The organism is Arthrobacter sp. B0316-1-20 (genome assembly GCF_059091865.1).
This window is the reverse complement of record NZ_JBNHHC010000006.1, coordinates 57,374-112,736: the sequence shown is the minus strand read 5'-3', so window position 1 is coordinate 112,736 and position 55,363 is coordinate 57,374. Positions and strand designations below refer to the sequence as shown.

At 69.4% G+C, this 55,363-nt stretch carries 54 protein-coding genes and 2 riboswitches (2 of these 56 cut by a window edge); of the genes, 24 read left to right on the top strand and 30 right to left on the bottom strand.

The genetic code is table 11. The annotated features are described in order from the left end of the window. The 7 genes from AC5RW2_RS11885 to AC5RW2_RS11855 all read right to left on the bottom strand — a co-directional run. Window positions 1-846, bottom strand: the 5' portion of a protein-coding gene (locus tag AC5RW2_RS11885; RefSeq protein WP_494073960.1) for an L-serine ammonia-lyase. The gene continues 582 nt to the left of window position 1, outside the view; only the first 846 of its 1,428 coding nucleotides appear in the window; its start codon is at window positions 844-846; its stop codon lies off the left edge, out of view. An 87-nt stretch (window positions 847-933) separates the two neighbouring features. Further along, entirely contained in the window at window positions 934-2,085 is a 1,152-nt protein-coding gene (gcvT, locus tag AC5RW2_RS11880; RefSeq protein ID WP_494012942.1) for a glycine cleavage system aminomethyltransferase GcvT, read from the bottom strand. Between the two features lie 15 nt (window positions 2,086-2,100). Beyond that, complete coding sequence (gene gcvP, locus AC5RW2_RS11875; RefSeq protein WP_494012943.1) at window positions 2,101-4,980, bottom strand: aminomethyl-transferring glycine dehydrogenase; 2,880 nt, start codon at window positions 4,978-4,980, stop codon at window positions 2,101-2,103. Between the two features lie 171 nt (window positions 4,981-5,151). Continuing rightward, a riboswitch (glycine riboswitch) is annotated at window positions 5,152-5,251 on the bottom strand. 125 nt (window positions 5,252-5,376) lie between these two features. Then, window positions 5,377-5,889, bottom strand: coding sequence for a mycothiol transferase (locus AC5RW2_RS11870; RefSeq protein WP_494012944.1), 513 nt, complete (start codon window positions 5,887-5,889; stop codon window positions 5,377-5,379). A gap of 131 nt (window positions 5,890-6,020) precedes the next feature. Next, complete coding sequence (locus tag AC5RW2_RS11865; protein WP_494073959.1) at window positions 6,021-7,070, bottom strand: S66 family peptidase; 1,050 nt, start codon at window positions 7,068-7,070, stop codon at window positions 6,021-6,023. 36 nt (window positions 7,071-7,106) lie between these two features. Further along, entirely contained in the window at window positions 7,107-8,612 is a 1,506-nt protein-coding gene (locus tag AC5RW2_RS11860; RefSeq protein WP_494012945.1) for an MFS transporter, read from the bottom strand. A gap of 97 nt (window positions 8,613-8,709) precedes the next feature. Continuing rightward, the gene (locus tag AC5RW2_RS11855; protein ID WP_494012946.1) at window positions 8,710-9,357 is read right to left on the bottom strand and encodes a GntR family transcriptional regulator; all 648 of its coding nucleotides are present in this window, start codon (window positions 9,355-9,357) and stop codon (window positions 8,710-8,712) included. Between the two features lie 147 nt (window positions 9,358-9,504). Here AC5RW2_RS11855 and AC5RW2_RS11850 point away from each other — a divergent pair, with 147 nt between their 5' ends. Beyond that, window positions 9,505-9,741 carry a hypothetical protein gene (locus tag AC5RW2_RS11850; protein ID WP_494000776.1) on the top strand — a complete coding sequence of 79 codons (237 nt, stop codon included), beginning with the start codon at window positions 9,505-9,507 and terminating at the stop codon, window positions 9,739-9,741. 98 nt (window positions 9,742-9,839) lie between these two features. Beyond that, window positions 9,840-11,729 carry a glycogen debranching N-terminal domain-containing protein gene (locus AC5RW2_RS11845; RefSeq protein WP_494073958.1) on the top strand — a complete coding sequence of 630 codons (1,890 nt, stop codon included), beginning with the start codon at window positions 9,840-9,842 and terminating at the stop codon, window positions 11,727-11,729. A gap of 41 nt (window positions 11,730-11,770) precedes the next feature. Here AC5RW2_RS11845 and AC5RW2_RS11840 read toward each other — a convergent pair whose 3' ends face one another. Both AC5RW2_RS11840 and AC5RW2_RS11835 read right to left on the bottom strand, forming a co-directional pair. Beyond that, window positions 11,771-12,928 carry a baeRF2 domain-containing protein gene (locus AC5RW2_RS11840; protein WP_494012948.1) on the bottom strand — a complete coding sequence of 386 codons (1,158 nt, stop codon included), beginning with the start codon at window positions 12,926-12,928 and terminating at the stop codon, window positions 11,771-11,773. Window positions 12,929-13,094: 166 nt separating this feature from the next. Further along, a complete protein-coding gene (locus tag AC5RW2_RS11835) occupies window positions 13,095-14,279 on the bottom strand; it encodes a TerC family protein (protein WP_494000779.1) in 1,185 nt (394 codons plus the stop codon). Window positions 14,280-14,606: 327 nt separating this feature from the next. On the opposite strand from AC5RW2_RS11835, the gene AC5RW2_RS11830 reads away from it, so the two are divergent. Next, window positions 14,607-14,930 carry a hypothetical protein gene (locus AC5RW2_RS11830; RefSeq protein ID WP_494000780.1) on the top strand — a complete coding sequence of 108 codons (324 nt, stop codon included), beginning with the start codon at window positions 14,607-14,609 and terminating at the stop codon, window positions 14,928-14,930. Window positions 14,931-14,942: 12 nt separating this feature from the next. Here AC5RW2_RS11830 and AC5RW2_RS11825 read toward each other — a convergent pair whose 3' ends face one another. Genes AC5RW2_RS11825 through AC5RW2_RS11815 form a run of 3 tightly spaced genes read right to left on the bottom strand, consistent with a single transcriptional unit; the run spans window position 14,943 to window position 18,735 of the window. Continuing rightward, window positions 14,943-15,800, bottom strand: a complete 858-nt coding sequence (locus AC5RW2_RS11825; protein WP_494000781.1) for a glycosyltransferase family 2 protein — start codon at window positions 15,798-15,800, stop codon at window positions 14,943-14,945. Further along, a complete protein-coding gene (gene rfaE2, locus AC5RW2_RS11820) occupies window positions 15,797-17,341 on the bottom strand; it encodes a D-glycero-beta-D-manno-heptose 1-phosphate adenylyltransferase (protein WP_494000782.1) in 1,545 nt (514 codons plus the stop codon). The genes AC5RW2_RS11825 and rfaE2 overlap by 4 nt, the downstream gene beginning before the upstream one ends. Then, window positions 17,338-18,735, bottom strand: coding sequence for an aldehyde dehydrogenase family protein (locus tag AC5RW2_RS11815; RefSeq protein ID WP_494073957.1), 1,398 nt, complete (start codon window positions 18,733-18,735; stop codon window positions 17,338-17,340). Before AC5RW2_RS11815 ends, rfaE2 begins: the two co-directional genes overlap by 4 nt. Window positions 18,736-19,121: 386 nt before the next feature. On the opposite strand from AC5RW2_RS11815, the gene AC5RW2_RS11810 reads away from it, so the two are divergent. Further along, window positions 19,122-20,312: a glycosyltransferase family 9 protein gene (locus AC5RW2_RS11810; RefSeq protein ID WP_494012951.1), complete on the top strand. Its 1,191-nt coding sequence runs from the start codon at window positions 19,122-19,124 to the stop codon at window positions 20,310-20,312. Here AC5RW2_RS11810 and AC5RW2_RS11805 read toward each other — a convergent pair. The 7 genes from AC5RW2_RS11805 to AC5RW2_RS11775 all read right to left on the bottom strand — a co-directional run bounded on the left by AC5RW2_RS11805 (window position 20,278) and on the right by AC5RW2_RS11775 (window position 27,050). Then, window positions 20,278-20,979, bottom strand: a complete 702-nt coding sequence (locus AC5RW2_RS11805; RefSeq protein WP_494000785.1) for an SDR family oxidoreductase — start codon at window positions 20,977-20,979, stop codon at window positions 20,278-20,280. The two genes, AC5RW2_RS11810 and AC5RW2_RS11805, sit on opposite strands and share 35 nt — an antisense overlap. 67 nt (window positions 20,980-21,046) lie before the next feature. Then, window positions 21,047-22,408 (bottom strand): PfkB family carbohydrate kinase, encoded by a 1,362-nt coding sequence (locus AC5RW2_RS11800; RefSeq protein ID WP_494012952.1) that lies wholly within the window; start codon window positions 22,406-22,408, stop codon window positions 21,047-21,049. Then, complete coding sequence (locus AC5RW2_RS11795; protein WP_494024278.1) at window positions 22,405-23,190, bottom strand: D-sedoheptulose-7-phosphate isomerase; 786 nt, start codon at window positions 23,188-23,190, stop codon at window positions 22,405-22,407. Before AC5RW2_RS11795 ends, AC5RW2_RS11800 begins: the two co-directional genes overlap by 4 nt. Further along, window positions 23,187-24,449, bottom strand: coding sequence for a glycosyltransferase (locus tag AC5RW2_RS11790; protein ID WP_494073956.1), 1,263 nt, complete (start codon window positions 24,447-24,449; stop codon window positions 23,187-23,189). Before AC5RW2_RS11790 ends, AC5RW2_RS11795 begins: the two co-directional genes overlap by 4 nt. After that, the gene (locus AC5RW2_RS11785; protein ID WP_494073955.1) at window positions 24,446-25,450 is read right to left on the bottom strand and encodes a glycosyltransferase; all 1,005 of its coding nucleotides are present in this window, start codon (window positions 25,448-25,450) and stop codon (window positions 24,446-24,448) included. Before AC5RW2_RS11785 ends, AC5RW2_RS11790 begins: the two co-directional genes overlap by 4 nt. Continuing rightward, entirely contained in the window at window positions 25,447-26,514 is a 1,068-nt protein-coding gene (locus tag AC5RW2_RS11780; RefSeq protein WP_494073954.1) for a glycosyltransferase family 9 protein, read from the bottom strand. Before AC5RW2_RS11780 ends, AC5RW2_RS11785 begins: the two co-directional genes overlap by 4 nt. After that, the gene (locus AC5RW2_RS11775) at window positions 26,511-27,050 is read right to left on the bottom strand and encodes a D-glycero-alpha-D-manno-heptose-1,7-bisphosphate 7-phosphatase (RefSeq protein ID WP_494073953.1); all 540 of its coding nucleotides are present in this window, start codon (window positions 27,048-27,050) and stop codon (window positions 26,511-26,513) included. Before AC5RW2_RS11775 ends, AC5RW2_RS11780 begins: the two co-directional genes overlap by 4 nt. Window positions 27,051-27,194: 144 nt before the next feature. Between AC5RW2_RS11775 and AC5RW2_RS11770 the strand changes: the two genes are divergently transcribed. Continuing rightward, complete coding sequence (locus AC5RW2_RS11770; RefSeq protein ID WP_494024273.1) at window positions 27,195-28,220, top strand: glycosyltransferase family 9 protein; 1,026 nt, start codon at window positions 27,195-27,197, stop codon at window positions 28,218-28,220. Here the strand turns inward: AC5RW2_RS11770 and AC5RW2_RS11765 are convergent. Then, a complete protein-coding gene (locus tag AC5RW2_RS11765; protein ID WP_494073952.1) occupies window positions 28,153-28,938 on the bottom strand; it encodes a sigma-70 family RNA polymerase sigma factor in 786 nt (261 codons plus the stop codon). The genes AC5RW2_RS11770 and AC5RW2_RS11765 overlap by 68 nt on opposite strands. 314 nt (window positions 28,939-29,252) lie before the next feature. Next, window positions 29,253-29,993 carry a DUF427 domain-containing protein gene (locus tag AC5RW2_RS11760; protein WP_494049383.1) on the bottom strand — a complete coding sequence of 247 codons (741 nt, stop codon included), beginning with the start codon at window positions 29,991-29,993 and terminating at the stop codon, window positions 29,253-29,255. 79 nt (window positions 29,994-30,072) lie between these two features. On the opposite strand from AC5RW2_RS11760, the gene AC5RW2_RS11755 reads away from it, so the two are divergent. Next, window positions 30,073-30,543 carry a carboxymuconolactone decarboxylase family protein gene (locus tag AC5RW2_RS11755; RefSeq protein ID WP_494073951.1) on the top strand — a complete coding sequence of 157 codons (471 nt, stop codon included), beginning with the start codon at window positions 30,073-30,075 and terminating at the stop codon, window positions 30,541-30,543. 82 nt (window positions 30,544-30,625) lie between these two features. On the opposite strand, the gene AC5RW2_RS11750 is transcribed toward AC5RW2_RS11755, so the two are convergent. Next, the gene (locus AC5RW2_RS11750; RefSeq protein WP_494012962.1) at window positions 30,626-31,024 is read right to left on the bottom strand and encodes a RidA family protein; all 399 of its coding nucleotides are present in this window, start codon (window positions 31,022-31,024) and stop codon (window positions 30,626-30,628) included. Window positions 31,025-31,188: 164 nt separating this feature from the next. Between AC5RW2_RS11750 and AC5RW2_RS11745 the strand changes: the two genes are divergently transcribed. From AC5RW2_RS11745 to AC5RW2_RS11715, 7 genes are all read left to right on the top strand, one after another. Next, window positions 31,189-32,436, top strand: a complete 1,248-nt coding sequence (locus tag AC5RW2_RS11745) for a pyridoxal phosphate-dependent aminotransferase (RefSeq protein WP_494000797.1) — start codon at window positions 31,189-31,191, stop codon at window positions 32,434-32,436. Window positions 32,437-32,640: 204 nt separating this feature from the next. After that, window positions 32,641-33,276: a septum formation family protein gene (locus AC5RW2_RS11740; protein WP_494073950.1), complete on the top strand. Its 636-nt coding sequence runs from the start codon at window positions 32,641-32,643 to the stop codon at window positions 33,274-33,276. Between the two features lie 194 nt (window positions 33,277-33,470). Next, window positions 33,471-33,842, top strand: coding sequence for a glyoxalase superfamily protein (locus AC5RW2_RS11735; RefSeq protein WP_494073949.1), 372 nt, complete (start codon window positions 33,471-33,473; stop codon window positions 33,840-33,842). Window positions 33,843-34,266: 424 nt separating this feature from the next. Beyond that, the gene (locus AC5RW2_RS11730) at window positions 34,267-34,515 is read left to right on the top strand and encodes a hypothetical protein (RefSeq protein ID WP_493978913.1); all 249 of its coding nucleotides are present in this window, start codon (window positions 34,267-34,269) and stop codon (window positions 34,513-34,515) included. A 191-nt stretch (window positions 34,516-34,706) separates the two neighbouring features. Continuing rightward, on the top strand, window positions 34,707-35,096 hold the full coding sequence (locus AC5RW2_RS11725; protein WP_494073948.1) for a VOC family protein: 390 nt from the start codon (window positions 34,707-34,709) through the stop codon (window positions 35,094-35,096). Between the two features lie 48 nt (window positions 35,097-35,144). Next, a complete protein-coding gene (locus AC5RW2_RS11720) occupies window positions 35,145-35,435 on the top strand; it encodes an acylphosphatase (protein WP_494073947.1) in 291 nt (96 codons plus the stop codon). A gap of 410 nt (window positions 35,436-35,845) precedes the next feature. Next, window positions 35,846-36,388 carry an AMIN-like domain-containing (lipo)protein gene (locus AC5RW2_RS11715; protein ID WP_494000803.1) on the top strand — a complete coding sequence of 181 codons (543 nt, stop codon included), beginning with the start codon at window positions 35,846-35,848 and terminating at the stop codon, window positions 36,386-36,388. Window positions 36,389-36,520: 132 nt separating this feature from the next. On the opposite strand, the gene AC5RW2_RS11710 is transcribed toward AC5RW2_RS11715, so the two are convergent. Next, window positions 36,521-38,428 carry a penicillin-binding transpeptidase domain-containing protein gene (locus AC5RW2_RS11710; protein ID WP_494073946.1) on the bottom strand — a complete coding sequence of 636 codons (1,908 nt, stop codon included), beginning with the start codon at window positions 38,426-38,428 and terminating at the stop codon, window positions 36,521-36,523. 145 nt (window positions 38,429-38,573) lie between these two features. Between AC5RW2_RS11710 and AC5RW2_RS11705 the strand changes: the two genes are divergently transcribed. The 7 genes from AC5RW2_RS11705 to AC5RW2_RS11675 all read left to right on the top strand — a co-directional run bounded on the left by AC5RW2_RS11705 (window position 38,574) and on the right by AC5RW2_RS11675 (window position 44,279). After that, window positions 38,574-39,500 carry a diacylglycerol/lipid kinase family protein gene (locus AC5RW2_RS11705; RefSeq protein ID WP_494000805.1) on the top strand — a complete coding sequence of 309 codons (927 nt, stop codon included), beginning with the start codon at window positions 38,574-38,576 and terminating at the stop codon, window positions 39,498-39,500. Window positions 39,501-39,664: 164 nt separating this feature from the next. Next, window positions 39,665-40,483, top strand: coding sequence for an amino acid ABC transporter substrate-binding protein (locus AC5RW2_RS11700; RefSeq protein WP_494000806.1), 819 nt, complete (start codon window positions 39,665-39,667; stop codon window positions 40,481-40,483). A 43-nt stretch (window positions 40,484-40,526) separates the two neighbouring features. Beyond that, a complete protein-coding gene (locus AC5RW2_RS11695) occupies window positions 40,527-41,186 on the top strand; it encodes an amino acid ABC transporter permease (RefSeq protein WP_494001307.1) in 660 nt (219 codons plus the stop codon). After that, window positions 41,173-41,979, top strand: a complete 807-nt coding sequence (locus AC5RW2_RS11690; RefSeq protein WP_494000807.1) for an amino acid ABC transporter ATP-binding protein — start codon at window positions 41,173-41,175, stop codon at window positions 41,977-41,979. The genes AC5RW2_RS11695 and AC5RW2_RS11690 overlap by 14 nt, the downstream gene beginning before the upstream one ends. Before the next feature lie 293 nt (window positions 41,980-42,272). Beyond that, entirely contained in the window at window positions 42,273-42,485 is a 213-nt protein-coding gene (locus AC5RW2_RS11685) for a hypothetical protein (protein WP_494000808.1), read from the top strand. An 87-nt stretch (window positions 42,486-42,572) separates the two neighbouring features. After that, complete coding sequence (locus AC5RW2_RS11680) at window positions 42,573-43,442, top strand: prephenate dehydratase (protein WP_494024260.1); 870 nt, start codon at window positions 42,573-42,575, stop codon at window positions 43,440-43,442. Between the two features lie 163 nt (window positions 43,443-43,605). Further along, window positions 43,606-43,720: riboswitch (SAM riboswitch) on the top strand. A 52-nt stretch (window positions 43,721-43,772) separates the two neighbouring features. Then, entirely contained in the window at window positions 43,773-44,279 is a 507-nt protein-coding gene (locus tag AC5RW2_RS11675; RefSeq protein ID WP_494073945.1) for a flavin reductase family protein, read from the top strand. 49 nt (window positions 44,280-44,328) lie between these two features. Here AC5RW2_RS11675 and AC5RW2_RS11670 read toward each other — a convergent pair whose 3' ends face one another. The 7 genes from AC5RW2_RS11670 to AC5RW2_RS11640 form a co-directional block, all read right to left on the bottom strand. Beyond that, window positions 44,329-45,318 carry an aldo/keto reductase gene (locus AC5RW2_RS11670; protein ID WP_494073944.1) on the bottom strand — a complete coding sequence of 330 codons (990 nt, stop codon included), beginning with the start codon at window positions 45,316-45,318 and terminating at the stop codon, window positions 44,329-44,331. A gap of 135 nt (window positions 45,319-45,453) precedes the next feature. Further along, entirely contained in the window at window positions 45,454-46,470 is a 1,017-nt protein-coding gene (locus AC5RW2_RS11665) for an alpha/beta hydrolase (RefSeq protein ID WP_494073943.1), read from the bottom strand. A 187-nt stretch (window positions 46,471-46,657) separates the two neighbouring features. Further along, window positions 46,658-47,035 (bottom strand): hypothetical protein, encoded by a 378-nt coding sequence (locus AC5RW2_RS11660; RefSeq protein ID WP_494000813.1) that lies wholly within the window; start codon window positions 47,033-47,035, stop codon window positions 46,658-46,660. Between the two features lie 115 nt (window positions 47,036-47,150). After that, window positions 47,151-48,083, bottom strand: a complete 933-nt coding sequence (locus AC5RW2_RS11655) for a cytochrome b/b6 domain-containing protein (protein WP_494024256.1) — start codon at window positions 48,081-48,083, stop codon at window positions 47,151-47,153. 132 nt (window positions 48,084-48,215) lie between these two features. Continuing rightward, a complete protein-coding gene (locus AC5RW2_RS11650; protein WP_494073942.1) occupies window positions 48,216-48,923 on the bottom strand; it encodes a FadR/GntR family transcriptional regulator in 708 nt (235 codons plus the stop codon). Further along, a complete protein-coding gene (locus AC5RW2_RS11645) occupies window positions 48,920-50,230 on the bottom strand; it encodes an MFS transporter (RefSeq protein WP_494073941.1) in 1,311 nt (436 codons plus the stop codon). Before AC5RW2_RS11645 ends, AC5RW2_RS11650 begins: the two co-directional genes overlap by 4 nt. Before the next feature lie 108 nt (window positions 50,231-50,338). Beyond that, complete coding sequence (locus AC5RW2_RS11640; RefSeq protein ID WP_494073940.1) at window positions 50,339-51,562, bottom strand: glycerophosphodiester phosphodiesterase family protein; 1,224 nt, start codon at window positions 51,560-51,562, stop codon at window positions 50,339-50,341. Window positions 51,563-51,748: 186 nt separating this feature from the next. Between AC5RW2_RS11640 and AC5RW2_RS11635 the strand changes: the two genes are divergently transcribed. From AC5RW2_RS11635 to AC5RW2_RS11620, 4 genes are all read left to right on the top strand, one after another. Next, on the top strand, window positions 51,749-52,132 hold the full coding sequence (locus AC5RW2_RS11635) for an RNA-binding S4 domain-containing protein (RefSeq protein WP_494073939.1): 384 nt from the start codon (window positions 51,749-51,751) through the stop codon (window positions 52,130-52,132). A gap of 262 nt (window positions 52,133-52,394) precedes the next feature. Then, window positions 52,395-53,801, top strand: a complete 1,407-nt coding sequence (locus AC5RW2_RS11630) for an NAD-dependent succinate-semialdehyde dehydrogenase (RefSeq protein WP_494073938.1) — start codon at window positions 52,395-52,397, stop codon at window positions 53,799-53,801. Window positions 53,802-54,107: 306 nt separating this feature from the next. Then, complete coding sequence (locus AC5RW2_RS11625; RefSeq protein ID WP_494073937.1) at window positions 54,108-55,229, top strand: fatty acid desaturase family protein; 1,122 nt, start codon at window positions 54,108-54,110, stop codon at window positions 55,227-55,229. Window positions 55,230-55,320: 91 nt separating this feature from the next. After that, a protein-coding gene (locus AC5RW2_RS11620) for an ATP-dependent DNA ligase (protein ID WP_494073936.1) crosses the window boundary here: on the top strand, window positions 55,321-55,363 show its start. 1,022 nt of this gene lie beyond the right edge of the window; the window shows 43 of its 1,065 coding nt (coding positions 1-43); the start codon lies at window positions 55,321-55,323; its stop codon lies beyond the right edge, outside the window.

The window sequence follows — 55,363 nt, the reverse complement described above, 5'->3', positions numbered from 1 at the left end:
CGCCACCAGGTTGACCCATTCCTGCCAGTACTTGTGGTCCCGGTCCGGGTCTTCCTTGCGCAGCCGCTCGTGCCAGGCGGGGGCCCGACGGCGGACGTTGAGTCCGCCGGGCAGCTCGCCCTCGCGGCGGATGGCCGAGTCCTTGCACTCCTCCATCACGTTGTAAATGTGCACGAGTCCGGCCTCGATCTCTTCCCGCGGGCGGGAGGCCTCCTCGTTGAGCATCATGATGTCGCTGATGGCCAGGCCGGTGCTGCGGCAGTGCTCCAGCAGCCCCGCCGCCGTGCGGAACGGATAGGGCAGCTGCTGTTTGGAGGACTCCAACTCCTCCCGGGCGGCTTCCTCCTCGCCGCCGCGGACAATGAAGCCGCCGCCCACGGAGAAGAAGGTGGCTTCGTGCAGAATCCGTGCCTCGCCGTCGTCGCTCGATTCCAGCACCTGGAACCTCATGCCGTTGGTGTGCCGGGGCAGCACGGTCAGCGGGTGCAGCACCATGTCCTGCACCCCGTAGTCCAGGGGCCGGGCGGCGGCGCCGGGCAGTTCCGCCCCCAGCCGCAGCCGGCCGGACGCGGCGATGTCTGCCAGCCGCTCCTCCACCTGGTCGGGCAGGATGTGCTCCGGTTCGAAGCCCTCCAGCCCCAGCAGCACGGCGGTGAACGTCCCGTGCCCGCGACCGGTGGCGGCGAGGGAGCCGTACAGGTCCACGCGCAGCCCGTTAACCTTGTCGAGCAGGCCGGCGTCGGCCACCTCCCGCACGAACGCGGAGGCGGCCCGCATCGGGCCGACCGTGTGCGAGCTGGAGGGACCGATGCCTACGGAGAAAAGGTCAAAAACGCCTACGGCCATGTCATCCCTTTCCTGTTTGAGTGGAGAGGTGCGGCGGCGCCGTCCCCGCGGCCGCGGGGACGGCGGCACCCTGAAAGCGGGTGAGGACTACTTCTCCCGCCGGTAGAACGGCAGCCCTACAACCTCGAACGGTTCGGGCTTGCCGCGCAGGTCGATGTCCACCCTGGTCCCGGGTTCGGCATACTCGGCGTCCACGTAGGCCAGAGCCACCGGATAGCCGAGGGTGGGGCTGGGCTGGCCGGAGGTGACCTCGCCGATGGTCCGGCCGTCTTTCAGCACCGGGTAGTGGGAGCGGCCGGCGCGCCGGCCAAGCCCCTTGAGTCCCACGAGCTTGCGGGCCGAGCCCTTCTCCTTCTGCGCCTCGAGGGCGCCGCGGCCCACGAAGTCGCCGTCCTTCTTCAGCGCCACCACGCCGCCCAGGCCGGCGTCGAACGGGCTGGTCTCGAGGGTGAGCTCGTTGCCGTACAGCGGCATGCCCGCCTCCAGCCGAAGCGAGTCGCGGCAGGCCAGCCCGGCCGGCAGCAGGTCGGCGCCCCGCCCGGCTTCCAGCAGGGCGTTCCAGAGCGCGGCCGCGTTGGTATTCGGGACGTAGATCTCGAAGCCGTCCTCGCCGGTGTACCCGGTCCGGGCCAGCAGCAGCTTCAGCGGCGCCCCGGACACCGTGAAGTCCACCTCGTCGGCGGCGTAGTACTTCATGTCCCGCACCGTGCCATGCTGGTTGGCGGGCACCAGCTGGAGCAGGATTTCCACGGACTTCGGTCCCTGCACTGCCACCAGCGAGGTCTCGGCCGTGGCGTCCTCCACCGTGGCGTCGAAACCTTCGACCCGTGCGGCGAGTTCCGCGGCAACCGTCGGGGCGTTGCCGGCATTGGGCACCACCAGGTAACGGTCCCCGTGCTGGTCGGCGGGACGCCGGTAGATGATCAGGTCATCGATGATGCCGCCGTCGGCGTTGCAGATCAGCGAATACTTGGCCCGGCCCTCGGTGACGGCGGAGAGCTTGCCGACGAGTGCGTAGTCCAGGAACTTCCCGGCCTCCGGGCCGGTGACCCAAACTTCGCCCATGTGGGAGAGGTCGAACAGGCCGGCGCTGTTGCGCACGGCGCGGTGCTCGGCCAGTTCGCTGCTGTACTTCAGCGGCATCATCCAGCCGCCGAAGTCGGTGAAGGAGGCACCCAGCCGCTCGTGTTCCTCGTAGAGCGCGGTGTGGCGGGGCATGGTGGTGGTCTCGGTAGTCATGCGGTGCTGACCTCTCTAGTTCTCGAAGGCTTCGGGCGGCGGGCAGCTGCAGATCAGGTTGCGGTCGCCGCCGGCGCCGTCGATCCGTCCCACCGGGGCGAAGTATTTGTCCACTTGCAGGCCCGGTACCGGGAAGGCGGCCTGCTCCCGGGTGTACGGCCGGTCCCAGTCGGAGCTGACCACGGCGGCGGCGGTGTGCGGGGCCAGGCGCAGCGGGCTGGCGTCGAGCGGGAAGTCGCCGGCGATCACCTGGTCGATTTCGCCCTTGATCGCGATCATCGCGTCGATAAACCGCTCAATCTCCGTCAGGTCCTCGGACTCGGTCGGCTCCACCATCAGGGTGCCGGCCACGGGGAAGGACAGGGTGGGCGCGTGGAAGCCGTAGTCGATCAGGCGCTTGGCCACGTCCTCGGCGGTCACCCCCGACTTGGCGGTGAGTTCGCGCAGGTCCAGGATGCACTCGTGCGCGACCAGCCCGTCGTTGCCGGTGTAGAGCACCGGGAAGTGCTCGTTCAGCCGGGCGGCGACGTAGTTCGCGGCCAGCAGGGCGCTCTTCGTTGCCTCGGTCAGGCCCTCGGCCCCCATCATGGCCACGTAGGCCCAGGAGATCGGCAGCACGCCGGCCGAGCCGTACTCGCTGGCCGAGACGGGCACGCCCTTGCCTTCGTGTTCGGCCAGCGCGGCGTTGCCCGGCAGGAACGGCACCAGGTGTTCGGCCACCGCTACCGGCCCGACGCCGGGGCCGCCGCCCCCGTGCGGGATGCAGAAGGTCTTGTGCAGGTTCAGGTGGGAGACGTCGCCGCCGAACTTGCCCGGCTGCGCGAGTCCTACCAGCGCGTTGAGGTTGGCCCCGTCGATGTACACCTGCCCGCCGGCGGCATGGACCGCCTCGCAGACGTCGCGCACGTCCGCGTCGTACACGCCGTGCGTTGACGGATAGGTGATCATGATGGCCGAAAGCGAGTCGGCGTTCTGGTCGATCTTCGCGCGCAGGTCGGCGTGGTCGATGGTGCCGTCCGGTGCCGTGGCGACCACGACAACCTTCATGCCGGCCAGCACGGCCGAGGCGGCGTTGGTGCCGTGCGCGGAGGCGGGGATCAGGCAGACGTCGCGCTGGTCGTCGCCGTTGGCCAAGTGGTAGCGGCGGATGGCGAGCAGGCCGGCGTATTCGCCCTGCGAACCGGCGTTGGGCTGGATGGAGACGCCGGCGTAGCCGGTGATCGCCGCGAGTCGTTCCTCCAGATCGGTGATCAGCTCGCGCCAGCCGGCGGTCTGGCTGGCCGGGGCGAACGGGTGGATGGACGCGAATTCCGGCCAGGTCATCGCCTCCATTTCCGCCGTCGCATTCAGCTTCATGGTGCACGAGCCCAGCGGGATCATGGTCCGGTCCAGGGCCAGGTCTCGGTCAGACAGCCGGCGCAGGTAGCGCAGCATCTGGGTCTCGGAGCGATGGCTGTGGAACACCGGATGGTCCAGGTAGGAGGAGCTGCGCAGCAGCTCCTCCGGCAGCTCGAAGCCGGCGTTCCCGGCCGTTTCGGCGGTCTTGCCGGCGGCGTCCTCCACGCCGAAGGCCTCCGCGACCAGGGCGAGGTGCTCCGCCGTCGTCGTTTCATCGGCGGAAATGCCGACGTGGTCGGCGTCGATGCGGCGCAGGTTCACGCCCTTGGCCTCGGCGGCGGCGGCGATCTCGGCGGCCTTGCCCGGAGCCTTCACCGTGAGGGTGTCGAAGAACCGGTCTGCCGCCAGCGCATACCCGGCGCCGGTGAGCACGCCTGCCAGCGTGCGGGCGGCCTCATTGGCGTGCTGCGCGATCGCCTTCAGGCCCTCGGGGCCGTGGTAGACGGCGTACATGCTGGCCACGACGGCCAGCAGTGCCTGCGCGGTGCAGATGTTGGAGGTGGCCTTCTCGCGGCGGATGTGCTGCTCGCGGGTCTGCAGCGCCAGGCGGTAGGCGGGGCGGCCGGCGTCGTCCTTCGAGACCCCCACCAGGCGGCCGGGCAAGGAACGCTCCAGCCCCTTGCGGACGGCCATGTAGGCGGCGTGCGGGCCGCCGAAGAAGAGCGGCACGCCAAAACGCTGGGTGTTGCCGACGGCGATGTCCGCGCCCTGCTCGCCCGGCGGCGTGATCAGGGTCAGCGCCAGCAGGTCGGCGGCCACGGTGACCAAGGCGCCGCGCTCCTTGGCCTGCGCGATGACCGGAGCCTGGTCAAACACCCGGCCGGAGGCTCCCGGCTGCTGCAGCACGATGCCCGAGATGTCGCCGTCCGGCAGGCCGGCGGAGAGGTCGGCAACCTCTACGTCGAAGTCCAGCGCCTCGGCCCGGCCCTTAACGACGGCGATGGTCTGCGGCAGCAGGTCCGCGTCCAGCACGGTCTTGCCGGCGGACTTGGACTTGTTGGACCGGCGCATCAACAGCACGGCTTCGGCCACTGCGGTGGCTTCGTCCAGCAGGGAGGCGTTGGCGATCGGCAGCGCGGTGAGGTCCTGGACCATGGTCTGGAAGTTCAGCAGCGCCTCCAGCCGGCCCTGCGAAATTTCCGGCTGGTACGGGGTGTAGGCGGTGTACCAGGCCGGGTCTTCCACCACGTTGCGGCGGATCACCGGCGGCGTGATGGTGTCGTAGTAGCCCTGGCCGATCATCTGCACGGCCGTCACGTTCTTCGCGGCGAGGGCGCGCAGGTCCCCCAGGACCTGGGACTCGCTGCGGGCGGCGGGCAGCGCCAGCGGTTCCTGCTGGCGGATGTCGGCGGGCACGGCCGCGTCCACCAGCTCGTCGATGCTGCCGTAGCCCAACTGCTTGAGCATGGTTTCCGCGTCGTTCCGGCGCGGACCGATGTGTCGGTCGGTGAAGGAGGCGCTGCCGGGCCGGGTAGCGCTGGTGGACTTAGCCGTCATGTGAGGAACTCCAGTTATCCCCGGCTGGGCTGACCATGCCGGTAGTGAAGGGTTCCTCCCCACTCTGTGACTGAACCTGAGAGATTCCGCAGGCTGTGGCCCAAGGGGCCGCCTCCTGCTTGCACCGTCGGTGAGCCGGTCCTGAACGGTCCGGCTGCTTTCCAGAGTTGCCTCTTCGCGGCGGTACAGGGGCCTGAGAGATTCCTGGGGAGGTATTGCTCCTACGGCGCCTGCTGACTGGTACCCAGCAGGACTCTCCCGCCGCATGTCGAAGGCTGTATGCAGTTGTACTGACTCCTTGAATGGTAGTCCAGCGGCTGGCGCGCAACAAGGCGGCGACGCCCGACGGCGCGGCTTGCGGCCGCCGCGGGGGCGCCGGAACCCGCGTGGCCGCCGCTAGGCATCGGTGCGCGAGAGCATGCCCTTCACGTAGGCGGCCTGTCCGACGTGCTCCAGGCAGTCGTCCAGGACGCTGACCAGCCGCACCCCCAGGCTGACGTGCGGGTCCCACCGGGTGTCCACGATCCGGTCCAGGTCATCCTCGCTCAGTCCGGCCAGATACTCCAGGGTGCCGGCATGGACGTCGTCGTAGTAGCCGCGCAGCAGGTCGGCCGATTCGACCCGGACGGCCGCCACCTGCTGCGACGTGTGGCCGTAGCCATGGTCCTTCCGGGGCAGCGGCAGGTCGAACCGCTCCGCCCAGCCGGTCAGCCAGTACTGGTCCGTGCCGGCGACATCGGCAATATGGTCGTCCTGGATGCGCGTCAGATGCCAGATAAGCCAGGCAATCGAGTTGCTGTCACCGCCGGGCCGGGCGGCCAGTTGTCCGGCGTCCAGCCCGTCCAGCACGGAGTGGACGCGCTCCTGGATCCTGCCGTAGGCATCTGCGAGCAGGTCGTTGAACTTCATGGCGCCTCCCGCCGGTCGACTGTGGCGCCAGCTTACCGGCCGGGGCCACGGCGAGGAATGCGTGCCTGCCCGCAGGCGCGGGGACGCTCACGCAGCCGCGCATCCGTCGCCCGGACCGCCTGCCTCAGCGGTCAACTGTAATCGGCCGTGATGGTTCGATCCCGGCCATTGAGCCGCATTGTCCCTCCGTAGGGCACGATCCATTGCGGACGGGTATGGCCGAACGGGACTCCGATGCAGACGACGGCCGGGTCGTTGTAGCGCTTTATCTCGGCGAGGACTGCATCGCGTTGCGCGGCGCGGAGCCGGGCACGCTCCTCCGCTGGCGGGACGGTACCGTGACTGCTCACCGGAGGCCGGGCGACGAGCACTCCTTCCACCGCCGAGAGGACGCCCCGTTCCCCCAATGCCCGGACCCATCTCTTGACCCACGCTGCCGGAGGCAACTCCTCACTGGTTTCAACAATCAGGATCGACCCCTCGAGGGCTCCCAGGGGCGGCAGCCGATCGGCCATGGCCAGCTGATCGATGACTTCCAGGCACCCGCCCCAGGTGCGGCCGGTCGCTTCCCGCTCGGGCCCCGCCCACGTCCACGGCTGCGTGGGTTCCCGTTCACCGAAGTTGACAAGGGCTTGTGGCGTCAGCCAGTCCGGCCCGAAGTCCTCGGACTCGCCTGGGTCAACAATCTCCAGCTCACCGCCCTTAAAGAGCGCTGCCTTCAGCGACGCGAGGTGCTGGTCGTCAATGTGCGGCCCGGCTCCGAGGTGCACCTGGGTCGAGCCCCCGTAGTAGCCTGCTATCCCGACCGACCACAGCCAGTTCAAGAGGTTCGTGTTGTCGCTGTAGCCCATGAAGATCTTGGGGTTCGCGGCGGCGAGACCGGCGTCCAGATGGGGAATGAGGGCTACCTGGTCGTCGCCGCCGATGGTCGCGAGGATGGCCCGGATGGCCGGGTCGGACAAAGCGGCGTGCAGGTCCGCGGCGCGTTCCGCGGCGGAAGCGCCAAGCTTCCGGGTCGTCGGGTATTCCACAGGGACCAGTCCCGTTTCGGCGCTGAGTCGACGCATCGCCTGCTCGTGGACATCCGGCGCGAACCCGGGGGCAGCAAAGGACGGGGAGAGAATCGCGACCCGGTCACCGGGCTCAAGCTTGGGCGGGGACACAAGGGCATGGCTCGGCATTTCCCCATCCAACCACGCGCTGTGCCTCAGCGGCCGCTATCCATCCCGGGCCGAATCCTCCAGATAGCGGGGCCGGCCCACGATGACCAGGCCCACCGCCAGGATGAGCAAGGCACCGCCCAGCAGGCCGAAGGAAGCACCCCAGCCGCCGCTGGCCTCGCGCAGCAGCCCGAACATCAGCGGGCCGGCGCAGGCGACCGTGTAGCCGATGCCTTGCGCGAACCCGGAGAGCAGCCCCGCGCCGGCCGTGGTGCGGGTCCTGAGGTTCACCAGCAGCAGGCCCAGCGCAAAGGTGCCCTGGCCGAGCCCCGCCAGGGTGATCCACAACCAGGTGCCGAACGAGGGTGACAGCAGCAGCCCGGCGTATCCGGCCGTGTAAAAGCCGATGAACAGCAGGCCCAGGCCCAGGGGATTGCGCAGCCGCCCCGCGATCAGCGGCACCAACAGACTGGTGGGCAGGCCCAGGATGGCGTAGTAGGCCAGCATGGTGCCCGCCGTCGGGGGCAGCATCCCGCTGTCCACCAGCAACGGCGGCAACCACGTGAACATGGCAAACGTGTTCGACAAGGTCCCGGCGAACACCAGGGCCAGGCCCCAGGCGACCGACGAGCGCCAGACGCGGACCGACGTCGTCCCGACGGAACCGGCCTCAGCTCCCGCTGCGGGCTCCGAGGCTTCCGCAACGGGCGGCCCGTCGGCTCCTGCGGGGCCGGCCGCAGGGCCGGGGACGGTCACCGCCCCGGGGCCGGCAGCGCCGGGGCCGGCCCCCGTACCGAGACTCACGGCAGGCCCGGAACCGGCCGGCTGCCGGGCGCTGCCCTCATCGGGCGGGAGGATGTCCAAGCCGCCGGGCCGGTAGGGCTGCAGCACCAGGCGCGCGGTGCGGCGGCGCCAATGTTCCGTCCACGCGGTCATCAGCCACGGCACGAGGGCGGCCGCGCTCACGGCCGCCCACACTCCGATCGAGAACCGCCAGCCGGCAGCCTGCTCAAGCGGCACGGCAAGCAGCGGGCTGAGCGCCGTACTGGCCGCCAGCAAGGTCACGTAAAGCGCGGTGATGAGGCCGATCCGGTCCGGGAAATAGCGCTTCACCAGCGGCGGCAGCAAAATGTTGCCGATCCCGTAGCCAACCATGGTGAGGCCGGACAGGACCAGGAACGCCGGCACGTCGGAGGCCAGCGCACGGCCCAGTTGGCCGACGGCGGCCATGCCCAGTGCCACGAGCAGCAGTGCTTCCATGCCGATCCGGCGCATCAGCAACGGAACTGCGAACCCGGCAGCGGCGAAGGCGGCGGTCGGCAGCATGCCCAGCACACCGGCGGAGGCCGTGCCGAACGGCAGATCCGCGGCAATATCCGCCAGCACCGGCGACACGCCGGAGACGGCCAGCCGCAGGCTGAGCGCCAGCAGCAGGACGCCGACGAGCACGGTCAGCCGGCCGGCAAACGGGGCAGGCCGCCGCGGGGCGGGGCTGGCACCCTGAGGCGGTGGGGAATCCGGGCTCGGTGGGGCGTCGGCGGTCAGTTGTGCGGGCGAGGGCAAGCGTGGTCCATGGGTCGAAAGGCCGGGCGGGCGGCCGGGATCAAAACCGGCCGGGAATCACTTTATCCCGTCGCGGCCCGGCTGCCCGGCAGGCGGGCTAGGAACCCTCCTGGCCCAGCCCTTCGGCGAGGATCCAGAATGTCTGGCGCAGCCGCTCCACCGCCGCCTCATGCTGGCCCCGCTGGAGGTACTGCACGGTCTCGCGCCAGCCGTCGGCCCAGAGAGGATAGGCGAGGGCGTGTTGGAACAAGTGCAACCGGGCCAGCGAACGGTCGAGGACGTGCATGTTCACGGCCCTCAGTTCCTGGTGATCCGCCGCCCCCAGGATGACGGTTACCAGGCTGCCGGCGGCGCGGTAGGCGCCCAGGATGTCCTCCCGGTCGGTCGCCGCCCGCAGGTCGTCCGCCATCGTGGCCATGGTGTCGATCTCCTGAGGCGACAGCCGCGGGGCTGCCCGCTCGAACAGCGCTACCAGCACCACGCCCATCACATCCAGGAGTTGGATGGCCTGCTGGGGACCGGGATTGGCGATCCGGTGTTCGTGCCCGGTGGCCTCGATCAGGCCTTCTTGCGTGAGATCGCCGACGGCGTCGCGCACCAAGGCTTCCTCCGTACCGATGCGGCCAGCGAGCCCGGCAACGGTCACTCTGGAGCCCGGCTCCAAACCGCCCGCCAGGATGTCCTCCCGCAGCCTGCGGACCGCTTCGTCGCGGTCCGCACCCCCGGGACCGCTGCCCCTCATCATGACCCCCCTGCCGCGTATGACCGACGTCACATACGAGTAATGTACGCGAAAAGGTAGATCGGGGTCACTGGTGCTGGCTACTCTGATGGGACCTGCGGCACAGCGTCGTGCGGCAGGTTCTAAACGTGCAGTCAGGACGTGCGCAGAATGAACGCCACCTATACCGCCACCGCAACCGCCAACAGCAAGAACCACCAAGACTGGGGGCGGGCGATGGCGGCCGCGTTGGTCGATCTGGTCCAGCAAAGCGAAAGCGGCCCTTCCGGGCCCCGGGAGCTCTACGGCGACGAGCTGCGCTTGGTGATCGAAGAGACGACGGACGGGGTCCTGATCCACCTGTCCTGGACACCCGGCGGGCGGGACGCCTCCGGCACCGTCGCCTGAATCCATCCGGCCGGTGTCCGGCCGGCCGGTGTCCAGCCTGCCGGTGTCCGGCCGGCCGAAGATTGTTCCCGCGCAGCCGATGCTGCCAAGATGATTCCATGGTCTACCGCCAGCCGTACCTGCACGATCTCACGGGAGTATTTGCCGCACCCGTCCAAGCCTGGAGCGAGCCCCACGGGCAGATCCGGGGTACCGGGGCCCAAGGGGTCTACTGCGGGGACGACCGGGTGCTGGCCCGGTGCCTGCTGGCGGTGAACGGGCAGGAACCGGAGTGGATTTCCACCCAGTCGCGCTCGGCCGGGCGCGCCGACTTCTTCTCCTTCATCCGGACCGCCGAGGACGGGGCCGATCCGCTGGTCACCCTGAACCGCTCGCGGGCGGCGGAAGGCGGCCGGCTGGCCGAGGCGCTGACGTTCACGTCGGCCCTCGAGGACGAGTTGGAACTCCAGGTCCGCGTCGATCTGGTGGCCGATGCCATTCCCTTGGAGCAGGTGCGCGCCGGGGCCGCGGGCGAGGCCGGCTCGGTGGCCCCCGGCGGCGCCATCTGGAGCTGGCGGGACAAGACACGCGCCGCGCTGACGGCCGAAGGCGCCCGGGTCAGCTTCGACGGCAGCTTGGTCCGGCTGGAGTGGACTGAACTGCTCAAGCCGGGCGCCGTCGTCGTCCTGTCCTGGAGCCTGGAGCTTGACGACGCCGAGGCTCCCCTGACCGGCGCGGGCGCGCCCCCGCTGCGCACGCCGTCGCTGGCCGGGGATCCCCGGCTGCAACGACTGATGAGCCGCTCCATGACCGACCTTAACAGCCTGCGGATGGCCGGGCGCCAAACCCCCGGCGACGTCTTCCTGGCCGCGGGGGCCCCATGGTTCCTGACGCTGTACGGCCGGGAGGCGCTGGTTGCCGCCAGGCTGCTGCTGCCGGTCGACGCCGCGGTAGCGGAAGGGACGCTGCGGGCAGTGGCAGCTTGGCAGGGCACAGCCGAGTCGGCGGAATCGGGCGAACAGCCCGGCCTGATGGTCCAGGAGGTGCGGCAGCGCCGCCTGTCGATGCCCGCGGACGCCGTGGTCCGGCAACTGCCCCCGGTCCTGTACGGGTCGCCCGACGCCACGCTGCTGTGGATCGTGCTGCTGCACGACGCCTGGCACTCGGGGATGCCGGAGGATGCCGTCCGGGACCTGCTGCCCCATTTGGAGGCCGCGCTGGACTGGCTGCGCATCGACGGCGACCCCGACGGCGACGGCTTCCTGGAGACGCCGGTTCCCGCCCTGCAGGGTCCGGGACACCAGGGGTCCGGCGACACGCGGGCCGCCTACCACTATCTGGACGGCAGGCCGGCCACCGGAACGGTCGCCTCGGCCGAACTCCAGGCCTACGCCTATGAGGCGGCCCGTGCCGCGGCCGTGCTGCTCGACTACTTCGGCGAAATGAACGCCGGCGCCGAGTGGCGCGACTACGCGTCGCGGCTGGCGGAGAACTTCCGCAGCCGGTTCTGGTGCGCCGACGACGCCGGCCCGTACCCGGCGATGGCACTCGACGAACGGAAGCAGCGGGTGGACGGGGTCGGGTCCGGCATGGGACACCTGCTGGGCACGGGGCTGCTGAACCCCGAGGAGACCCGGACGGTGGCCGCGCGGCTGATGGACCGGACCTTGTTCTCCGGCTACGGCGTCCGCACCCTGTCGACGGCAAACCCCGGGTTCTGGCCGACCCGCCGCCGCTCGGGGGCGGTCTGGACGCAGGAGACCGCGTGGATTGTGATGGGGCTGCTGCGCACCGGCTTCCAGGAACAGGCCGCACAGCTGGCGGCAGGACTGCTCGACGCGGCCGAGGGATTCGGCTACCGGTTGCCGGAACTCTTCAGCGGGCAGGCCGCGGTGGAGGTCCGGCCGGCGCTGCCGTATCCGTCCGCCTGCCGGCCGCACGCCGGGGCAGCCGCCGCCGCGGTGCCCGTGGCGCTGGCACTGGGCGGATTCAGCGCCTCGGCCGTCTAGCCGCCCGGCTGCCCGCTGGCCCGCTGGCCCGCCGAAGGACCTTAGCCGCGCGGCACGTCGGGGCCGGTGGGCCAGCGCAGCAGCGCCGCTATGCTTTTGCCTCCCGGCAGGGCTCCTTCGGGGACCATGGTCACCCGCGCGTCGGTCAGCGCCGCTGCCCGGACCAGCGCCGCAGGGGCAGGCACCTTGGCCAGCAGGTCGCCATTGACGGCTTGCTCCCCCGCCGTAGCGATCCACGGTTCGGCCGTCAGGGCATGCACGTTGTGATCGGCGAGGGCGTCGTCGTTCATGAGCAGCGTGCCGACCTGCGCCTGCTGCAGGGCCCGGACGCACTCGCCCAGGCCCGCCGTCCACTCCGGATGGGCCTGCCCGGTTTGGTTGGCCAAGCGGTCGAGGATGGCTTTGCGCTGTTCCGTCCACACATGGGCCACCCGGGCGGCTATTTCGGCACGGAGCGCGTCCTTGTCCGCGCCGCCTGTGCGGGTGTGCGACTCGATGGTGACTTCGATCGCCCGGCTGGCTTCGGAAAGCTGGTCGACCACCAGTTCCCGGGCCCGTATGTCGCCGGCCACAATCAGCAGCCGCGCCTTGCTGGCCTGCACCACGCGGTCGATCTCGGCGGCGATTTCATCGGCATTCTTGCGCCAGATTTCCTCGGTGCGGTGCTGATAGCGGCCCTGGGACCAGCCGCCGCCGGGAACCTTGGTCAGGTTCTCCCGCTCGCCCTCCACCGTCCTCGTTTCCACCACGCCGTTCCGGCGAGCGTACTGCAGATGGACCTCGCCGCCGTCCCGGCCGACTTCGGCCACCACGTACGGGAAGTCGTCGCCGCGGGCCTTTAACAGGGGCACCAGGTCCGGAATCGGGCCGGTGTGAACCACCTCCGGGCCGGACATTTCGCCCGGGAGCACCTCGTTGATTTCGGCCTCACCGCCGCGCACCAGGACGAAGCGGGAGACCGGGGACGGAACGCCGGTGGCCGGCGAAACGGCGTCGATCACGGCCTCGATGTCCGCTTTCGCGGCGCCCTGCTTCCCGAGCGATTCCCGCAGCCTGTCCGGCAGCACATCGCCTGCCCGCAGGGAGTCCACGGTCCCCGTGCTGGCGTCCACGTAGACCGTGATCCAGGGTCCCGGCTTCTTGTACAGCTCGGCGTACCTTTTGTTGGCTGCGTGGGTCGTGTTGACCTGCTCGGTCATGGTGATCACCTTCCCTGCTATTGGAACTGCGGGTTTTCTTGATCAGTAGACTCACGGTAGCACCGGACGTTTTGCCCTTGAAGGGGGCCGGTCCTGTCCCGACCGGCCCGGCGAATCAGTGCGCCGGGCCGGTCAGCCGACGTTTGTCCGACCGGCCCGGGCGGACTTAGCTCCGCTGGTATTCCGCGTGTTGGCGGTGGGCCTCGGCCACTTGTTCGCGGATGATGTCCACGTCCTTGGCCTTGTTGCGGTACTTCGGATCCATTTGCACGATCTGGCGCTCTTCTTCCACCAGCAGCCGGTAAATGCGTTCACGTTCTGCCGGGTCAGCGGTGTAGGAGAGATCCATGTAGTTGACCGCGTGCCGGCGTGCGTTGTTGATGGCGTTCTGTGCCTTGCCGGCCTTGCTCAGCAGCGAGGCGACGACGGTGACCACAAGGATGCCGATGATGACGGTGAGCGAAAGTCCGGTGGTGATCTCGACCACGGGAACCGGGTTGCCGTCATTGACGAAGGGCAGGTTGTTCTCGTGCAGTGCGTGCAGGATCAGCTTCACGCCGATGAAGGCCAGGATTGCTGCGAGGCCGTAGGACAGGTAGATCAGCCGGTCCAGCAGGCCGTCGATCAGGAAGTACAGCTGGCGCAGGCCCATCAGCGAGAATGCGGTGGCGGTGAAGACGATGAAGACGTTTTGCGTCAGGCCGAAGATCGCGGGAATGGAGTCGAGGGCGAACAGGATGTCCGTGCCGCCGATGGCCACCATGACCAGCAGCATCGGCGTCATCGCCTTCTTGCCGTCCTTGACGGTGAACAGCTTGTCGCCGTCGTAGTAATCCGTGGTGTGGAAGAAGCGCTTGGCCAGCCGGATGATGAAGTTGTCCGCCTCGCCGCCGTCGTGTCCGGGCTTGAGCAGGTTGCCCGCCGTGATGATCAGGATCAGGCCGAAGGCGTAGAACACCCAGGCGAACGTGTTGATCAGCGCCGCGCCCAGGAAGATGAACCCGGTGCGGGCGATCAGCGAGAACACAATGCCGAACAGCAACACTTTCTGCTGGTCTTCGCGCGGCACCTTGAAACTGGCGATGATGATGAGGAAGACAAACAGGTTGTCCACCGAGAGCGCCTTCTCGGTGATGTAGCCGGCGAAGTACTCGGAGCCCATGTCCACGCCGCCGTAGATCAGCACCAGGATTCCGAAGACGATGGCGATGCCCACGTACAAGGCGGACCAGATGGCCGCTTCCTTCAGCGAGGGCACGTGCGCCTTGCGGATGTGGAAGAAATAGTCGAAGGCGAGCAACGCGAGGATCACGGCGATCGTGATGCCCCAAATCAGGGGAGAAACGCTCATGGGTTTCCTTCCGTAAGCGGGTAGCGGTGAGCCCGCAAGTCTCTCCTCCGGCACGGCCGGCCACTGCAACCGGCCGGGCGTCGGCGCCCTACGTGTTGACGGCTGCAGCGCATCTGGATACTCCCTTACGCAACTGCCAGTCTAACGACGACGACGCTGCACGGCTAACCGGCCGCGGGCGAATCCGGGGCGGCCGGGACGGGAACGCCCCGCCGGAGGGGGTTGGACTCCTGCGGCCTATGCACCGCATTTCGGCTGTGACAGGCTGGGGGCCCGGGCCGCCGCCGTGATTGACCGGCGGCCGACAGCGCCGAAAGGAGCACCGCCATGTCCTATTACCTGGAGTACACCATTCCGGCCGCGCCGGACGGGGAAAGCTTCGAGTTCCCGGTCAGCGACGAGCACCGCGGCTATACGGTCCCGCTCAGCGAAACCGATGCGGAAATCGTCCGCACCGACCAGTTGCCTGCCCGCAGCGAGGTGTTCGGGGCCTCGCTGGCCGAGGCCAAGGAAGCGGCGGAGTCCATCCTGTCCAACAGCAAGGCGGACGCGGCGCAGCTCTACGACGATCCCGACGACTCGATGCAGCCCGGGGCGGGCACGCTGGTCGCCAGCTACACGGTCGGCGGCGGGTGGCAGGAAGCGGGATAGGTTGCGCCGGGGCTAATCCCGCAGCACCACGTCCGCGGCTTCCGTGGAGCGATCGGTGACCGTGGTGGGCGATTCCAGGTGGACGGCGCCGGATGGCAGGATGCCGGCACCGCCGTAGCGTTCCATGACCCTCAGCTGCGCCACCACGTCTTCCCCGGCGTGGGCCGGCGGCAGTTCCTGCCAGAATCCGAACCCGCCGCACTCCAGCAGCGCGCTCCGACGGTACAGCACGCAGCCGCCGGCCCACGCGATCTTGTACAGCCGCCAGCCGCCGTCCGGAATGCCCAACCCGGCGGCGATATGCGTCAGGTTTGCCGCGTTATGCAGCTGCCAGCGGCCGAACCGGTGGTCCTCGCGGCGGATGCGCTCGGGCCGCACCGGGCCGTCCCACAGTTCGAAGGGTTCCTGCTCCCCCGGCCGCACGTCGTCCAGGTAGGACATGCCCTGCACCGCTGCACCGATAAATCCGCAGCCCGCCTCCCGAATGGCCGCCGTCATCCGGACCAGCATGCCCGGTTCCAGCCACACGTCGTTGTCCAGGAACAGCACGAGTTCAGCCGTGGCAAGCCGGAGCAGGAAGTCGCGCTGCTCGGCCAGCCCGCGCCGGGGCAGATTCCGCTCCAGCCGGACCGGACGCCCCTGGGCTTCCAGCACCCGGATCATCGCCCCGGCGGCCGGGTGCTCCCAGGCGGGGGCGCCGTCGGTCTGGTCGCTGACGATGACCGAGAACTCCGGGCCGTCCTGCGCCGCCAACCCGGCGAGCGTCACCGCCAGCTCCGCTTCCCGGCCATAGCTGGGCACCAACACGTCCAGCTCCGGCCCTGTTTCCGGTGGAGCCAGGGCCCAGCTGGCCGAACTCCTGCGGCTCACGCCGAATCAAGTCCCGAGGCCGGATTCGCTCCCGCGGCCGGGGCGGGACCTGTTTCCGCCGGGGGCGCCGAGCCGCGGATCCGGCGGACCACCGCCGTGGTGGAGTGGTCGGACACATAGTCCAGGATGCAGACCTCGCCGCCGCAGGCTTCTACCACCGCCGTTTCCTCGAGCATCTCCGGAGAGTAGTCCCCGCCCTTGGCGTAGATGTCGGGCCGGATCGCTTCGATCAGCGGGATGGGCGTGTCCGTGTCGAACACGGTCACGTAGTCCACACAGCTGAGCGCGGCGATGATGCCGGCCCGGTCGGCGGCCGGGTTGATCGGCCGGTCCGGCCCCTTCAGCCGCCGGGCAGATGCGTCGCTGTTCAGCGCCACGACCAACACGTCGCCCAGTTGCTTGGCTTGGTTCAGGTAGCGGGTGTGGCCGCGGTGCAACACGTCGAAACACCCGTTCGTCAGCACAATGCGCTTGCCCGAGGCCCGCTCGGCGGCGATCGCCTGCCCGAGCGCCTCCGCATCCAGGGCCGCATCGGAGAAGGTGCCCAGGTGCGAGGCGAGGTCGGTAGTGCTGCAGACCGACGTGCCGCGCCGGCGCACCACGACGTCCGCGGCGGCCTGGGCCAGGTCCAGGCTGGTGCTCAGCTGCAGTCCCGCGGCCCGCGCCAGAGTCAGGCAGGCCACGTAGGTATCGCCGGCGCCCGAAGCCTGCTTCTCGGTGACCGGGGTGGCCCACGTGCGGTGGGTCCCGCCGTCGGGCGTGAGCAGGAAGGAGCCGTCCTTGTCCAAGGTGACGACGGCGGCGCCCGCCCCGGTCGCCTCCAGCAGTTCCCCGGCGTGATCGGCTATGGCGGCGGCTCGGTCCGTGTCGGGATCCAGCGTCACGCCCAGCAGCGCGGCAGCTTCGGCGGCATTCGGCGTGACCAGGTCCGGCGCAACCTCCGACCAGGGCCGCGGGTCGTGGGCGTCGACCACCAACAGCCGGCCGCCGCGGTGACGGGCCAGCACGCTGCGCACGGCACCGCCCAACGCGCCGGAACCGTAGTCGCAGACCACCACGGCGTCGCTGCCGGCGAGCGCGTCCGGAACTGCTGCGGCCAGCCGCTCCTGCGCCGCTTCCGGCACCCGCTCCGTGCGCTCGTCCAGCCGCAGCATGATCTGGTCGCCGCCGATGATGCGGTACTTGGTGGTGGTCAGGACGTCCTCGTGTTCCACCAGCCCCGAAATGTCCACCCCCGCACCCTGCAGGAGGGCAGCGAGCCGTCGCCCGGCGTCGTCCCCGCCGACCAGGCCGAGAATGCGCACCCGGGCGCCGAGTGCGGCGAGGTTCATGGCCGTGTTGGCGGCGCCGCCCGGCGCGTACTCCCGCCTGGTCATGTCCACTACCGGGGCGGGGGCTTCCCGGCAGAACCGTTCGATCCGGCCGCTGAACCAGCCGTCCAGCATCACGTCACCGACCACGGTGACCCGCGGGGCGGCCTCCGCCAGCCGGGACGGCAGCCAGCCGGCCAGCCCGGAAACGTCCGACAGGGGCGTGCTCATGGCCGCACCCCGCCGGGGAGGCCCACGTGGACCACCTTCACCGCACAGAACTCGTCCAGCAGTTCGGGGCCGTAGCCGAAGCCATCGCCGCTGTCCCGGCGGGGCTGCGCGGAGCCGCCCGGGGCGCCCCCGAAGACGGCGTTGACCTTGACCGTGCCCACCTGGAGCGCGGCAACTGCCCGGTGCGCATGCTCCAGGTCCGCGGTCAGCACCGTCGCGGCCAGGCCGTACCGGCCCTCCGCCGCCAACTGAAGCCCGTCGTCGAAGCTGTCCACCACCCGGACCGGCGCCACCGGGCCGAAGGTCTCCTCCTGCATCACGGTCATGCGGTCCGTGCAGTCCAGCAGCACGGTGGCCGGATAATGGGCGCCCGGCCCCTCTGGCACCGAGCCGCCCTCGGCGGCCGTCGCCCCGAGCGCGAGCGCCTCGGCCACCTGGGCGTTGACGCTGTCCCGGAGCCTGCGGTCCACCAGCGGCGCCATCGCCCCGCCGTCGTTGCGTTTGCGGGCCTCGGCGGCGAGCGCCTCACAGAACGGGCCCGCGACGTCGCGGTGCACGTAGACGCGCTCCACCGACGTGCAGATCTGGCCGCTGTTGGCGAACGCCCCGATGGCCGCCTGCTCCGCCGCCCATGCCGGATCCACGCCGGCGTCGACGATCAGCGGATCGTTTCCGCCGTTCTCGCGGATGACATGGGCGCCGGTGAGCGCCGCGGCCCGGGCAATCCTGGCGCCGGTGAGGCTCGATCCGACGTGCGCGATCACATCGACATCCGGGTGGCCGGCCAGCGCCGCCCCGACCGCCGGGCCGCCGGTCAGCGTGGTCATGACCTGCGGCGGCAGCACCTCCGAGAGAATCCGGCCGAGCAGCTCACCCAGATGCGGGCAGCGTTCGCTAGGCTTGTGCAACACCGTGTTTCCCGTCGCCAGGGCGGCACCCAGCAGCCCGGCGGCCACCGCCACCGGATCGTTCCAAGGCGTGAGCACTACGGCCACGCCCCGTGGTTCGTTCACGGTGTAGTCGGCGGCAAGCGAACCGCCGCGCAGGCTTCGGCCGCGGTGCACCGGGCCCAGCTGGGCGTACTGGCGCAGGGTTCCGGCCCCGGCCAGCACGCCCTCCAGGGCTTCATGTTCCGGCCGACCGGTCTCCCGCGCGTTCATCGCGGCCAGCTCCTGCGAGTGCTCCTGCAAGGCCGCCGCGGCCGCTTCCAGCAGTTCGCCGCGGGCGGCAGCGTCGGTGGCTGCCCAGCCTGATTGGGCCGCCTTGGCGGCGGCGACGGCGGCCCGCACCTCGTCTGAGCTTGTTTCCTCCAGCACGCCCACCAGGCTGCCGTCCCGCGGGTCGTGCACCTCCAGTAAGGCAAGGTCCCGGGCGGTATCGGAATCGGTGGTCATATTGCTCCTCCCCTCCAAGGCGGCCTGGGCCTGCCCATTGGTGTCTGGCCAAAGTCCACTGTCACGCGGCGGCGGTGCAGTGCCCATCGCGGGCGCGCAACACCGGCAACAATGCGTGGTACTGGTTCCCTACCCCCCATCGCGCGGTTTCAGACACGCCGCCGGTTTCAGACACGCTGCCGGTTTCAGGACGCCCGGTGCGGGCGGTTCCTGCGGGCCGGTTCCTGCCTCCGGTCCCGGTTCCGGCTCTGGCCAGCGGCTCGAATGCACCTTAGGGTGAAGTTCACGAGGGGCCCGCGGGGGCGGGCCCAGGGGGTTGCGGCAGGCACGGCACCCGCGCGCCGGGTGGCTGCGCCGCAGGCGGAACGTTAATCCAGGAGGTGGAGATGGCTGGTTCTCCCACAGGCGGCGCCGCTTTCGGTGGCCAGAGGCTCAGTACCGAGGCCCGGCATGGCCGGGGCATTGGGCCGGTGTTGGAGCCCTTCGAGGGGGTGCGGAAGATTGCGGTGCTCCGGGGCGGAGGGCTGGGCGACGTGCTTTTTTCGGTTCCGGCACTCGAGTCGCTGGCTGCCGCCTATCCCGAGGCCAGCGTGACCCTGCTGGGCACGGAGGCCCATGCCGCCCTGTTCCGCGGCCGGCCGGGCCCGGTGCACCGGGTGGAACCGCTGCCGTTCGCGCACGGGGTTCGCCCGGGGCCGGAGGATCCGCAGGCCATCGCCCGGTTCCACCAGCGGATGCGCGGCGAGCAGTTCGACCTGGCCGTGCAGCTGCACGGCGGCGGCCGGAACTCGAACCCGTTCCTGCTGGAACTGGGCGCACGGCACACGGTGGGCACCCGGACCCCGGACGCGGCCGCGCTCGAGCGGACCATCCCCTACCTGTACTACCAGCACGAGGTGTTGCGCGCGCTGGAGGTGGTGGGCCTGGCCGGCGCGGCTCCGGCCGCGCTGCAGCCGGAACTGCAGCCCCTGGCCGATGAAGAGGCATTGCTGGCCGGGCTCCTCGAGGAAGGCCGGCCGTCGCTGGTGACCATCCACCCGGGCGCCACGGACCCGCGGCGGCGGTGGCCGGCGTCGGAGTTCGCCCAGGTGGCCGCATGGGCGGCCGACGACGGATGCCAGGTCCTGGTGGTAGGCGATCAGTCCGACGTGGCGCTGGCCGAGGAGGTTGTGGGCCTGGCCCGCGGGGCGTCCGGTGCCGGCGGCGGGGGCAGCATCGAGTCCGTGGCCGGCCGGCTGGAACTGGATGAACTGTCCGCCGTGCTGCGTGCCAGTGACGTGATGGTCGGCAACGACAGCGGGCCGCGGCACCTGGCGCAGGCGGTGGGAACGCCCACGGTGGGCATCTACTGGGCCGGCAACATGATCATGGCCGGGGCGTTGGGCCGGACCCTGCACCGGATCCACATGTCCTGGATGACGCAGTGTCCGGCCTGCGGCTCCGACCTGACCCAGGTGGGCTGGACCGCCGGACGCTGCAGCCACGAATTCTCCCTGACGGACCAGGTCCGCGCAGAGGATGTCTACGCGGACCTGCGCGAGCTTAGGGCCACGAGTCTTCTTCTTCGTGGCAAATGACCATCTCGCGCACCTCGCAGCCCTTCGGCTGTGACAGCGCGAAGATGATGGCATCGGCCACCCGCTCGGGATCGTTGAGCCGGGAGTCGTCCTGCGGCTTGTACTGTTCGGTCCGGTCGTCGAAGAACCTGGTCTTCATGCCGGCCGGAATCATGGTGGTCACTCCGACCTGACCGCGGGTTTCGGCCGCCAGCGCCCGGCTGAAGCCGACCACGCCGAACTTGGAGGCGCAGTAGGCGGTGGCGTCGGAGACGGCCTTGATCCCCAGCGACGAGGCGACCGTGATGACCCGCCCGTGGGAGGACATCAGATGCGGCAGGGCCGCGCGCACCACGGAGACGGTGCCCATCAGGTTGACCCCGATGACCTTCTCCCATTCCTCGGCCGGCACGTCTTCCAGGCGCCCGCAGCGGTCGATCCCGGCCGCCGTCACGACGGCGTCCAGCCCGCCGAGGGTGTCGGCGGCCTGCTGCACGGCCGCCTCGACGGCGGCCCGGTCGGCGACGTCCACCTCGATGCTCTTGGCCCGACCCACCCGGCTGACGTCACGGTCCAACACGACCGGCGTGCCGCCGGCGGCGAGGACCGCCTCCACGACGGCGGCTCCCAGGCCGGAGCCTCCGCCGGTGACCAGGACGCGGCCGGGGTTCGTTGGGGCAATGCTCATGGTTTCCTCCTCAGGTTCGGGATTCTTCAGTTCAGGGCGCGCCGGATCTGCGGAGCAGTCCGGCGTGTCAGCCGACCTTGGCCAGGGCGGCGGCCAGGCCGGTGGTGGAACGCGCCGGGTAGTAGGGCACGGTGACGGTTTGCCCGCCCCAGGATTGCAGCAGGCGTGCTTCCGGCAGCTGGTCCGCGGTGTAGTCCCCGCCCTTGACCCAGATGTCCGGCCGCAGCCTTTCCAGCGCCGCTTCGGGGGTGGCTTCGTCGAAGACCAGCACCGCATCCACGCACTCCAGCGCCAGCAGCAGTTCGGTGCGGTCCTCCTGGTTCATGATCGGACGCTCTTCGCCTTTGAGGCGGCGGACCGAATCGTCCGAGTTGAGACAGACGATCAGGCAGTCGCCCAGCTTCCGGGCGGCGGCCAGGGTTCTGGCGTGCCCGGCGTGCAGCAAGTCGAAGCAGCCTCCGGTGGCTACCACCGTGCCGCCGGCTTCGCGGGTCTGCGCCGCGACCCGCATGGCGTCTACCCCCGGACCGCGCAGCTGGACCGGGGCCGTTTCCCGACGAAGCGATGCCACCCCGCCTGCGGCGAGGAAGGCTGCCGCCTGCCCGACGGCCTCTTCCACCGCCTCGGCCAGCGGCCGTCCGGAGGCCAGCGCCACCGCCAGGGAGGCGGCAAACCGGTCCCCCGCGCCGCAGGTGTCGGCCGGGTCGAGCGTGGGGGCTGGTACGGCCTGCGGCAGGCCGCCGTCGGCTTGGATCAGGGCCCCTTCCCCGCCCAGCGTGACGACGACGGCGCGGCTGTTCCAGCGTGTACGCAGTTCCGCCGCGGCCAGCGCAGCCTCCCGGGTCCCGCTGTCCCGCAATCCGGCGATCCGCAGGGCTTCGGGCAGGTTGGGCGTCGCCGCGGCCACGCCCTCGACCGGGACCGGGCCGGCCGGGTGCGGATCCCATACCACGGGGATCCGGTGCACGAGCGAGGCCAGGGCGTCGCGCAGCCCGGGTGCGGCCGCCAGGCCGCGGCCGTAGTCCGCCACGATGATGGCGTCGGCCGTTTCGAGCGCGTCGAGCATGTCCGGTGTCGGTACCGGCACCGGCGCCGGGGCGCAGCCTTCGTCGACCCTGACCACCGACTGCCCGCCGGCACGGATCCGGGTTTTCACCGGCGTGGGGGCGCCGGATGGCCCGGCGACCACGCGGACGCCGTCCAGGGCGTCGCGCAGCCGGGAGGAAGCGCCGTCGTCGGACAGTGCCGTGACCAGGAGGACGTCCCGGCCGTCGCGGGCCAGCATCCGTGCCACCAGCCCGGCTCCTCCGGCGCGGTAGGTCGTTTCGGCCGCGTCAACCACCGGCACCGGTCCGTCCGGGCTCAGCCGGGTTGCCGCACCCTCCACGTCCGCGTCCAGCAGTACGTCACCCACCACCACGATCCTCATGGCCGGCCTCCCTGCCCGCGCCCGCCCGCGGCGCCTCCCTCTAGACGCGCCACCTCGGCGTCGAACGCCCGGCAGAGGGCATGCAGCGCCATCAGGTGCCCCTCCTGCACATTGGCCGGCAGCGCCTCCACTGCCACGTAGTCGTCGCACAACTCGGTCAGCGGATTCGGCGCCTGGCCGGTCAGCGCCCAGCAGGTCACGCCGATGCTGCGGGCAGCTTCGGCCGCGCGCAGCAGGTTCCCGCTCTTGCCGCTGGTGGTCAGCAGGAGCAGCACGTCGCCGGCCCGCCCGTGGCCCAGCACCTGCCGGGCAAACAGCTGGTCGAAGCCGTAGTCATTCGAGATGGCCGTGACCGCCGAGGTTTCCGCGTGCAGCGAGATGGCGGAGAACGCCCGGCGTTCGCCGTCGAAACGGCCCACCAGTTCGGCGGTGAGGTGCTGGGCTTCCGCCGCGGAGCCGCCGTTGCCGGCCGCCAGCAGGCGCGCGCCGCCCGTCAACCGCCGGGCCAGCTCCGTCCCCCAACCGGCCAGCTGGCCGGCCTGGGCGCGCAGCGACTCCACCGCCGGTGCCACCGCCTGCAGGTGCGCCAGGACCGCGTCCACCGCTTGGGTCCCGGCCGGCTCCCGGCCGGTCGCCGGCACCGGGACCAAGGCGGGCCCCGGTGCGGGCGGCCGCAGGTAAGCCTCCGTGCCGGCCGGGCCGGCGGGGTCGGCTGGGGCCGCGGCGGTGGCGAGTGCCGTGGTCCGTGCTGCTGTCTTGGCCATGGCGGCTGGGCGCTTCACAGTGCTTCCCCTTCCAACTGCCGGACGCCGGCGGCGACGGCGCCCGCGCTCCTGCTGACCGCCAGGTGATAGGCCTTTTCGGTGTCGGCGGCCACCCGGTCCCAGGAGTAGCGGTTCCGCACGCGCTGCTGGCCGGCGCGGCCAAGGTCGCGGCGCAGCTGGGGATTCGCCAGCAGCTCGGCCACGGCTTCGGCCACCGCCTCCGGGTCCCGCGGCGGCACGTGCAGGCCGGTCTTGCGGTCCACCACGGTGTCGATCAGCCCGCCGACCGAGGCCGCGACCACCGGAACGCCGCACGCCATTGCTTCCAGCGGAACAATCCCAAACGGTTCGTACCACGGCGCGCAGACGACGACGTCGGCGCTGCGCAGCACCGCAGGGATTTCTTCCCGGGGCAACTGGCCGCGCAGCACCAGTTGGTCTTCCACGCCGAGCTCACGGGCGAGGCCTCGCAGCCGCTGGGCCTCGGGGTCGGCCGCCAGCCCGGTGGCACCGGAGGCGCCGCCGACCACGATCAGTTCGACGTCGTCCAGTCCCCGGTCCTTGAGCAACCGCAGGGACTGGACGGCCAGGTCGATGCCCTTGCGCGGAACCAGGCGGCCCAGCGTGACGATGCGGTGGGTGCGGCCGCGCGGTTCGACCTCCCCGTCGGCCTTGAAAAGTCCCAGGTCCACGCCGCAGGGGGCAATGGAAATATTGCCGCGCGGGATGTCCATGGCCGCCAGTTCGAACACTTCGTCCGAGCACGTCGCGATGATCCGGTCCACGCTGCGGCCGACGGACGGTTCCAGCCAGGCCCGTTCGGCCGGGCTGGTGTCCTGCGCGCCCTGGTGCCGCCGTTTCACGGTGCCGAGCGCGTGGAAGGTCTGCAGCACCGGCACCTGGGGGCTTCCCGGGCGGCGCGCGGCGTCGAGGGCCGCCACCCCTGACATCCAGAAGTGCGCGTGTACGAGATCCGGCGGGCTGTCCGCCCAGTCGGCGCTGATCCCGTCGGCCAGCTGGCCCATGTAGGGCAGCAGCTCATCCTTGGCGACCGGTTCGGGCGGTCCGGCGTTGACGTGGACCACTTCCACTCCCGGCCGCATCGTGACGCGGGCGGGAAGCATCGGATCGTCGCGGCGGGTGTAGACGCTCACGCTGTGCCCCCGCCGGGCGAGGGCGGCGGAGAGGGCCGCTACATGCACGTTCTGGCCGCCGGCGTCCACACCACCCAGCGCCGCCAGCGGGCTGGCATGTTCGGAAACCATCGATATCCTCACGGCTCTCTCCTCTCGTTGGCGGCAATGAACCGTCCGGCGCCCGTGGTCGTCTCTGCCAGCAGGCTGTCCCAGTTGTCCAGGAATGCCTGCAGCCCGTAGTTCCGCAGCGCCGCCTCGCGCGCGACTGCTCCGCGCGCAGCGGCCTCGTCCGGGTCCTTCAGCAGCCGGGCCGCTTCGCGGCGCAGCTGGTGCACATCGGACGAGATGGCGCCGGCCTCCGGCGGCACGGCCCGGGCGGCCTCTGTGCTGGCCAGCACCACCACCGGCATGCCCAGATGCATGGCTTCCAGCAGCGCCAGGCCCAGCGAGGTCCAGCGCAGCGGGTGCAGGTAGAGGCGGCAGCGGGCCAGTTCGGCGTGCAGCAGCGGACCGGGCAGGTCGCCGCGCACGCGCAGCTTGTCCGGGCCCAGCCCGGTGGCCGCGCCCAGCTGGTCGGTGCCCATGCCGAACACGTCCAGCGGTCCTGCCTCGGCAAAGGCCGGCAGCAGGTCCGTTCCGGTCACCCGCCAGCGGCGGACCGGCTCGTTGACCACCACGCCCTGGCGTTCCAGTTCCCCGGTGTAGAGCGGACCGGGATCCACGATGCCGTGCTCAATCACGGTGGTCCGGGCTGTTCCGCAGTCCCAGAAGAGGCGGTTGAAGTGGGTGACATGCACGACGGTCATGTCCTGCTGGTCGGCCAGCGGGTGAAGCGAGTTGGGCACGTCCCCCTTGGGGGTGTTGTGCTCCAGGAACACCGCCGGGATGTCCCGTCCCGGCCGGCGACCCAGCAACCGCTCGCATTCCTCGATTTCCTCGGGCCGCTGCAGCACCACGACGTCGGGTTCTTCGTCCCGCAGGCGGTCCGGGTGCACGTCCCGGACCGACGACGGCCAGTCGCGGCCGGCGCGGCCCAGGCCCCACGGCCCGCCCTCCGCCGTCGCGGGCAACAGGTATTCGTGGCGGCCGCGGACAAAAGCGTCGGTCCAGCCGCCGTGGACATGCCAAAGCAGGATCTTCATGCGTTCCTCGTCTTTCTCCTGGCGGACAAGTACGTCACGCCGCGGGTCAGCCGCTGTACAGCCTCGAGCACTTCTTCGGGGGCCACCTGGGACAGGCAGGGATGGCCGGGAACCGGACAGTTGCGCGCCCGGCTCAGCCGGCAAGGCGCCTGCTGGTCCCCGAGCAGCTCCACCGGGACCTTGTACGGTGCCCAGCGGACCGCCGGAACCACCGGCGCAAACAGGGACACGACCGGCGTGCCCACGGCCGCGGCCAGGTGCGCCGGCCCGGTATTTCCGGTCACGACGGCGGACGCGCCGGCCAGGACCCCCGCCAGGCTCCGCAGGTCGGTCTGCCCGCCCAGGTCCAGCGAACCGGGAACGGCGACGGTGGCCGTCAGTTCCTGCTCCTGCGGGCCCCCGGTGACCACCACCCGGTAGCCGGCGCCGATCAGCAGTTCGACGGCGGCGGCGTGGTGCAGGGGCGGCCACGCGCGCGCCGGGACGGAGGCGCCGGGGTGCACGGCGATGTAGGGTTCGCCGCCGGTCAGGTCGGTGGTGTCCGGAATGCCTTGTACCTGCAGCCGGCCGTCGTCGTCGTGCGGAAGCCGGTACCCGGCGGCCGCGGCGATCTGCAGCGCCCGTTCGGCCTCCGGCTGGTCCTCCGGGAAGTCCTCGCCGGGGCGCAGCCGCTGATCCAGCAGCGACCCGGCGTAATCGACGGACGCGCCGGTGATACGTTCGACGCCGGCCAGCCGCAGCAGCAGCGCCAGCGGCAACGGCGACTGGTGGAAGGATGTGAGGATGACGGCCTCGGAGATCTCTGAGGCCCGGACCCAGTCCGTCAGCGCGGCCACGTGCTCCCGGGTCGCCGGTGGGGCGGGGTCGACGATCCACGGGCTGGCCCAGCTGAACACGCCTGCGACGCCGGGCAGCAATTCCGCGGCGGCTTTGCCCTGCGGGCCGCACAGCATCATGACGTCGCGCGGATTGCCGTCGTGGCCTGCCGCAACTGCCCGCACCGCCGGGCCCGCCAGCAGTACGTCTCCGACGCTGTCCAGCCGCGCCACCAGTACGCGGCTCATCGCCGGCCCTCCAGCAGCAGCAACACCGCGGCGGTGAGGTCTTCGGCGACCATGGCGGCGGCCTCGACCTCTTCGCGCCGGGTCACCGGGGTCGGTACCAAGACGCCGGTGGCGCCGGCGGCGGCAGCGGCCTCGACGTCGGCCCCGATGTCCCCGACGTAGGCCACCTCCTCGGGAGCGAGCCCGAGCCGGCGGCAGGCCGCAAGGATCATGCCGGGCTGCGGTTTCCGGCAGGGGCATCCGTCGTCCGGGTTGTGCGGGCAGATCTCCCACACGTCAAACGGTCCCAGCAGCTCTTCCACCCGCCGGTTGACGGCGTCGACCTGTTCCCGGCTCAGCAGGCCCCGGCCGATGCCTGATTGATTGGTGAGCACCCCGCAGGGCAGCCCGGCGGTCCGGACCGCGTCAACGGCCGCCCGGGCGCCGGCTACCGGCCGGACCTTCGCGGGGTCCGGGTTGTAGGGCACGTCCGTGACCAGCGTGCCGTCCCGGTCGAAGAGGATGGCCCGCAGCGGGTGTGCAGCAGTTGTGCTCATACCAGCACTGTTCCCAGCGCGGCTCCGACCTAAACACTTCTCCTGCTACTACTTTTGTGTCGCCCACTTCCCGCCACGGCAACCGCTGCCGCGGGAGGCGCACGGTGCGGGCATCTGGAAGGATGGGCACAGCCGGAACGAAGGATGGTTGCAGTGGCAGAAGCTGAAGGACTCGAACGGGACGGACGCCCGGAACTGCTGGTGCTCCGGGCGCTCAAACTGGGCGATCTGCTGGTCGCGGTTCCGGCGTTGCGGGCACTGCGCGCGGCCTACCCGGAACACCGGATTATCTACGCCGCCCAGGCCTGGCTGCGACCCATCCTCGGACTAACGGGCTCGGTAGACGACCTGCTGGCCACCCACGGCCTCGATGTTCCGCTGGCGCTGGCGCCCGGCCGGGTGGACATCGCCGTGAACCTGCACGGCAACGGGCCGGAGAGCCGCGGCCGGCTGGAAGCCCTGCAGCCCGCCGGGCGCATTGGCCACCGCGCCCCCGGGTGGGACGGCCCCGAATGGCCGGAAGGTGCGCACGAACGCGAGCGCTGGACCCGGCTGCTGCAGTGGCACGGAATCGACGCGGATCCGCTCGACTACCGGCTGGACAAACCTGCCGTCCAGAGCCCCTGCCCGGGAGCGACGGTACTCCATGTCGGTGCCGCCTACGGCAGCCGGCTGTGGCCCGCCGAGCGGTTCGCCGCGGTCGCCCGGGAACTGGCAGCCCAGGGACACCGCATCGTGTTCACCGGCAGCGCGGCGGAACGGCCTCGGGCACAGGCCGTGGCCGAACTGGCCGGGCTGGGTCCTGACACCGTCGTCGCGGGTACGCTGCCACTGGCGGAGTTTGCCGCGGCGATCGCCGAGGCCGCGCTCGTCATTTCCGCCGATACCGGTGCCGCCCATCTGGCGTCGGCCTATGCCCGGCCGTCGGTGGTCATTTTCGGCCCGGCACCCGTCAGCGTATGGGGTCCGCCACCCGGACCCCATACGGTCCTGACCGACGAGAGCCTGCGCCTGGGCGACACGTTCTCCGCCGACCCCGACCCTGCCCTGCTGGCCGTCGGCCCGGACGACGTCCTGGCCGCCGTCGCACAACTGCCGGTCGCTACGCCGTCCGCATCCGCTGCCGCGCGGGGGTCTGCCGTTCCCCCAGCACCCGGTGCTGGAGCTTGACCAGGATCCTGGCGAGCGCGCGGGACACCTGCATCTGGGTCATGCCGATGCGCTCCCCGATGAGGCGCTGGGATTCTTCCTGGAAGTACCGGTAGAAGAGCAATTGCCGTTCCTGCGGCTCCAGCTCGCGGATCGCGCCGCGAAGCATCAGCAGTTCCTCGGTCCGTTCGGTCCCGCCGTCGGAGGCAGCCAGCGTCTCCGCCAGGCCCTGTCCCTCGGGGGTCCCTTCCAGTGATTCCGGCCGCAGGCTGCCGTGGCAGTTGAGGGCTTCGGCAACCGTTTCCGGGTCTTCGGCGAGCGCGTCGGCCAGCTCCTGCAGCCCGGGCTCGCGGCCCAGCCGCTGCGCGAGTTCGGAGGTCATTTTGATCGCCGCCGTCCGCAGGTCCTGAAGGTGACGCGGCGGGCGGATCATCCACGAGCTGTCCCGAAGATAGCGCTTTAGTTCGCCGTGGACCGTGGGAGCCGCGTAGGCACGGAAATCGGCGCCGTGGTCGGGGTCGAAGCCGCGGACCGCCTTGAGCAGCCCCAGCCGCGCAACTTGGTTCAGGTCATCGAGCTCCCTGCCCGGGCCCGAATAGTTGCGGGCGATCCCCTCGGCAATGCCCAGGTGCCCCAGCACCAACTCCTCTTCCAAGGCGGCGCGCAGGGACCCCTTGGCGCGTCTCGCCTTGCGGAACAAGACCTGTATCTCTTTGTCATCCTTATCGTTGTATTGCACCAGAGGCCCACTCTCTATCCGGGAAGCGCGGACCAGAAGCGCTTCTCCCCCAAGAGACCATAAGCATGCTGATTATGCAACAGGCGAACGGTGAAAAAATGCGCAAAAGTCTTTTCTTCTCCCGGGAGAAGAAGGTATAAGCAGCCGCCGTTCCGACCGCGGCCCGGGCCACCGGGAGGGCGGAGGAGAGCGGCAGCAGCCGAAATCATCCAGAGCGGCCGAGCCATGCGGGAACGGCCGTCCCTGACGTGCCCGCGTCGGGTATCAGCCGCTCTCGATGGCAGCGCGGGACCGGAGCGAAACGGGGGCGGAAATCACGACCAGGGCGTGTCGGGTTTCTCCTGGGGTTTGCCGTCGACCACGAGGTCCACCTTCTCGTTGTAGAAGCAGAAGAGATCGCGGATCTTGGGGTTTTCCGGGATCGGGTTCGGGTAGCTCCAGACAACGTCGCGGACAACGTTTTCGCCTACCCGCACCGACCAGTAGCGGGCCTCGCCCTTATAGGGGCAGCTCGTGACGGTGTCGCTGGACTCCAGCAGGTCGGTCCGCACGTCCTCGGCCGGCAAGTAGTAGCGGGCGGGCAGGTGGGTTTCGAACAGCAGCAGCGGCCGGATGCTGTCCGCCACTTTCTCGCCGGCGAGGTAGACCTGCACCCGCCGCGAACTGCGCAGGGTATCTACGCGCTTATAGGGATCACGGGCATGGACCAGCACCCGCTCGTCTTCCTCGTACCACTCCAGCTGCCGCCAGGAGAAAGTCACGTGGCCGGCCAGGTCGCTCATCGAACCGTGCGCTTCCGGATGCTCCCACGCCCCGGCCTCCGCGCGCTTCTTGCCGATGGCCACATCCCAGAGCTGCTGGCCCGCCGGCCCGGGGCGCGCATTGGCCAGCACCCCTGCCGCGACGTCCTCCCGCGGCAGATAGTAGGTCGGCAGACCGTCCCGGCCATACTGGACCATCAGCCTGGCCCGCGTGCTGTCGGCCACCAGGCTTCCACCCAGCCGCACCCGGATCCGCCGTGCAGTGGGTTCCGTGAAGGGTGCATCGAATTCCATGGGGCACACGCTACTCCTCCGCGGCTCCCGTCGGCAGTGCTGAGAGAATGAAGGCCGACCAGCAACACAGGAGGCATGAGTGAGTTCCGACAATCGTCCCGCCAAGTTCTACATCGACAAGCAGACGCCGGCAGCCTATCGCGCGCTCAACGGACTGGCGCTCAAGGTCGGCGAAGCGGCCGAAGCGGCAGGCCTGGACCGGAAGCTAGTGGAACTGCTGAACCTGCGCATCTCGCAGATCAACGGCTGTGCGTACTGCCTGAACATGCACACCCGGCTGGCCCTGGGCGAAGGCGAGACGGCGCAGCGGCTTTCCGTGCTTTCGTCCTGGCGGGACACCGAGGTTTTCACGGACAAGGAACGGGCCGCGCTGGCCCTGGCCGAGGCGTTGACCGAACTGCCGGACCACCACAGCCAGGAGCGAGCCTATTCCGCCGCCCGCGAGGAACTCACCGACGACGAGTTCTCCGCGGTCAGCTGGATCACCGTCGCGATGAACGCCTTCAACCGGGTCTCCATCGTCAGCAAGCACCCGGTCCGCCCGCAGTAGGCAACCCGGGCCGGGCAGGCCGCCACCGCGCCAGGGCGGCAGGGCAGCGCACGACGGCGGTGGCTGCGGTCCCTGTCAGCGGCTACTCGGGCTGCGGCGGGACCTGGGCGAGTGCGTCGATCTCCACCAGCACGCCGGGCCGCGCGGACCCCACCTGCAGGACGGTGATTGCCGTCGGCACCGGCCCCCACACCTCCGCTGCCGCGGCGTACCCCGCGTTCGCGTCCTGCCCGGCGGCGAGGTAGATGTTCAGCTTGGCCACGTCCTGCTGCGTTGCACCGGCCTCCTCGAGGACCGCAAGCACGTTGCGCATCGCCTGCCTGGTCTGGCCGGCAAGATCGTCACTGACCATCTCGCCGTCCGCGTTGATCCCGTTCTGGCCGCCGACGATCAGCAGCCGGCCGGGGCCGTCCACGAGCACGCCCTGGGAAAAGGCCGGACTGCGGAACATGCCTGCTGGATTAATGTGCGTGAGAGCCATCGGCTTTCCTCCGTTTTTCCGGTTCGGGGCGCACGGCACCGGCACCGCGTGCCGGTGCCCGTGCGGGAGCGTAACCACGGTAGGCCGATGCAGCACCGGGCACCAGACCCGCGCAGTGGTGAAGCCCACATGAACGCCCGATGCACTCTGTGAAAAAATAGGGCATGCGTCCCATGCAACATTCCAGCAAACTCCAGAACGTCCGGTACGAACTTCGCGGCCCGATTTTGCACGCGGCCAAGAAGATGGAGGCGGAGGGCCACCGCATCCTGCGGATGAACCTCGGCGATCCGGCACCGTTCGGGTTGGAGGCGCCGGAGTCGATTGTGGTGGACATGATCCACCACCTGCGCGGCGCCCAAGGCTACAGCGATTCGAAGGGCATCTTTTCCGCCCGCACGGCCATTTCGCAGTACTACCAGACCAAGGGCCTGATGCAGATCGGCGTTGAGGACATCTTCATCGGCAACGGGGTGTCCGAGCTGATCTCCATGACGCTGCAAGCGTTCCTCGAAAACGGCGACGAGGTGCTGATCCCCGCGCCCGACTACCCCCTGTGGACCGCGTCGGTCACCCTCTCCGGCGGCAAGGCCGTGCACTACCTCTGCGACGAGGACAACCACTGGTGGCCGGACATGGCGGACGTCGAAGCCAAAATCACCGACCGGACACGGGCGATCGTGCTGATCAACCCGAACAACCCCACCGGCGCCGTCTACCCGCGGCACGTGCTGGAACAGTTCGCGGCCCTGGCTCGCAAGCACGATCTGGTGCTGTTCTCGGACGAAATTTACGAGAAGATCACCTACGACGGCGCCGTGCACGTCCACACCGCCTCGGTGGCCCCGGACCTGCCGGTGCTGACGTTCAGCGGGCTCTCCAAGGCGTACCGGATGCCCGGCTACCGCGCCGGCTGGGTGGCCATCAGCGGGCCGCGCGCCGAGACCGCGGCCTACCGCGAATCACTGGAACTGCTGGCCTCGCTCCGGCTGTGCTCGAACGTCCCGGCGCAGCACGCCATCCAGACCTCGCTGGGCGGCTACCAGTCCATCGGGGACCTGGTGAAGCCCGGGGGCCGGCTGCACGAACAGCGCGACTTGGCCTGCCGGCTGCTCAACCAGATCCCGGGCGTTAGCTGTGTGCCCGCGGCCGGGGCGATGTACCTGTTCCCCAAGCTGGATCCTGCCGTGTATCCGTTCGAGGACGACGAAAAGTTTGTCCTGGACCTGCTTGAGGAGGAGAAAATCCTGGTTTCGCACGGCAGCGCCTTCCACTGGCCCACGCCGGATCACTTCCGGTTCGTGATCCTGCCGTCGGTGGAGGATATCGAGGAGGCGGTCCGCAGGATTTCCTCCTTCCTGGCCATCCACCGGAAGAAGACGGCCGACGCCGCTGCTGCCGCCGCCGTCTAAAGCCCGGCTGGTCCGCCCGGCACGGCGGCAAGGCCCCGCGACGCAAGCCGCCGGACCGATGGGTCCGCTGGCACTGTGGCCGCGGGCGGGGCGCGCCCGGCCCGCCGGCACAGCCTGCTAGGCTGCTCACAATTCCAGCCGCCGGTCGGGCGGCTGCAGAGCCGGCATCGGGGGAACATGCGGAATAGGCCGACGGCCGCCCTCATGGCGCTATTCGCGCTGCTGCTCGCGGGCTGCACGGAACCGGGCGCGGAAGCTGGAGCGGCATCCCCGGCCACGGCGGGTGCCACTCCGCCAGCCTCCGGCGGCGGGTACGCCAGCGGTCCTGCCGCCGGCACATCCCAGGGACCCGTCCGGCTGGCCTCTCCCCCGCCGGGTCGCCCGACCATGGCACCCGCGGAGACCGTGGGAGCAGCGGATCCGGAGGGCACTAGTGCCTACATCGACGACTTCCTCGCCACGCAATGGTCTTCCGGCGTGGAGCCCTCGGCCCTGAGTGAGGCAGCCGTCGGCGACTGTGTGTTCTTCGATTGGGAGTATTCCTCCGGCCCCACGACCACCGCGTTGTTTCAGGTGCCCTGCCAGGAACCGCATGAAGGCGAGATATTCGGCACCATCACCCACGCCGGCGAGCTGTATCCGGGTCAGTCAGCACTGGAACGCGAGGCCGGACCCCGGTGCGGCGAGGTGATGTCCCAGTTTCTCGAAGCCCGGTTGATTCCGGACGGCACGCACCGGCTCTTGTTCCCTACGCAAGCGGATTGGGATTCGGGTGATCGCACGTCCGTTTGCCTGTACCACCCCGGCTCCCTGTTGGAGCGCGGCTATTTCGGGGATTAGCTGGCCGCGGCCGCCATCGGGTGCATCATCTCTGGTGGCCACAGCTGCTCCCACCCGTGCCGCCTGGCTCCCACCCGCGCCGTCTGTTCGAAAAGTCCGAGGGGCGCAGGCTCCCTCGGGTTGCGGACAGGGCATGACCGCGATCCCGCGCCGGACCCTACCGCCGGGTGCCTGCCGGCGCTAGCGTGTCCGGCATGGAGATGAAACTCGAACTGGTGGCCGTGCCGGTCACCGACGTCGACCGGGCCAAACATTTCTACGTTGAGCAGGTCGGCTTCCACGCCGACCACGACCACCGGGTAAGCGACGGCCTGCGGTTCGTGCAGCTCACGCCGCCCGGCTCGGCCTGTTCCATCGTGATCGGCGAGGGCATCACGGAGATGGCACCCGGCTCGCAGCAGGGGCTCCAGATGGTCGTTGCCGATGCCCAAGCGGCCCGGGAAGAACTGCTCAGCCGCGGCGTCGCAGCGAGCGACGTGGAGGCGCAGCCGTGGGGTAAGTTCGTCTACTTCAGCGATCCGGACGGCAACACCTGGGCGCTGCAGCAGCTGCCGCCCAGGGACTAACCTGCCGCTCGCGTGCTGGCCCCTGAGGCTTCCGGGCCTGGCCCGTGGCGCCGCAGCGCCGCGGGAAACCGCCCGCCGTCTGCCGTGGATGCAGCCTGGCTCCGCCTGCGACCACCGGCGAGGGCCCAAAAAACTTTTCCTGCTCCGGCGGAATAATCCGGCCCTCCAAAGGTGTTCCTTAAAGTGAGACTGCCAACGGACAGCTGAGGGACCACCAACAAGTTTGCAGCAGGGATCAGCGGAGAAGCTCTTTCCCGCGCCCTGCCGCCTCGCAGCCCCTGTCGTCAGCGCTCGCCGCCATCTGGCAGGAGCCGGCGCTTCATGCCTGACGAGCAGTCCCCGAACGATGCCACGGCAGGGTCGGCCCCACAGCTGATCCGCCTGGCACAGCACGCCCTTACCGCCACAACACAGGAGGTCACGGATGACACTATCCGCACCCGGTCAGTCCCCGCTGGTCAATTCCACCCCCACCCGTATCCGCAATCTCGGACATCTGCGCCGCGGCGATTCGGTCGAGGCCCGCATGGACAATGCCGTCCAGTACCGGGGCCGCGTCGACCGTACCGCGCCCGGCGTCGGCCTGGTGTGGATCCGTGATGAGGCGGACGGCTCGCGCCGCGCCATCAGCACGCAGGACTGCACGGTCTGGCGGCTGCCGCAGAAGGGCTGACATCAGCACGGGGCGGCACAGCCACCCCAACGGAGCGGACGGCTTCGGCGACCACACGGCGCCGGCGTCGTCCGTTGCTTCGTTAACCCGGACCTTCCGGGTTCTGCGCTTGTCCGGCGGGCCTGGCCGGAGTTGAATGGAGCCAGCATTGGGGCCGGCGTCCGTCCCGGCCACCGCCTTCGGAGCATGCCATGGCCGTCTCGTTCAACCACACCATCGTCTACGCCGCAGACAAGAAGGCGTCGGCGGAATTCTTTGCGGAGATCTTCGGCCTCGATCCGCCGCAGCCGATGTTCGGACACTTCATGACGGTCCTGCTGGAGGGCGGCGTGGCACTCGACTACGCGGACACCGCCGGGAACGTGCAGCCCCAGCATTACGCCTTCCTGGTCGCCGAGGACGACTTCGACGGGATCCTCACGCGCATCCGGTCGGCCGGAATCGCCTACTGGGCAGACCCGGGCCGCAGCCGGCCCCAGCGAATCAACCGCAACGACGGCGGCCGCGGCGTGTACTTCACCGACCCGAACGGCCACTTTCTGGAGGCCATCACGCGCCCCTACGGTTCCGGCGCTGCCTGAAGCGAGGCGCCGTCGTACGCTGGACCGATGTGCGGACAGGAGCGAAGCATGCAACAGGAACCCACCGGGGACGTCCGCCTGAGCGCGACGGTGAGCGGCCGGGTCCAGGGAGTGGGCTTCCGGTACTGGGCACGGGAACGCGCCGAACGCCTGGGGCTGGTGGGCTCGGCCGTGAACCAGGCGGACGGCACCGTGGGCGTGGTGGCAGAGGGGCCGCGCGATGCGGTGCGCCAGTTCGCGGCCGCGTTCGAGTCCGGCAAGGCGCCGGGGCGGGTGGACGCGGTCGAAGCGACGTACGGCCCGCCCACCGGCGGGTTCAGGACCTTCGAAGTGGGCTGAAGGGGTCTGCACAGGGGCTGCAGGGGCGCCGGGGACGCCTGCGGGCGGCGCCTATGGTGTGACGTTTAAATCGAGCCGGCCCCGCGGTATGTTCACGCGGGACCGGCTCTTTGGGGGATCGCCGGCCCGGCAAAAACGTGGGGGTCCGAACCGGCTAATGCTGGAATTATGCCACTGGCCGCGCTTTTAAATTGCAGCACTGTGATTTATGTTACGAAACGTCGTAACACTTCTCCCCCGCCGTGTTTGGTTACGGGCGGAGTGCGTTTCCGATTACCGAAGGATCAAGAAAAGCGTGCCCGGGCCGCGTGCCGTAACGGTTGCGGCGTTATCGCGGACGTGCCGGGTCCCGTCGCGGAAAACGCCCCTATCCTGAGTGCATCTGTCACCCCCATGAAAGGCGGTGTGCCATGCGCAAGCTCCCCACATGGCTGTCCGTAATCCTGTTGGTTCTCGGCTTGGGATTGGTGGCGCCCGGCCCCGCCACCGCGGCGCCCTACTGCGGCATCACCTGGGGCTCGACGCCGGAGTCCGCGCCGGGGACCACGACCGCACCCATTACCAACGTGCGCACCGGCCGGCACGCCTGTTTCGACCGCATGGTTGTGGACCTGCGCGGCGACGTGGCCGGCTACTCGGTGAGGTACGGGACGGTGCGGGCCCAAGGATCCGGCCATGTAATCCCCTTGCGCGGCGGCGCCGATCTGGCCGTGGTCGTGAAGGCTCCGGCGTATGACTCCAACGGGCGCGGCACCTACCGGCCTGCCAACCCGAAGGAGCTGGTGAACGTCACCGGCTACACCACCTTCCGCCAGCTCTCCTGGGGCGGCAGTTTCGAGGGGTACACCACCATCGGCCTCGGCGTGCGCGCCCGCCTGCCGTTCCGGGTCTTCACCCTGGACGGCCCGGGCAGCATGTCCCGCCTGGTGATTGACGTGGCCCACCGCTGGTAAGCCTGGAACTCTGCAGGCAGGGCCGGGCGGCTGGCGGGCGAAGGCCGGGCCTTGGCTGGCCGCTGGCGACGTCGGTGCCCGCCTTCGGTGCCTTCAGGCACCTTGGCGGGCGCCGGCGTCGTCGTTGAAGGCCTAGCCGGCGGCGGCTTCCAGAAAAGCCTCGGCCAGCGGGCCGGCGGTTTCGGAGCCCAGCTCGCCGTCCTCCACGAACACCGCGATGGCAAGGTCCCCGTGGCCGGCGATCACCCAGGAGTGGGTTTGCGGCGGGTCCTGCGAGCCGTACTCTGCGGTGCCGGTCTTGCCGATGGCGGGCTTCCCGGGCAGGTCGGCCAGGTTGGCCAGATAGCCGTCCACGACGGCCGAGCGCATCATGCTGCGCAACTGCTTGGCTTCCCCGGCGGTCAGTTCAGGCACGTCCGGGAGCTCGGCCTTGGGGTCGTGACCGTCCACCAGCGTCGGCACGACCGAACCGCCTTCCACCACGGCCGCCATCATCGTGGCCAGCGCCAGCGGCGACGCCTGCACCCGTGACTGGCCGATCAGCGAGGCCGCGTGCGCGGTCCCCTTGGTGTCCTCCCGCGGCACGTCGCCCATGAAGGCCTCGATGCCGGGGCTCGCGGTCATGCCGATGCCCAGGGCGCCGGCGGCATCAGCCAGCTGGTCCTGGGAGAGTTCCCGGTGCTCGGCGATGAACGCGGTGTTGCAGGAGTGCGCGATGGCCTCGGTCAAGGTGATCCGGCCGGTGAACTCGGCGGGGTAGCTGTCCGCGTTCTCGAAGCTTCGGCCGTCCACGACCAGTTCCGGGTCGCAGGTGACGGCCGACTCTGGGGTCGCGCCGTTGCGCAGCATGCCCAACGCGGTGGCGATCTTGAAGGCGGAACCGGGGGCGTACCGGCCCAGGAACGCGGTGTTGTAGCCTTCGCTGTCCGGACCGTTCGCGGCCGCCAGGACGGCACCGGTCGAGGGCCGCAGCGCGACGATCGAACTCGGCGAGTCGATGTCGGCCAGGATGTCCTCGGCCGCCGACTGCAACTTCGGCACGAGCGTGGTTTTCACGTTTTCGCCGTCCACTGGGTCTTGGCGGAACAGCTGGCGGGACGGCGCTTCGCCGCCCTCTTCGGCGGGCTGCCCGACGGCGGAGACGGTGACTCCCGGCGTGCCGGAGAGCTCGGCGTTGAAGGCTTCCTGCAAGCCGGACGAGCCTACGGTCTCGCCCGCGACCACCGTGCCCTTGGACTTCTCGATGTCCTCGGCCGTGGCCTCCCTGACCGATCCCAACACCGGCGCGGCGAACGTGCGGTTGGGCGCCAACGGAATCTGGTCACCTACCGCCAGGAAGCCCTCGATGCCCTTCAGCTTCTTTTGGTCCAGCTTGTCAAAGGCGTCCTCGCGCAGCGTGATGGCGTCCACGAAAGCCTTGGGCCCGTAGGCTTCAACCTTTTCCAGGTAAGCGGCGGCGTCGATGTCCACCAGCTTGGCCAGCGCGCGCGCCGAGTCCTCGGCGGTCGCTGTGTCCAGGCCTGTCTTGTCGATGCCGACGACCCTGACCGGGCGGTTCTTGACGATCGCCTCGCCCTCGGCGTCGAGGATCTGGCCACGCCGCGGCTCCTCGGTGGAGAGCACCAGCCGTTCCCCCTCGGCAAGCGAGGGCTCCAGGATTTCGGGCTTCCACCGGACGTGCCAGGTGTCCTCGGCGTAGTGCAGGTCGGCCCTGGTGGTGTAGCTCCAGCCCTGCTCCGCATCGGCCACCGGCCAGTCATAGGAAAGGGTGGCCCGGAAGAGGTTGGATTCGACCTCTTCGACGCCTTCCACGGTGACTTCGGGCTCCAAGGGGTCCATCCCCTCGGTCAACGCGGCCAGTTGTTCCTGCACCTGGGCGCCGGTGGCATCGGCGAAGGCCACGTTCGACACGTCGTTGGCAGCCAACGCTTCCGCCAGTGCCCGGGCGGTCGGTTCCGGCGATTCCCGCTCCGGAGCGCAGGCAGAGACCGCTACCGTCAGCAGCAGGGCGGTGATTGATGCAAGTGCGCGCCGAAGCAATTCTTCTCCCGGATCCGAGGGTGTCCTGTTAGAACCTATAAGCGGCCAGCAGCGATGTCGAGCCGGGCGGCACCGGCGGGATGGTGCTTGAATGGGTTCGTCGGGACGTCGGCCTTCAGCCGGCAAACAGGACAGTAAGGACACCATGACCGAATCCGCTCCCCCAGCTTCCCGCCGTGCCGCGGTGGTCTGGAACCCGTCCAAGAAGTTCAACTTCGACCTGGTGGCGCTGGTCGAGGGCCTGTGCGCCGAGACCGGCTGGCAGCCGCCGCTCTGGCTCGAGACCACGCTCGAAGATCCGGGCGCCGGCCAGGCGCACCAGGCGCTGGAAGCGGGCGTCGATCTGGTCATCGCCGCCGGCGGTGACGGAACGGTGCGGCGGGTGGCCGGCCGGCTGGCGGCGACCGACATGCCGCTGGGCGTGATCCCGCTGGGCACCGGCAACCTGCTGGCCCGCAACCTGGACCTGCCGGTTGACGACCCGGAGACCGCTGCCGGCATCGCGTTGGCCGGCCGGGACCGGCGGATCGACGTGGTCCGGGCCACCGTGGACAGGTCGGGCGGTGACTCCGTGTTTTTGGTCATGGCCGGCCTCGGCTTCGACGCCGCCGTGATTGGCGGCACCGACGACGGCCTCAAGGACCGTATCGGGTGGCTGGCGTACGTGGAAGCCGGCCTGCGCAACCTTCCGGGCAAGCCGGTCCGCGCCACGGTCACCATAGACGGCGGCAAGCCCATGACCGTGCGGATGCGCAGCGTAATGGGCGGGAACTGCGGCAAGATCCAGGGCGGATTCGAGATGTTCCCCGGTGCGCAGCTCGACGACGGCCTGCTGGACGTCATGACCATCTCCCCGCGTGGGCGGCTGGGCTGGCTCGGCGTGCTGGCCGGGCTCGCCAAACGCGGCCGGAGCGTGGATCCTTCGGTTGACTACTACCAGGGCAAGCACGTGGAGATCCACGCCGGCCGGCCCCAGGAGATGCAGCTGGACGGCGACCATATTGGCATGGGGTCCCGTTTGATGATGCGCGTCGATCCGGGCGCACTCGTGGTGCGGGTGGCACCCGAATAGAACAATAACGACGCCGGTGCGCGCCGCCGGGAGTGCGGCTGCTCACATTGCCGACACAGTTCGGAACATATCTTGAGGTACCCGTTGTTGCACGTGGTAGCTTCAGCGTTTGCCGGCCACCCGCCGGTTGGCTCGTCGTCCCACATCACAAGGGGTTTTCCACCATGATTCGTCGTCGTTTGTCCGTCCTCGGTGCCGCCGCAGCCGCCGCCCTGGTGCTGGCCGGCTGCAGCACGTCCTCGCCGTCGGGGTCGGAGCCGGCGACCTCCTCCGCCGCGACCACGCTGCAGGAGATCCAGGACGCAGGCGTGATCACCGTGGGGACCGAGGGGACCTACCGCCCGTTCTCCTTCCACGAGAACGGCACCGGCGACCTGACCGGTTACGACGTCGAGGTCGTCACCGCGGTGGCGGACAAGCTCGGCGTCGACGTGCGGTTTGAAGAGACCCAGTGGGACGCCATCTTCGCGGGGCTGGAGGCGGGCCGCTTCGACGTCATCGCCAACCAGGTTTCGATCAACGAAGACCGGCTGGCCAAGTACGACTTCTCGGACCCGTACACGGTCAGCACCGGCGTCGTCGTCGTGAAGTCGGACAACAACGACATTTCCTCCCTGGCGGATCTGGAGGGCAAAACGTCCGCCCAGTCGCTGACCAGCAACTTCTACAAACTGGCCAAGGGCGCCGGAGCCAATGTCGAGGCCGTGGAGGGCTGGGCGCAGGCGGTTTCGCTGCTGGAGCAGGGCCGGGTGGACGCCACGGTCAACGACAAGCTGACCTACCTGGACTACCAGGCCACCAACGACAACAAAGACATCAAGGTAGCCGCCGAAACGGACGAAGAAACGCAGAGCGCCTTCGCCTTCCAGAAGGGCAGCGACGAGCTGGTCGAGGCCTTCAACACGGCGCTGGAGGAGCTGCGCGCCGACGGCACGCTGGCAAAGATCTCCGAGAAGTACTTCGGCGCGGACGTCAGCAAGTAAATCCGGCCGCTTCAAAGGGAGACGCTAACGTAACCGTATGGACATCGACTGGGAGCTCGTCGGCAGTTCGCTCTGGCCTATAGTCCAGGGCGGGCTGACCGGCACCATCCCCCTCTCGCTGGCCAGCTTCGCCATCGGCCTGCTGCTGGCGCTCGTCGTGGCCCTGATGCGCTTGAGCCGCAACCGGATCCTGGCCGGCATCGCGCGCGCCTACGTGTCGGTGATCCGCGGCACCCCGCTGCTCGTCCAGCTGTTCGTGATCTTCTACGGCCTGCCGTCGATCGGCGTAGTGCTTGAACCGTGGCCGAGCGCCATCATCGCGTTCTCCCTGAACGTGGGCGGCTATGCGGCCGAAATCATCCGCGCCGCGATTCTGTCCGTCCCCAAGGGCCAGTGGGAAGCCGGCCACACCATCGGCATGGCCGGCACCACCACCCTGCGCCGCATCATCCTGCCGCAGGCAGCGCGGGTGTCGGTGCCGCCGCTGTCCAATACCTTCATCTCGCTGGTCAAGGACACCTCCCTCGCTTCCCTGATCCTGGTCACCGAGGCGTTCCGGGCCGCCCAGGAAATCGCGGCGTTCAGCCAGGAGTTCATGCTGCTCTACATTGAGGCCGCGGCGGTCTACTGGGTGTTCTGCCTGGTGCTCTCCGCCGGGCAGTCCCGACTGGAGAAGAGGCTGGACCGCTATGTCGCCCACTGACGTCCCCTCCGCCGCCGCTTCGCAGCCCGGCTCCGCCGCAGGGCCGGTGCTCTCCGTAGAGGGGCTGCGCAAGTCCTTCGGCAGCAACCAGGTGCTCAAGTCCATCGACCTCTCCGTCCAGACGGGCGGGGTACTGGCCCTGATCGGACCCTCCGGGTCGGGCAAAACCACCGTGCTGCGCTGCCTGAACGGCTTGGAAATCCCCGACGGCGGGCGGGTCGCCTTTTCGGGCGGGCCGGCCGTGGATTTCGGTTCGCCGGTGAACCGAAAACAGATCGCCGCCCTGCGCGACCGCAGCGCCATGGTGTTCCAGCACTACAACCTGTTCCCGCACATGACCGTGCTGCAGAACATCATCGAGGGCCCGGTCCAGGTGCAGAAGCGGTCCAAGGCCGAAGCGGTGCGCGAGGCCAGGTCGCTGCTGGACCGTGTCGGGCTCTCCGGCAAGGAAGACCAGTACCCGCATCAGCTCTCCGGCGGACAGCAGCAGCGGGTCGGCATTGTCCGGGCGCTGGCGCTCAAACCCTCGCTGCTGCTGTTCGACGAGCCCACGTCCGCACTGGATCCTGAACTGGTGGGCGACGTGCTGCACGTGATCAAGGAACTGGCTGACGAGGGCTGGACCATGGCCCTGGTCACCCACGAGCTGGCCTTCGCCCGTGAAGTGGCCAGCGAAGTGGTGTTCATGGACGGCGGCGTGGTGGTGGAACGCGGACACCCCGAACAGGTGCTGCGCGAACCGCGGGAGGAGCGCACCCGGCAGTTCGTCCACCGGCTGCTCAACCCGTTCTAGGACCGGGTTCACTTCCGGCTGGCCCGCCCTCCCCCGACCGCTTCCAGCATCCGCGGCGGTCCCGCGTGACCGGTTTCCAACACGCGCGGCGGTCCCGCCTGACCTGCTTCCAGCACCACACCGCCGCGCCGGGTGTGGCGCACGCCACGCCGGTGCGAAATTCATCTGATGTCATCTGGGATGGCAGAATGTAAAGTTCCATGCACCGTTCCGCATGGCAGGCTCGTTCCGGCCGGAAGCTTCCATCCCGCGTTTCTCCTGCGCGGAAACCTCCGGCCACGAAAGGCAGAACCATGGCCACTTCCCTGGCTACCAAGTCGTTGACCGCACAGACGGCTTCCGAAGCGCACGATCTCCTGAATGCTGCGGTCGAAGAGTTGCAAAAGCTCGCCGCCATCGACGGCGATTGCGGCATCCTGGTCACTCGCACCGGCCCCGGGCAGTTTACGGTGGAGCTGAGCGACGACGTGCCCTACGGCATCACCCAGGAATCGCATCTGTACTAAGCGGTTGGCGGGCCGGTCCCGGTTATATGACGCCGCCCGGTTGCCCGGAATGAAGCGCCGGCCCGCCCCGGTGGGATAATTTCGCCCATGGCTCCAGCGATTGCGTACCAAGGTGAACCCGGCTCGAACTCCCACATGGCTTGCCTGGAAGTGCGCCCCGGTTGGGAAGCGGTGCCGTGTGCCAGCTTCGAGGATGCGTTCGCTGCCGTCACCGGCGGCGAGGCGGAACTGGCCATGATCCCCATCGACAACTCGATCGCCGGCCGGGTGGCGGACATCCACGCCCTGCTGCCGAAGACCACCCTGCAGATCGTGGAGGAATTCTTCCTGCCCATCCGTTTCAGCCTGCTGGGCGTACGCGGGGCCACCGTGGAGCAGGCCCGGGAGGTGCACAGCCACATCCATGCTTTGGGCCAGTGCCGCAAGCTGATCCGCAGGCTTGGGCTCACTCCGGTCATCGCAGGCGACACCGCCGGTTCGGCCCGGGAGGTGGCCGAATGGAACGACCCGACCAAGGTCTCCCTGGCGCCGCCGATGGCCGCCGAACTCTACGGTCTGGAGGTTTTCGCGGAAAAGGTCGAAGACGATCCGACGAACACCACACGGTTCGTGGTGCTGGCCGACCGCCGGCCGGTCCCGTCCCGCGAGGAACTTCCCGGTCCGGCCGTAACCAGCTTCGTGTTCCGCGTGCGGAACGTGCCGTCCGCGCTGTACAAGGCGCTGGGCGGTTTCGCCACCAACGGCATCAACATGACCCGGTTGGAGAGCTACATGGTGGGCGGCGAGTTTGCCGCCACCATGTTCATGGTGGACGTCGAAGGCCACCCGGACGATCCGGCCATGGTCCACGCCTTCGAGGAACTGGACTTCTTCACCACCGAAATACGCATCCTGGGCGTCTACCCGGCGCATCCGTTCCGGCAGCGGACCGTGCGCCCGGGCGCCGCCGCGCAGTAGCCGTGGGACCAGCAGTCGGACAGTAGCCTTCGGGGCAGCAGCCGTCGCACGGCCGCCCGTCGGGGCAGCAGACACCTCGCGGCGCCCGGAAGTAAAACGCTGCATTTGACGAACTGTTACCGGCGTTTGACCCAGGCCCTTCCCCGCTCTTAGCGTGGAGACGAATCAAGAGCGCCAACTTCACAGCCCTGGCTAGTTGGCCGGCAACCCTCTACCGTAGCGGGGTGCTCCAGGTGATGATTCGGCCCGCCGGGTATGTCGGCAGGCAAGTACGCGTATCCACCCGCAGCAGCTCGGCCGCAGCGGATGCGCCCAAGCCCCAAGGACGCCATGTCGCTACACCATGACCTGACCCCCCACACGTTGCGCTCCGCCTTCGGCCGGTTCCCCTCGGGCATCGCGGCGCTGTGCGCGACCGTCGACGGCGAGCCGCAGGGCATCGTCGCCTCCTCGTTCACCGTGGGCGTCTCCCTCGAGCCGCCGCTGGTGATGTTCGCCGTGCAAAACACCTCACGGACCTGGCCGCTGGTCCGCCGGGCCAACCGGATCGGCGTCTCGGTGCTCGGCACCGGGCACGACGGCGTCTGCCGCCAGATCGCGTCCAGGACCGGTGACCGCTTTGCCGGCCTGAGCCTGCACGGCACGGACGACGGCGCGCTTTTCCTCAACGACGCGGCGCTCTGGCTGTACTGCTCGGTGCACCAGGAAGTCCCGGCCGGGGACCACCACGTCGTGCTGCTGCAGGTGCACGGACTGTCCACGCACGACGGCACCCACGAGCCCCTGGTCTTCCACGATTCCGCGTTCCGCCGGTTGGAACAGCCGGCTTTCGTCTAGGACGCATGGTCCCGGCCCCGCCCGCAGCTGCGGGGCCGGGCGCGGGCAGCTAAGGCAGCGGCCTGCCTCGGGCCGCCACCCACAGGGAGTACCACTCCTCGCGGGTCATCGATGCTCCAACCGCTTCCGCCTCGGCACAGGCCCGGATCCGGTCCGGGCTGCTGGTACCGACGACCGGCCGGATGCCTGCCGGATGCCGCAGCAGCCAGCCCAGCACCACGGCTTCGGGCGGGCACCCCTTGTCCCGGGCAAGTTCCGTGACCAGGGCTGCCGCTGCTTGATCCGCCGGGGGAGAGGCATCCGCGGGCGCGGAAGCATCCGGTGTCGCGGCCTCCGCTGCCGCACGCCCGCTGTACCGGCCCTGGGCCAGCGCTCCCCAGGACTGCAGCTCCACCCCGTGGGCGGCGCAGTATTCCAAGGTGCCGTGCGGGAAGCTGATCCCCGGTCCCTCCGGGTGGTTCACCAGCACCCCTGACTCCAGCCAGTCGCGTCGGTACAGGCTCATTTCCAGCTGGTTCACCGCCAGCGGTTCATCCAGCGCCGACTGCAACCAGCGCATCTGTTCACCGGACATGTTCGAGACACCAAGGCGGCGGACCTTCCCGGCCATCCGAAGCTCGTTGAACGCCGCGGCGATCTCTTCGGCCGGCGTCAGCGGATCGGGCCGGTGGATCAGCAGCGTATCCAGGTGATCGGTGTGCAGCCGGCGCAGGCTCTCGTCGGTGCGGGCCAGGATGGCTTCCCGCGAGGAGTCGTAGTGCCCGACCATGCCGGGGACCGGCAGCCGAATGCCGCATTTGCCCTGCAGCCGGATCGAGTCGCGCAGCTCGGGACTTCCGGCCAACACCCGCCCGAACGCGGCCTCGGCCTTGCCGTGGGCGTAGATGTCGGCGTGGTCGAACGTCGTGATCCCGGCCTCCAGCGCCGCCGCCACGGCCGCGTGCGCGGCCGCCACATCGGCCGCTTCCAGCGGCCCGCTCCCCCAGCCACCACCCAACCCCATGCAGCCGAAAATGAGGCGCGAGCCGGCGTCGTTCATTGAAAGTTCCCCCTTCGCTGGACAGGTTTCCAGCGTACGACGGCGGTGCCCGGGGAGGCATCGGCGCCGGCCCCGGGTGATGCAGACACCGAAGAACGCTCGTCGCAGCGGGGCGCCGGTTCAACTCCGGCGGCATCAGCCGGTTTGGCGACGGAGGAACGCCACGCTGCGCTCCAGCACCTGCCACGCCGCTTCCAACTCCAGGTTGAACTGGAACTGGTGCCCCAGACCGGCCTCCGTGTGGGGGAAGAACTCCTCCACGGCCGCGCCCTTGATCCGCAGCGCTTCGACCAGCCCGAGCGAGTGCGGCAGCAACGGGTCCGTGTTGCCCGCTGACACGAAAGCCGGCGGGTAATCGGCGCCCACGTGCTTGGCCACGGAGGCCAGCGCGACGTACGGACGCTCCAGATAGTCCTTGGCCCCGGTGTAGGACCACAGCACCGTGCGCAGGTAGTTCTGGTTCCCGGCCTGGTCCGCCCCGGCGAGCGAGAGGTCGTACGCCCCGCAGTGCAGCAGCACCGCGCGCAGCCGCTCCGGCTTCATGGGCGAGGCAATGCCGAGCCTTTTAGCATAGTCGGGATCGGCGATGACCAGCGCCAGTTGCGCGGCAATTTGCGCGCCCGCCGAGTCCCCGGCCAGCACGATCCGCTCGGTATCGATGTGCAGCCGCTCGGCATTGTGTTCCAGGTAGCGCAGCGCGGCGGCCGTCTGGCGCACCGGCGCGGGGTAGCGGCGCACGTGGGCCAGGGAATAGTCCACCCCCACGGCGGTGAAGCCGTAGGAGGCGAGGATTCGAAGGTAATTGGCGACGTCGTTCTTGGTGCCGGAGATCCAGGCCCCGCCGTGGATCCAGACAATTGTCGGAAGGCGCAGCGAATCCTCGGCCGCCTTGTCCGGGAAGAACACGTCCAGGCGGGTATGCCCGTGGTTGCTGAGGTATTCCTGATCCAATACTTCGCTGATTCCGTCCGGCACGTGCCGGGCCATGGCGCGGGCCGTGCGCCGGCCGTCCCGTTCCGACAGCACCCGCAGCAGCACCGCCAGCGGCCGGGGGCTGAAGCGCAGCCACAGGACCAGGCCGCCGGCAAGGGCGGCCGGGACGGTGACGAGCACGGCAACTGCTGTCAGTGCGCGGCGGATACGGACCTGCATGGCTTCCTCCGATCGGCCGGTGGTGAACCAATCGTGAGCCTGCCTCGCCCGCGGGGCAAGCCCCTCCCCTGCCTGACCGTCAATCGCCGGAACCCCCCGCCCGCGAAGGGCCGTGAGGCCCGCAAACGGCTGGACAGTCCACCGACGAAAAGCCTTGCAGCTCGCCCGCCAAGGGCGGGAAACCACGTCACCCGAGGGCAACCACCAGGCTCAGCGCGGCCAAGACCAGGGCGACCGGCGTCATGGTCCACCGCTCGGGCTTGCTGCGCGAGATGGCGTTCATCAGGACGCCGACGAACAGGTACGCGGTCAGGACCCAGCCAAGAACGAGCGACGCGGTCTCCGGCAACGCGTCGAGAAACTGCGCGCGGTCCATGATGACGAACACGAAGAACGCATACAGGAGCACCGAGACCGCGCTCCCGATGCGCAGCTTCGCCGGCAGGATGCGGTGGCTTCCTCCCCAGGCGAACCGGCCCAGCGGCAGGCCCGCGGCCAGCAGGATCTGGAAGACGGCCAACAGCGCGAAGACAAGGCACGCGGCGATGGCCGCAACGGTGATCATGGCGAGCAGTGTAGCGGTGCAGCCTTCAGCCGCGGTCAGCGGCCGGCGGTAAGGCGGCGGCCACGCGTGCCACGCGGTCAGGCGGTCAGCGGCCGGCGATCAGGCGGCCGCGCGGTCAGCGGCTGGTGACCTTGCCCGTCAGCGAGGCGATCGGGCGCAGGAAGATCGGCCGGGCCAGGAACCAGGCCGCCACGGTCACCGCGACGGAGGCGGCAAAGATCCAGAAACCGGTCCATCCGCCGTCGTCCGTGGCCGCATACATGTGGTTGAGGTTGCGCAGCGCGCCGGTGGCCAGCACCAGCGTCACGTGCACGATGATGAACAGCACGAAATACACCATCACCGGGAAGTGGATGGCCCGGGCCGCCTCAATCGGGAAGTATTTGTTGACCGCGGCCCGCTTGGGCCAGGCGGCCGAGGTGCGCAGGCCGGAGACGATGGCCAGCGGGGCGGCGATGAAGACGGTCGCGAAGTAGGTCAGCAATTGCAGCGCGTTGTAGTTCACCCACCCGTTCTCCAGCGGCCAGTCCAGCGAGGCGTACTGCAGCACCGCGGACAGCGCGTTCGGGAAGATGTCCCAACTGGTGGGCACAATCCGCATCCAGTGCCCGGTCGCGAAGATCAGCACCATGAAGACGATGCCGTTCAGCACCCACAACGCATCCAGCGTCAGGTGGAACCACAGGTTCAGGGTGATCTTGGTGGGCGCGTTCCTGGTCTTCACCAGGCCCTTGTTGTTGCGTGTCCAGTACGCCGGCGAGCGCGTGCCGGCGCGTACCTGCAGGCCGGTGCGGATGATCAACACGATCAGGAAGAAGTTGAGGAAGTGCTGCCAGCCCAGCCACGCGGGCAGCCCGACCGGCGCGGATTCGGGCAGTTCGGAGCGGCCCGGGTAGGCGGCCAGGAAGTCCTGGACGCCCGGCATCGTGCGAAGCCATTTGGCCAGCAACACCAACAGCAGGAGCACGACGACGGCGCCGGCCACCGCCGCGGTAATCTTCAGCCACGTCTTCCGGGTGCTCCCGGACGGTTTCGTCGAAGTGGACATCGCCAGCTTTCCTCGTTCCCTGCGTCCCGACAGTCCGGGCTTCGTGATTCAAGGTACCCCGGCCGGGCGGCATCGTGCCACACGCGCGGCCGCGGCGGCCAGAGCCCGCCGCAGCACGGCGTGAGCGGGGCGTTATTGGCCGTCCTGCGGCATCCATTTCAGGCAGTAGCGCAGGTTGGCGGTGACGGTCCGTACCGCGGCTTCTTCGTCACCAGCAGCGATGGCGTCCGCGAGGTCCTCGTGTCCGGCCCGCAGGCATCCATCGAAGCCGTCCCGCAACCGCTGGGCCATCTTGGTCCCGTGGAACACATCGCCGAAGCTGCCGTACAGCTCGTGCAGCAGCTGGTTGCCGGAGGCCTCGGCCACGGCCAGGTGGAATTCCCAGTCCGCGGCGATCCAGCCTTCCAGGTCCTGTTCGGCCCAGGCATGCCGGCGCCGGGCCAGCATCTCCCGCAGCGCCTCCACGGCGCCGCCGGGGCCCGGCGGCTCGGATCGCGCCGATTGCGCCGCCAGCCGCGCAGCCTGGGTGTCCAGCGCGAAGCGCACCTGGAGCACGTCCTCGTCGTCGTACTCGCGGTAGGCGCGGCGGGCGGTGCCGCTGATCTCGCTGGTGGCCCGTACGTACGTGCCGTCGCCGCGGCGCACCTCGAGCATCCCGGCGTGGGCCAGGGCCTTGACCGCCTCGCGCAGCGTGCCGCGGGAGACGCCCAGACTCGCCATCAGTTCCGGCTCGGGAGGGATCCGGGACCCCAGCTGCCACCGCCCCGCCGCGATGGACTCCCGCAGCCTGGACGTGACTTCCTCCGCCAGCGGCGGCCGCTGGAGCGGGCCGGACCTCACGCCCGCGCCTTCCGCACCAGGCCGCTGACCGCGTGAGCCAGCAGCAGTTGCATCGCCGCGCCGGCCACCAGGAGCACCAGCGGTACGGTCCAGTCGGCGAGTGCATCGTGCAGCAGACCGAGGCCGAACGGGCCCAGGGCGGCGAAGAGATAGCCCACCGATTGGGCCAGCGTGGACAGCGCGGTGGTCTCGGACGCACTGGAACCGCTGCGGCTGATCACCAGCATCAGCAGCGGGAAAACCCCGAAACCCAGTCCGATCAAAACCGCGGGCAGCACGGCGAGCTCGGCAGGCAGCACCAGCAGGGCGAGGTAGCCCGCCAGCGACGCCGCGCAGGTGATCATGAAGGCCGGCCGCAGCAGGCCCGGGCGCGCCGCCATGGACAACAGCAGGACGACGGCGGGGATGGACACCAGCTGGACCAGCGCGAGCAGCTGCCCGGCGGCCGCGGCATCCACCCCGCGCGAGATCAGGATGTACGGCAGCCAGCCCATCACGGAATAGACGAGCAGCGCCTGGATGGTGAACAGGCCCGTGAGCAGCGCGCCCTTGCGCGTGAGCAGCAGCGGCCACGGCGACGAGTGGTCCCGGGTCCGCGTGCCCGACCCGCGCCTGCCGGCCACGGCCATGGGAAGGAACACCGCGAGCCCGACGACGGCCAGCAGCGCCCACGCGGCCAGCGCGAGCGACGGCGAGTCCAACTGCGCGGCCAGAGGGACGCTGATGGCCGCGGCCAGGGTGGCGCCGACGGACATGGAGATGGTGTAGGCCCCGGTCATCGTCGACGGCCGGTGCGCGAAGTACTTGCGGATGAACGCCGGCAGCGCCACGTTGCAGACCGCCAGTCCGGACATGGACACCACCGTGCCGGCCAGCAGCATCCCGACGGATTCGACCCCGCGCAGGCCCAAGCCCGCAATCAGCAGTGTCAGCGCGAGTGCGATGGCGCGTTCCAGCCCCATGCGGCTGCTCAGCCATGCGGTCGCGGCTCCGGCCACGGCGAAACACAGCACGGGAACGGTGGGCAGCAGTGCGGCGACCAGCGGCCCGTACCCCAGCAGCTGCTGCAGGTCGTGGAAGAGCGCGGCCGCGCTGGCAATACCAGCCCGGAGGTTCAACCCGATGAGTATCACGGCGGCTACGGCCGCGGCGATGAACCAGCGGCGGTCCGCGGCGGCGGGTGCTGGGGCAGGCTCCTGCACGTTGAGCTCCGGCACCAGGGCCTCGGCGAACTCCCCCGGGGCCTCGTCGCCGCCCGGCGCGTGGTCGCTGCTGCTGCCGCCGCTGGGCCGTCGCTCTAAAATCATTCTCTAAACGTTAGACGTTTGATGTCTGAGGCACCAAAACCGGCGCCGGCGCCTCGGGCGGCGTAAGGCTGCCCGGGGTGCCGGCATCGTCGGCGTAGAACCCGCCGCCTAGTTAGCGAAAACGTCCTGCAGGGTGCCCTGCGGCGTCCACAGCGCCATGGAGTCGCCGCCGTTGTTCAGCAGTGACGCGGTGCCATTGTTGTAGTAGGCCTCGGCGCTGTTGGTGCCGGGACCGGTGTAGACCCGCAACTCCACGCCGGGGGCAAGCACGTAGCCCTCGCCCACAGCCAGGATATTGTTCGCCGCGTCGCGAATGATGTAGCCGCTGGCGTCGATGCTGTGGTTGGCGGTGTTGCGCAGCACCACGTGCTCGCCGGTCTCCGGCTGAACGTCGCTGCCGGCGGGGTCATTCACCGCGCCGGCGATTTCCAGGCCGGTGCCCGCGGGGAAGGGCTTCCGCCCGTCCAGGTAGCGCATGGTCTGAATCGGGAAGTCACCGGTGACGGCATCGACGCCGAGGTCGATGGAATGCTGGACGGCCTCGGGCGAGTTGGCGGTGTAGACGCCGACGACCAGCCCGGCGGCCTTGGCGTCTGCAACATTCTGCGCCGTCAGGGTGCGGTAGTTGGTGCCGATCGAATCGGCAAAGGCCGCCCAGGATTCCAGCGTGGCCGGACCCGGGACGGTGCTCGAGAGCTGCTGCAGCGCGATCTCGGGGGCCAGGTTGGCGAAGGTGCGGTTGGAGGCCTCGTCGAAGCCGAGGACCTGGACCTTGTCGGCGGCAACAAGCTTCGTCCAGGCGGCATCGGTGCGGAGCTCGTCGGCGACGAGCTGTTCGATGCCCGGGGAGTTCTTCGGCGACTTGATTTCGATGTATACGCCGGTCTTCACCGTGGCGATCTTCGCCGCGTCATCCAGGTGCGGGATCCGCTCCCCTTGGTACTTGGCGCCGAAGTAGGATCCGGCGTCGAGCTGCTGCAATTCACCCCAAGTAAAGGACGTGATGGGGTCCCCGGCACGCTCGGGGAATACCTCCTCCACGTTGGTGGTCCGGGCCGGAGTGTCGTCGTGGAACAGGAACGGTACGCCATCGGCGCTGAGCTGGACGTCGATCTCGAAGAAGTCGGCGCCGGAGGCGCGCCCGTCCTTGAAGGCCGCAACCGTATTTTCGGGGGCGGTGCCGGCGGCCCCGCGGTGGCCGATCAGCAGCGGGGCTTCATCCTGCCCGCCCGGGTTGTTCTGCGCGCCGGCCGCCGGGGCGGCCACGAGGGTAGCGCCGACGGCGACGGCCGCGGCGGAGGTGGTCAATGTTCTGAGCAGGCGAGATGCCATGGGATATGACGCCCTTCGTAGTGGTTGTCCGGGTTTCCCCGCCATCGAGCTTCACAGCGCCAGTGAACCTGCGAGCCAACTGGCTGTGAACTCGGGGTGAAAGGAAACACCCCTGAGGGCTGGGGCGGAACCGGCGGGATCGGACCGCCAGGGGCGCCGCCGCGGCGACGCTAGACTCGGAGGGGCATGAACACTTCCGCCAATACCCCGAGTTCGGTGCGCGTCGATGCGTGGCTGTGGGCCATCCGCGCCTACAAGACCCGCTCCGCGGCCACCGCCGCCTGCCGTGCCGGACACGTCCGGCTCAACGGCAACCCGGTCAAGGCCTCCCAGTCGGTCGTCCCGGGCGACACCCTGCGGGTGCGGCAGCCCGGCTACGAACGGATCCTGGAAGTGCGCCGTCTGATCGCCAAACGGGTGGGAGCCGAGGCGGCCTCGCACTGCTTCACGGACCACACGCCGCCGCGCCCGGCGATTCCCTCGCTCGGAATTCCGCAGCGCGACCGGGGTGCCGGCCGGCCGACCAAGAAGGATCGGCGGGAGATGGACAGGCTGCGCGGCCTCCACTAGGAACGGGAGCGCGGAAGCAGTTCGGTGGTTTCTGGGAACGGGAGCCCGGAAGCCGTTCGGCGGCCGCTCAGGACGGCCGAATGGCCCGGTGCTGCACCGCCCCGCCTGCGCTGCCTGCCAATTCACGCCGCGCCGGGCTTCTTACTTCCATGCCGTGAGCGTAACTCACTTCACATAACCGGCCGGACGGTACAAGATGGGAACCGGAGACGGCCGCGCCGCCGTCCCGCTGCTATGTCATTATCTGAAGGAGATCAGGGCTGTGACCACCACTTCCCACGCCGCTTCATCCACCCAGCCGGGCTACCGGGTCCAAAACCCGTCCACCGGCGAGGTGGTCGAGGAATTCCCCACCGCCACCGACGCCGAGGTCAAGGACGCCCTCGCCAGGTCCCAGGCTGCCTACACAGCGTGGAAGGCCACGCCGATCACGGACCGCGCCAAGGTGGTGTCCCGCATTGCGGAACTGTTCACCGAGCGGGCCGACGAGCTCGCCGCGATCATCACCGAGGAAATGGGCAAGCCCCTGTCCGAGTCCAAGGGCGAGGCCGAGTTCTGCACCGACATTTTCAGCTACTTCGCTACTGAAGGCCCCGACCTGGTGGCGGACCAGGAAATCAAGGCCATCGGCGGCGGCCGCGCCATGATCCAGAAGCTGCCGGTCGGCCCGCTGCTGGGCATCATGCCGTGGAACTACCCCTACTACCAGGTGGCCCGCTTCGCCGCGCCGAACCTGATGCTGGGCAACACCATCATCCTCAAGCACGCCGAGACCTGCCCCCGCTCCGCCCTGGCCATCCAGAAAATTATGGACGACGCCGGCGTGCCCGACGGCGTGTACATCAACCTCTTCGCCAGCCACGAGCAGATCGCGGACATCATTGCCGACCCGCGGGTGCAGGGTGTCTCGCTGACCGGCTCCGAGCGGGCCGGCGCCATCATCGGCGAGCTCGCCGGCAAGAACCTGAAGAAGGCCGTCCTGGAACTGGGCGGCTCCGATCCCTACGTGCTGCTGGACACCGACGACGTCAAGGCCGCGGCCGAGCAGGCGTGGGCAACCCGCATCGAGAACACCGGGCAGGCCTGCAACTCCAACAAGCGCATGATCGTCATGGAGGACATCTACGACGACTTCGTGGCCGAGCTGACCAACCTGGCGAAGGACCTCAAGCCCGGTGACCCGGCCGAAGAGGCCGAGGGAACCTACGCCCCGCTCTCCTCCCGGGCGGCGGCCGAAGGTTTGGCGGAGCAGCTCAAGGACGCCGTCAACAAGGGCGCCACGCTGCACGCCGGCGGCACCCTGCACGATGGCCCCGGCGCCTACCTGGCCCCGGCCGTCCTGACCGGCGTCACTCCGGAGATGCGCGCCTACCGTGAAGAGCTCTTCGGCCCGGTCGCCGTGGTCTACAAGGTCAGCAGCGACGAGGAAGCCCTGGAACTGGCCAACGACACCGACTACGGCCTCGGCGGCGTCGTCTTCTCCAAGGACGAGGAGCGCGCCCGCAAGATTGCCCAGCAACTGGAGGTGGGCATGGCCAACGTCAACGGCGTCGGCGAAGGCGCCGACATCCCGTTCGGCGGCGTGAAGCGCTCCGGCTTCGGACGCGAGCTTGGCCCGCTGGGCATGGACGAATTCGTCAACAAGCGCCTGTTCTACATCGCCGACTAACAGGGCCGGCATCGACTGATCAGCAGGCGCCCTTCCCGCTCGCGGGAAGGGCGCCTGCTGATCTTTGCTTTCTGAGACGGCCGGGGTTTGGCATGGTGGCGTGCAACAGCGCTTTGAAGTGCAGCCGAGATCCGCCCGCGACAGCCCCTTGGTCCTCACAGCCTGCGAATTCGGTCCAGATGATGGCCGGGACGCCTCCTACCGGTGACAGCCTTGCGCGGCGCCGGTACATTCACAACAGATGGTGCTGAAGCTTGACGGCCGGCTGCACCGACTGTATTTACCCCGCCGGACGCAAGGCATGTCATGGACTTTCAGCCCAAGCCCCAGACCAATACGGCTCCCCAGCCCAATTCCGCCCGCGAACCGGATCGCCCGTCCCGGGCACCGAACAGTATCGCGGCCGGATACTTGGCGCTCATGGCCCGCATGAAATCGGCCGGTCTGCTGACTCGCCGCAGGGGCTACTACATCACCCTCTTCGCGGTGCTCATGATGCTGCTGGCCGCGGCGTGGACAGGGTTTTCGTTGCTCGGGAGCAGTTGGTTCCAACTGCTGATCGCGGCCGGGATGGGGATACTGTTCACCCAATTCGCCTTCCTGGCGCACGAAGCGGCCCATTGGCAGGTATTCAAATCCAAGCGGGTCAACGAATGGGCTGCCCGGCTGGTTGGCACCTGCCTGGTGGGCATCAGCTACGCCATGTGGATGCGTAAACACACCAAGCACCATGGGTTTCCCAACACCGTGGACAAGGACCCGGACATCAGGACCGGGTCCATCGCCTTCCACCCGGACGCTGCGGCCGGGCGCCGCGGCGCGATGGTCCGTGTCACCCGGCTCCAGGGCTACCTGCTGTTCCCGCTGCTGCCGTTCCTGGGCTTCAGCCTGTACGCGGATTCCTTCAAGTACCTGGTCCGGCAGGCCAAGGTGGAGCACCGCTGGCTGGAGCTGGGCATCCTCGCGGCCCGCGCCGCCGTGCTGCTCACCGTGGTCTTCTGGCTTCTGCCCTTGGGACAGGCGTTCGCGTTCATCGGCGTGCAGATGGCGGTCTTCGGCTTTTACATGGGCGCGTCGTTTGCCCCGAACCACAAAGGCATGCCGATCTATGCGAAATCCAGCCGGCCGGACTTCGTCACCCGACAGGTGACGGCCTCCCGCAACATCCGCGGCGGCTGGATGATGGACCTGCTGATGGGCGGTCTGAACCGCCAGGTCGAACACCACCTGTTCCCCGACATGCCCCGTCCCTGCCTGAGCAAGGCGGCACCGATGGTCCGCCAATACTGCCGCGAGCACTCGATCCCGTACACGGAGACCAGCCTGCTGGCCTCCTATGCGGCGATAGTCCGCTACCTGGGCGCCGTCGGAATAGCCGCCTCCGATCCCTTCCACTGTCCGGTGGCGGATATCTACCGCCGGGTCTGAGCCCGCGCAAGCCCGGATTCCTTGCGCCCGGGGCGTCCTCCCTGTCTGCGCCGGCATGGACACCGGCTGGGCCAGCACAGAGAATGGGCGCATGGACCTGCCCGTGATGCCACCCGTTCCGCCCATGCTGGCCA

Excerpts from the sequence above, each read along its gene's own strand:
- AC5RW2_RS11725 (WP_494073948.1), top strand. The coding sequence starts at position 34,707 with ATGGCCGTCTCGTTCAACCACACCATCGTCTACGCCGCAGACAAGAAG.
- AC5RW2_RS11680 (WP_494024260.1), top strand. The coding sequence starts at position 42,573 with ATGGCTCCAGCGATTGCGTACCAAGGTGAACCCGGCTCGAACTCCCAC.
- rfaE2 (WP_494000782.1), bottom strand. The coding sequence starts at position 17,341 with ATGAGCACGCCCCTGTCGGACGTTTCCGGGCTGGCCGGCTGGCTGCCG.
- AC5RW2_RS11780 (WP_494073954.1), bottom strand. The coding sequence starts at position 26,514 with ATGAGCCGCGTACTGGTGGCGCGGCTGGACAGCGTCGGAGACGTACTG.
- AC5RW2_RS11670 (WP_494073944.1), bottom strand. The coding sequence starts at position 45,318 with ATGAACGACGCCGGCTCGCGCCTCATTTTCGGCTGCATGGGGTTGGGT.
- AC5RW2_RS11830 (WP_494000780.1), top strand. The coding sequence starts at position 14,607 with ATGTCCTATTACCTGGAGTACACCATTCCGGCCGCGCCGGACGGGGAA.
- AC5RW2_RS11740 (WP_494073950.1), top strand. The coding sequence starts at position 32,641 with ATGGCGCTATTCGCGCTGCTGCTCGCGGGCTGCACGGAACCGGGCGCG.
- AC5RW2_RS11625 (WP_494073937.1), top strand. The coding sequence starts at position 54,108 with ATGGACTTTCAGCCCAAGCCCCAGACCAATACGGCTCCCCAGCCCAAT.
- AC5RW2_RS11810 (WP_494012951.1), top strand. The coding sequence starts at position 19,122 with ATGGCTGGTTCTCCCACAGGCGGCGCCGCTTTCGGTGGCCAGAGGCTC.
- AC5RW2_RS11700 (WP_494000806.1), top strand. The coding sequence starts at position 39,665 with ATGATTCGTCGTCGTTTGTCCGTCCTCGGTGCCGCCGCAGCCGCCGCC.
- AC5RW2_RS11660 (WP_494000813.1), bottom strand. The coding sequence starts at position 47,035 with ATGATCACCGTTGCGGCCATCGCCGCGTGCCTTGTCTTCGCGCTGTTG.
- AC5RW2_RS11690 (WP_494000807.1), top strand. The coding sequence starts at position 41,173 with ATGTCGCCCACTGACGTCCCCTCCGCCGCCGCTTCGCAGCCCGGCTCC.
- AC5RW2_RS11715 (WP_494000803.1), top strand. The coding sequence starts at position 35,846 with ATGCGCAAGCTCCCCACATGGCTGTCCGTAATCCTGTTGGTTCTCGGC.
- AC5RW2_RS11720 (WP_494073947.1), top strand. The coding sequence starts at position 35,145 with ATGCAACAGGAACCCACCGGGGACGTCCGCCTGAGCGCGACGGTGAGC.
- AC5RW2_RS11800 (WP_494012952.1), bottom strand. The coding sequence starts at position 22,408 with ATGAGGATCGTGGTGGTGGGTGACGTACTGCTGGACGCGGACGTGGAG.
- AC5RW2_RS11665 (WP_494073943.1), bottom strand. The coding sequence starts at position 46,470 with ATGCAGGTCCGTATCCGCCGCGCACTGACAGCAGTTGCCGTGCTCGTC.
- AC5RW2_RS11775 (WP_494073953.1), bottom strand. The coding sequence starts at position 27,050 with ATGAGCACAACTGCTGCACACCCGCTGCGGGCCATCCTCTTCGACCGG.
- AC5RW2_RS11840 (WP_494012948.1), bottom strand. The coding sequence starts at position 12,928 with ATGACCGAGCAGGTCAACACGACCCACGCAGCCAACAAAAGGTACGCC.
- AC5RW2_RS11835 (WP_494000779.1), bottom strand. The coding sequence starts at position 14,279 with ATGAGCGTTTCTCCCCTGATTTGGGGCATCACGATCGCCGTGATCCTC.
- AC5RW2_RS11760 (WP_494049383.1), bottom strand. The coding sequence starts at position 29,993 with ATGGAATTCGATGCACCCTTCACGGAACCCACTGCACGGCGGATCCGG.
- AC5RW2_RS11785 (WP_494073955.1), bottom strand. The coding sequence starts at position 25,450 with ATGAAGATCCTGCTTTGGCATGTCCACGGCGGCTGGACCGACGCTTTT.
- AC5RW2_RS11815 (WP_494073957.1), bottom strand. The coding sequence starts at position 18,735 with ATGACCACCGATTCCGATACCGCCCGGGACCTTGCCTTACTGGAGGTG.
- AC5RW2_RS11745 (WP_494000797.1), top strand. The coding sequence starts at position 31,189 with ATGCGTCCCATGCAACATTCCAGCAAACTCCAGAACGTCCGGTACGAA.
- AC5RW2_RS11730 (WP_493978913.1), top strand. The coding sequence starts at position 34,267 with ATGACACTATCCGCACCCGGTCAGTCCCCGCTGGTCAATTCCACCCCC.
- gcvP (WP_494012943.1), bottom strand. The coding sequence starts at position 4,980 with ATGACGGCTAAGTCCACCAGCGCTACCCGGCCCGGCAGCGCCTCCTTC.
- AC5RW2_RS11805 (WP_494000785.1), bottom strand. The coding sequence starts at position 20,979 with ATGAGCATTGCCCCAACGAACCCCGGCCGCGTCCTGGTCACCGGCGGA.
- AC5RW2_RS11685 (WP_494000808.1), top strand. The coding sequence starts at position 42,273 with ATGGCCACTTCCCTGGCTACCAAGTCGTTGACCGCACAGACGGCTTCC.
- AC5RW2_RS11865 (WP_494073959.1), bottom strand. The coding sequence starts at position 7,070 with ATGCCGAGCCATGCCCTTGTGTCCCCGCCCAAGCTTGAGCCCGGTGAC.
- AC5RW2_RS11645 (WP_494073941.1), bottom strand. The coding sequence starts at position 50,230 with ATGATTTTAGAGCGACGGCCCAGCGGCGGCAGCAGCAGCGACCACGCG.
- AC5RW2_RS11855 (WP_494012946.1), bottom strand. The coding sequence starts at position 9,357 with ATGATGAGGGGCAGCGGTCCCGGGGGTGCGGACCGCGACGAAGCGGTC.
- AC5RW2_RS11735 (WP_494073949.1), top strand. The coding sequence starts at position 33,471 with ATGGAGATGAAACTCGAACTGGTGGCCGTGCCGGTCACCGACGTCGAC.
- AC5RW2_RS11750 (WP_494012962.1), bottom strand. The coding sequence starts at position 31,024 with ATGGCTCTCACGCACATTAATCCAGCAGGCATGTTCCGCAGTCCGGCC.
- AC5RW2_RS11640 (WP_494073940.1), bottom strand. The coding sequence starts at position 51,562 with ATGGCATCTCGCCTGCTCAGAACATTGACCACCTCCGCCGCGGCCGTC.
- gcvT (WP_494012942.1), bottom strand. The coding sequence starts at position 2,085 with ATGACTACCGAGACCACCACCATGCCCCGCCACACCGCGCTCTACGAG.
- AC5RW2_RS11705 (WP_494000805.1), top strand. The coding sequence starts at position 38,574 with ATGACCGAATCCGCTCCCCCAGCTTCCCGCCGTGCCGCGGTGGTCTGG.
- AC5RW2_RS11870 (WP_494012944.1), bottom strand. The coding sequence starts at position 5,889 with ATGAAGTTCAACGACCTGCTCGCAGATGCCTACGGCAGGATCCAGGAG.
- AC5RW2_RS11850 (WP_494000776.1), top strand. The coding sequence starts at position 9,505 with ATGAACGCCACCTATACCGCCACCGCAACCGCCAACAGCAAGAACCAC.
- AC5RW2_RS11655 (WP_494024256.1), bottom strand. The coding sequence starts at position 48,083 with ATGTCCACTTCGACGAAACCGTCCGGGAGCACCCGGAAGACGTGGCTG.
- AC5RW2_RS11770 (WP_494024273.1), top strand. The coding sequence starts at position 27,195 with ATGGTTGCAGTGGCAGAAGCTGAAGGACTCGAACGGGACGGACGCCCG.
- AC5RW2_RS11675 (WP_494073945.1), top strand. The coding sequence starts at position 43,773 with ATGTCGCTACACCATGACCTGACCCCCCACACGTTGCGCTCCGCCTTC.
- AC5RW2_RS11635 (WP_494073939.1), top strand. The coding sequence starts at position 51,749 with ATGAACACTTCCGCCAATACCCCGAGTTCGGTGCGCGTCGATGCGTGG.
- AC5RW2_RS11845 (WP_494073958.1), top strand. The coding sequence starts at position 9,840 with ATGGTCTACCGCCAGCCGTACCTGCACGATCTCACGGGAGTATTTGCC.